This is a genomic window from Amorphus sp. MBR-141, assembly GCF_053628695.1.
In genome coordinates this window covers 1-53,760 of sequence record NZ_JBRJGW010000024.1, presented here as the reverse complement: position 1 = coordinate 53,760, position 53,760 = coordinate 1, and the positions used below count along the sequence as shown (strand labels likewise).

Here is a 53,760-nt window from a genome sequence, read left to right as displayed (position 1 = left end):
CCGTCGCGGCAGCCTCGGGCAACAAGGCGATCACGATCTGGCGCGATCCGGGCTGCGGGTGCTGCGATGCCTATGCCGACTATCTGGAGGGCAACGGCTATACGGTGACGCGCGTCGACGATCGCGATTTCGACAAGCGCTCGGTTGACATGGGCGTTCCCGAGCGGGGTATCGGGTGCCACCTGGCCGAGATCGACGGCTATGTCGTGAGCGGCCTCGTGCCCGTCGAGATCATCGAGCGGCTGGTCAGTGAACGACCGGATATCACCGGGATCACGCTGCCCGGTATGCCTGGTAATGCGCCCGGGATGGCGCCGGCAAAAACCGGCACGCTTAAGACCTACGCCTTCGGTGAGAACGGCGTCACCGTCTACTCCGAGGAGTGATCCCATGGGTGGAACGATGATGGATGGGACCATGATGGGAGTGATGATGGTCGGCGGTGGTCTCGTGGCGCTTCTGGTCCTCGCTGTCCTGATCCTCGGCCTCGTCGCGCTGGTGAAATATCTGCGGGGCCCGCAATGAGACGCAACGCGATCTTCCTTTCCGCTATCGCTGTCTCGGCCCTGGCAGCCATCGCCGCGTTTGCGCAAGCGCAGGGTGGGAATGTGCGAGCGGAGGACGTGACCTTTCTTGGCCAGCCAGTGACGCGCCTGCAAATTGTCCGTGGCAAGGAGATCTATGCGCAAAACTGTGCCTCCTGCCACGGCGCAAACCTTGAAGGCCAACCGGACTGGAAGCGCAGGCTGGAGAACGGCCGCATGCCGGCGCCGCCGCACGATGAAAGCGGTCACACCTGGCACCACTCGGACCAGGACCTGTTCGCCATCACCAAGCTCGGCGTCGGCGGCGTCGTCCCGGGCTATGAGAGCGACATGCTCGCCTTCGGGGACATCCTAAGCGACGAGGACATCACCGCCGTGCTCGCCTTTATCAAGAGCACATGGCCCGAGCGCCAGCGGGACGTCCAGGCTCGAATAACGGCCAGTGACGGGGACGGCTCATGAGCAGGGCTGATGAATACCCCACGGCCCCAATGCGCCGCCGCAATGTCCTGGCCTTCCTGCCGCTTGCTCTCGCCGCAATGCTTGCCGTGGTGCTGGCCTGGGGATTAACCCGCGATCCGAGCACACTCCCGTCCACGCTGATCGGCAAGGCGGTGCCCGAGTTCGCGCTGCCGCCGGTCAAGGGTCGGACCCTTGGCCTATCGAGCACCGATCTCAAGGGCGAGGTCTCGCTGGTCAATGTTTTCGCGTCCTGGTGCGTTGCCTGCCGGGAGGAGCACCCCCTGTTCATGAAGCTTGCGGCGCAAGGCACCGTGCCGCTGCACGGCCTCAACTACAAGGATCAGCCGGACGATGCGGCGCAATGGCTGGACAGCCTTGGCGATCCCTACACGCGCACCGGAGCCGACATCAGCGGACGCGTGGCGATCGATTGGGGCGTCTACGGCGTGCCCGAGACGTTCGTCATCGGCGCCGACGGACGTGTTGCCTACAAGCATATAGGCCCGGTGAGCGAAGCGACACTCACCGGCACCATCCTGCCGCTCGTGGGGGAACTGCGCCGTCAGGCGGAAGGCGATAGCACCCTGGGAGACGGCCGATGAGGAACCTCCTGCGGGGTCGGCGCACGATCGCATTTCTGGCGGCAGGCACGCTCGCTCTGGTGGCGATCGTTGGCGTGATCTATTTCAGCGGGGGCACGCCAGTGCGTGCGCCTCAAGGCGGAGCAAAGGCTGAGACGGCCTCGCCCCGCTCCTTCGTGATGCACGAGGCGCCGCGGCCGCTCCCCGAAATCACGTTTGAGGACGGGAACGGTGAGGCTCTTACGCTGGCCGATTTGCGGGGCAAGACCGTGTTGCTCAACATCTGGGCGACGTGGTGCGTGCCCTGCCGCGAGGAGATGCCGACGCTCGATGCACTTGAAGCGGACCTCGGTGGCCCTGGCTTCGAGGTGGTGCCGCTCTCGGTCGACCGGGCCGGGCCGGAGGTGGTTCGGAAGTTCTACGCCGAAATCGGCATTGAGCATCTTGGCCTCTACATCGACGCCTCCATGCGGGCTTCGTTCGACCTCCAGGCGCCAGGACTGCCGACGACGCTTCTGATCGACAGCGAGGGCCGAGAATTGGGAAGGCTTGTCGGTCCGGCCGAGTGGGACACGCCCGAGATGATCGCATTTCTCAAAAACCATCTGACGTCAAACTGAGAAGGAAGCCTCCATGGCAGATACACAACAGTCACAATCTCAAGACGGCTCGCTGGGTCGCGACCTGCTCTATGCCCTTCGCTATTACCTCGGCAGCCGACGCGGTCTGCTCGTGCTCGCCGGACTGGCGATCGCGATGGGCCTGGCGTTGAACTGGAGCTGGTTGGCCGCTGCCGGCATCGCGCCGATCCTGATCAGCGTGTTGCCCTGCCTCGCCATGTGCGCGCTCGGTCTGTGCATGAACCGATCAGGCGGCAAGTCCTGCTCGACCGCCGCGAGTAACTCCGACGCAGCGGAGATCGAGGACGCAAAGCCAGTCACGCAGGCCGTTGCTCTCGACGCATCGCCTGACCGCGCGGCTCCCATGAGCGGCGACGCCGCCCTTCTTGCAAGCCCCGAACCGCAACCCTCCAAGGAAAAGAGACCGACCGATGCGTAAATCGATCAAAGCGCTTGCCATTGCTTCCGCCGTTATCGCGAGCCTCGCGGTTGCACCCGCGCTCTACGCCCATGACTCAGAGGAGTCCGGCGACGCCATGATGGGCTCCGGCATGATGGGCATGATGAACATGATGGGCCAGATGAGCGAGATGATGGAGGGCTGCAACAGGATGATGCAGTCCATGAGCCATGACGGCTCCGGACGGCCCAACGAGCAGTGGCGTGAGAAATCGCCCGACAACAACGGCGCCCCAGCGACGAACGGCTAAACCGCCCAATCCCGGCCCGCCCTCCATCCCGGAGGGTGGGCCGGTCACAGCCTGGCATCGCGACGTGCCCAGAAAATCGAGGGGCCATATCGCGATGGGCCGCGCTTGGGCAGGGCCTTTCGAGGAAGACTGATGGCGGCCATTTCCTCCGCGGACTGGTCACCCAATGTCCTTTCAAAAATGGACGGCAAACAATGATGAGAACACTGATTGCAGCGAGCGTCGCGGTTTGGGCGATCGTATCGCCGGCACTTGCGCAGGAGAGCGTCCGCGTCTTCGATGCGTGGGCGCGGGCCTGCGTCCTCGCCTCCCGTCCCGGCGCCGCCTATGTCACCATCGAGAGTGCCGCGGAAGATCGGCTCCTCGATGTGACCACGCCTGTCGCCGGCCAAGTCATGATTCACGCAGTCGAGAAGGACGGCGACGTAAGCCGCATGAAACACATCGAAACGCTTGAGTTGCCGGCGGGCGAGCAGGTCACGCACGCGCCCGGCGGCATGCACCTGATGCTGATGGGGCTGCAAGACAAACTCAGCGAGGGTACGGCGTTTCCGATGACGCTCAACTTCGAAAAGGCCGGAGAGATCACGGTAGACGTCTCCGTGCTCGGAATAGCTGCCGAGGGGCCACAGGAGATCGCAGAATGAAGCGCTCGCTGATCCTAGCCCTCCTGCTGGTCGCACAGCCGGCATTTGCAAACCATCCAGGTGAGCGCATCGACGAGGTGATGGCCGAACAGGAACCGGCCTTCGAGGTCGCGGATCGCCCTTCCACGCCCAATCTGGATGTCGAAGAACCAGGCGGCAGCGTCCTGCGCCTCGGCGATCTCCATGATCAGATCATCGTGCTGAGCTTTGTGCCAACGGACTGTGGCGGTCCATGCGTCGAACAGCAGGCTGTTCTCGCAGGCGTGCAAGGACAGGTGAATGTTTCGCCCATGAAGGAAATGGTCACGTTCGTAACCGTTCACGACGCAGATGCCTCGATCGAGGCTCCGTGGAACGAGGCGAACTGGCGGCTGGTGATCCCATCGGACGACGAGACAACTGCCGCCGCGGATCGCTTTACCGCGCTGAGTAGCCGCGGGCAGGAGCTGCCGATGGCGCATGTCATCGACCGCAACGGGCGGCATGCCGGTATTTTCCATGGTTCCGATTTCAGCAAGACAAATCTGACCCTCTACATCAACCAGCTCATCAACAACGCGCATGCGCCAAAGCCGCCTGCCGAAAAGGGGTGGTGGGAATGGCTGACAGGCTGGTTCTGAACGGCGGGAGAACAGAAACATGCACCATTTGAATTTCACGGGTCGGCGCCTCGGCTTTCTCCTCCTGCCCCTGCTGCTGATCATCGCGGCAGGCGCCTGGTATCTGCTCGATCCAGGGTTCAGGGCAGGCCGGCAACCCACAACCGCGTCGGAGAGCCTGCCGCAGGATGCTTTCGAGCGGCGGGTGCGCGACTATCTTGTCGCCAACCCGGAAGTCATCGTCGAGGCCATGCAGAACCTCGAACGCAAGCAACGGCAGGCGGAACAGACTGAATCGCAGGCGGCCCTTGCCGCGCACAGTGACGAACTGCTCAACAGCCCCGAAAGCCCGGTCGGCGGAAATCCGCAAGGCGACGTGACCCTGGTCGAGTTCTTCGACTACAATTGCCCCTATTGCCGACAGGTCGCGCCGGCGATGGTGGCGGCCGAAGAAGACGATCCCCAATTGCGGATCGTCTACAAGGAGTTTCCCATTCTGGGTCCGAATTCCGTGTTCGCGGCAAGGGCAGCGCTCGCGGCCCGAAGGCAGAACCTCTACCCGCAGTTCCACAAGGCGATGATGCAGGTGTCGGGTTCCGCCGACGAAGCGCAGGTCATCGCTGTCGCTGAAGAGATCGGCCTCAATGTCGGACAACTCCGGACCGACATGCAGGATCCCGCCATCGACGCCGAGATCGAGCGCAATCTCGCGCTCGCCCGGGCGCTGCGGATCAACGGAACACCGGGCTTCGTCATCGGAGACGAGATCCTGCGCGGCGCTACCGACCTGCAGACCATGCAGCGGCTGATCGACCAGGCCCGGAAGGGTCTGAATTGATGAAGCCGGAGCCGCATCTGAAAGTTTGTCCAAATGCCTGAACTCTCCAATATCGGTATCCTCAGCGCGTTCGTGGCCGGCATTATCTCGTTCCTGTCGCCCTGCGTGCTGCCGCTGGTGCCGGGATATGTTTCCTATGTCGCCGGCCGATCGACCTTTGCTTCGCCGTCCGGTGAGATCGTTGTCGCCCGAAGCACGACGCTCGGTCTCAGCCTCTGCTTCGTGCTCGGCTTCACCACGGTTTTCGTGATCCTCGGAGCCAGCGCCTCGGCGCTTGGCCAATTGCTGCTCAGCTACCGGTTCGAGTTGAACATCGTCGGGGGTGGAATCGTCACGCTGTTCGGGCTGTTCATGCTCGGAACGATCCGCCCGGCATGGATGATGCGCGAGGCACGCTTCCACCTCGATCTGCCCGGCGGACGAACCGTCTCGGCCTATGTCCTCGGTCTAGCCTTCGCCTTTGGCTGGACACCGTGCATCGGTCCGATCCTCGGTGCCATCCTGACGGTCGGCGCCGCGTCGGCGACGCTCGCCGACGGTATTGCGCTGCTCACGATCTATTCACTGGGCCTCGGTGTGCCGTTCCTGCTTGCCGCGCTGTTCACCAACACGCTGTCCGCCAGGTTGAAGGCATTCGGGCGCCTCGGACGCAGTCTGCGAGTATTGGCTGGAGTCGTCATGATCGCGATGGGTGTCGCCATGATGACGGGTTATCTGTCGTCCTTCGCCTTCTGGCTGCTGGAGACGTTTCCGGTGCTATCTTCGATCGGCTGAGTTCGACGCTCGTTGAAGAGACTGTGATTTGACCTTCCCTGCGCTGGAAGGCGCAGGCTTGTCCTCTATAGGGAGGTAGCTGTGATGATCCCGAAAACCGAAACATTGGAGCGGGATATCCTACGCGTATTCAGATGTGCCTGCCAGCAAGACCGGCCGGACATAGCCGAATTCCTGCTCTCCGCGCTCGAGAAATTGGACTGCGAAGCGAATCCTACCGCAAGCAATCGTCCGCTGATCGATGCCTATCGCGATCTGATCGGGACCTGCCAGTCTGGAAAGTCATGAATTCGGCCGACTGGCTGCATTGCTTATCGATACGGTTTCCATCCATCAAATGGATCGCGGCCCCCATAGAATGATAGCGGCGCCGACCAGACAAACCGCAGCACCGCTCACGTCCCAGCGGTCAGGGCGTTGGGATTCCGCCGCCCAAAGCCAGAACAGTGAAGCCGCGATGTAAATGCCGCCATAGGCAGCGTAGGCGCGGCCCGCGAAATCGCTGTCGATGCGCGTCAGCAGCCAGGCAAAGAGAGCAAGGCTGGCCATGCCGGGAACGAGCCAGAGCGGCGAGCGGTCCAGACGTAGCCAGGCCCAGAAGGCGAAGCAGCCGGCAATTTCCGCCAGCGCTGCGCCGATATAGATTGTGAGTGTCGCCATCATGATGCCAGCGCCTCCAGGACCGGGCAATCCGGTACGTCCTCGCCGGAACATTGTGCGGCGGTCGCCGCCAGCACCTTCTCAATCCGCTTGAGGTCGGCGATCTTGGCCCGGACATCGGCGAGGTGCCGCTCGGTCCGCTCCTTCACCTCGGCGCAGGTCTGCGTGCCGCCATCGACGAGATCGAGCAGGCCACGGATATGCTCGATGGAAAAGCCGAGCTCGCGGGCGCGCAGGATGAAACGCAGCCGGGACACATGGGCTTCGTCATAGACGCGGTAGCCGGACGCCGTGCGCGGCGGGTCGGGCATCATGCCGATCTTCTCGTAATAGCGAATGGTTTCGAGGTTGCAGCCCGTGCGCCTTGCCAGTTCGGCGCGCTGCAATCGCTTCCCGGAAACGTGATCGGCCATGGCTCGAATTTCTCCTTGAGTCTGTAGTTGCTACAGACTGTAGCTTGCTTTCGACTGAAATTCGAGGGCGAACCGCATGAGCGAGACAAAAATCGAAGCCGTGGCGCTGGACGAGCCGACGCAAGTGCCGGATCGGAAGAAGGGTTGGTTTGCCGCCGGCGGTGTCGTCGGCGCCATCCTGGCTTCGACCTGCTGCATTGCGCCGCTCCTACTGCTGATGCTCGGCGTATCGGGCGCGTGGATCGGCAACCTTACCGCGCTCGAGCCCTACAAGCCGATCTTCGCCGGCGTGGCGCTCGTCTTCATCGGCCTCGGGTTCCGGCAGATCTATTTCAAGGTCCAGCCGGTCTGCGAGGACGGATCCTATTGCGCCCGTCCCGAATCCGCCCTGATCACCAAGTCCGCCCTCTGGCTTTCGACCGTGCTGGTCGTGCTGGCGCTGACGATCAACTGGTGGGCGCCGTTTTTCTATTAGGAGAACCGACATGAAACGACTTCTCATCGCCGCGGCGGGAGTGCTGGCTATCGGCGGGTCCAGCCTTGCCCTTGTCGCTTCGCTCCCCGCGCCGGTCGCCGTTTCGGCCGCGCGAGCCGCGGAGGCCGAACGGATCGCCACCTTCGACGTGCCGGGCATGACCTGTGCGCTCTGCCCCGTCACGGTCAGAAAGGCGATGGAGGGCGTTGCAGGCGTCAAGTCTGTGACGGTTGATTTCGATGCCAGGACGGCGACCGTGGTGTTCGATCCGGCCAAGACGACGACCGAGGCCATCGCCGCCGCTTCAGCCAATGCCGGATACCCGGCGCTGGTGAGAGGCTGAGTCCGGTGAAAGACACAATCATCCTCAAGACCGGTGTCGCCGGCTCGATTATCGCCGCAGTCTGCTGCTTTACGCCTGCGCTCGTCATTCTGCTTGGGGCTGTCGGCCTTTCCGCTTGGCTAGGCTGGATCGACTATGTGCTTTTCCCCGCTCTCGCAATCTTCCTCAGCGTAACCGCCTACGGCCTGTGGCGGCGGCAGCGCGCTGCTGCGTGCTGCTCAAGCGAGGCTCATCCCAATAAGGAAAGTGCCTGACATGTCCGATTGCTGCTTGACGAACGACAAAGGTAAGAATGGCTATGACCTCGCCGTCATTGGTGCTGGTTCGGCCGGCTTCTCCGCCGCCATCACGGCAGCCGAACAAGGCGCGAATGTCGCCCTCATCGGACATGGACTGATCGGCGGCACCTGCGTTAATGTCGGCTGCGTGCCATCCAAGACCATGATCCGCGCGGCGGAAGCGCTGCACGGCGCCCGCGCAGCCGGCCGCTTTCCCGGTCTTACGGGCGAGGCGAATGTCGTAAACTGGGGCCGGCTGATCGGGGCTAAGGATGATCTGGTGACGACGCTTCGCCAGAAGAAATATATCGACCTGCTGCCCGAATATAACGGCGTTGCCTATCTCGAAGGCGCGGCGCGCTTGAGCGGCCGAGGCGTTGTCGTCAACGGCGCTGCCATCGCGGCGGACAAGATCATCGTGGCGACGGGGTCTGCGCCGGGTCTACCGGACATTCCCGGCATCGCGGATGTTCCTTATCTCACCAGCACCACTGCCCTGGAGCTGACCGATCAGCCCGCGTCGGTGGTGGTCATTGGCGGCGGCTATATCGGCTGCGAACTGGCGCAGATGTTCGCGCGGGCGGGAACGAAGGTCACCCTCGTCACCCGCTCCCGCCTGTTGCCCGAGGCCGAGCCGGAAATCTCCGAATCATTGACCCGGTATCTAACAGACGACGGGATCTCGGTTCTGACCGGGCTCTCCTATCGGGCCATCGAAACTGTTGAGAATGGCGTCGAACTGACCATCGAGCGCGAGGGCCGTCCGGAATCTCTCACGGCGCAACATGTTCTCGTCGCGACCGGCCGCAGGCCCAATTCGGCCGGTCTCGGGCTTGAGGAAGCGGGGGTGAAGCTTTCCCCGAATGGCGGCATCGTCGTCGATGACCGTATGCGCACCTCGAAGTCTGGTATCTATGCGGCGGGCGACGTCACCGGCCGCGACCAGTTCGTCTACATGGCGGCTTACGGCGCAAAGCTCGCCGCGCTTAACGCGCTCAATGGCGACAGTCTCGCCTATGACAACACCGCCATGCCCTGGGTCGTATTCACCGATCCGCAGGTCGCAGGTGTGGGCTTGAGCAACGCCGCGGCAAGAGTCGCGGGCTTCGAGACCAAGACCTCGATTGCTCCCCTTGACCAGGTGCCGCGGGCGCTTGCAGCGCGTGACACGCGTGGGCTCATCAAGCTGGTTGCGGACGCTGAGACCGATCGCCTGCTCGGCGCGCAAATCCTGGCGCCGGAAGGCGCGGACTGCATCCAGACCATGGTGCTGGCGATCAAGTTCGGAATGACCACGAAGGAGCTGAGCGAGGCGATCTTTCCTTACCTCACCACGGTGGAAGGGCTGAAACTTGCCGCGCAGGGCTTTGTAAAGGATGTGGCGAAACTGTCCTGCTGCGCCGGGTGAAAGAGCCGCGGCTCTTAGGAAGTGCCGGAGGGTGCATGAATCTCAGTTTCAATCGCACCGGAAACGCTCGATTCTCATGTTGAAAGTTAGGAGATAATGGGAAATTTGTACAGCAATCGGCGGTGTTTGGCGGACCGTGCGAGATTCGAACTAAGCCATCGCTATGCCAGCATCGGCGCTATTGACCGGCTGAACCGCTGACATCCTCGGAAACCTCCTGTCTGAGCTTCGGCCCTTTGGCGAGGCGCCGGCCGAGAGCGGTAATGAACGCCTCATAGCGCTCGCCGGCTTTGGCACGCGCGGCCTGTGCAGCCGGCTCCGGCAAAGCCGGTGTCGTCGCGAGCCAGAACCGGACGAAGATGGCAAGGGTCTCGACAGAAATCCCGATATCGCGCTCCAAGCGGTTCATGCGGCGGTCGAGCTGGTCGAGGCGTTTGGCGATCGCGGCCTCGCGCCTTTCAGCGTCATCCGGCGACAGGAAGGAGGCGATCGCGGCTTCAGCGATCATGGACTGCGATTGCTCGCGACGGGCGGCATAGTCCGCCAGCATCGTCATGATGTCCGGGTCGATATAGACGGAGATCTGCGTCTTCTTCTTGCGGCTGGACATAGCTTAGAGCTCCATGCCGTCGTTAGGGTCCAGTGAGATCTGCCGCGCCATACGCTGCATCATGCGGTTCATCCCGCTCGTGCGCGCAGTCTCCTCTTGGGCGTCATCGGCGGGATCAATCTCAAACTCGTTTTCAAGCGGGGCCTTCTTCTCGACGGGTTTGGTACGGCTCAACTCAGGCCGGCGGCGCTGTTCTGAATCGGTCGCGTCCTCCTCCGATGCAGCGCTGGCAGACATGTGAGCGGTTTCCAACGGGCTCGCCGGCAATGGCAGACTCGTCCAGTCATCAGCCTTCGTATGCACGGGTTTGGTGTTCGACGGCGGCGGCAGGATGCGTTCTTGGAAACGTCCGTCCTCGAAGTAGCGGACCTTCTTCGCTCGAATAGGCGGTGTCCCGGCGACCATGACAATCTCGTCGGCTGGCGGAAGCTGCATGACCTCGCCGGGCGTGAGCAGTGGTCGCGCGGTTTCCTGCCGCGACACCATCAGGTGGCCAAGCCAGGGCGAGAGTCTGTGCCCGGCGTAGTTCTTCATCGCCCGCATCTCGGTCGCAGTGCCGAGCGCGTCGGAAACTCGCTTGGCCGTGCGCTCGTCATTGGTCGCGAAGCTCACGCGCACATGGCAGTTGTCGAGGATGGAGTTGTTCGGCCCGTAGGCCTTCTCGATCTGGTTGAGCGACTGGGCGATGAGAAAGCTCTTGAGCCCGTAGCCCGCCATGAAAGCGAGCGCGCTCTCGAAGAAGTCGAGGCGGCCGAGCGCCGGAAACTCGTCCAGCATCAGCAACAATCTGTGCCGTCCTGACTTGGCGTGCAGGTCCTCGGTCAATCGCCGACCTACCTGATTGAGGATCAGGCGGATCAGCGGCTTTGTGCGGTTGATATCGGAGGGAGGCACGACAAGGTAGAGCGTCGTCGGATGCTTGCCGCCGACGAGATCGGCAATGCGCCAGTCGCAGCGGCGCGTCACCGTTGCAACGACAGGGTCGCGGTAGAGGCCGAGGAAGGACATGGCGGTGGAGAGCACACCGGAGCGTTCGTTGTCCGACTTGTTCAAGAGTTCGCGCGCGGCGCTGGCGATGACCGGATGTGGGCCGGATTCGCCCAGATGCGCCGTCTTCATCATCGCAGCGAGCGTCGACTCGATTGGGCGTTTCGGATCGGAGAGGAAGGCGGCGACGCCGGCGAGCGTCTTATCCTTCTCGGCATAGAGGACGTGGAGGATGGCACCGACCAGCAGCGCGTGGCTGGTCTTTTCCCAGTGATTGCGCTTTTCGAGGGAGCCTTCCGGATCAACGAGGATATCGGCGATATTCTGGACGTCGCGGACCTCCCATTCGCCACGCCGGACTTCCAGAAGCGGATTGTATGCCGACGAATTCGGATTGGTCGGATCGAACAGCAACACTCGCCCGTATCGAGCGCGGAAGCCGGCGGTGAGCTGCCAGTTCTCGCCCTTGATGTCATGGACGATGGCGGAGCCGGGCCAGGTCAGCAACGACGGGACGACCAGACCGACACCCTTGCCCGAACGGGTCGGCGCGAAGCACAGGACATGTTCCGGTCCTTCATGGCGCAGATAATGGTCATGGAGCTTGCCGAGAACGACGCCATCGGGTCCGAGCAGGCCGGCCGCCTTGACCTCATTGGGCCGCGCCCAGCGCGCCGACCCGTAGGTATCGACACTCTGTGCCTCGCGCGCCCGCCAGACGGACATCAGGATCGCCACCGCGATCGCGATGAAGCCGCCAGAGGCAGCGATGATCGCGCCCTCGATGAAGATAGGCGGGGCATAGGCATCGTAGAAGTACCACCACCAGAAGAAGGATGGCGGATAGTAGACCGGCCAGCCGCCGATCTCGAACCAGGGTTGGCCGAGCTGGGACTGGAAGCCGAGGCGCCAGGCCGTCCATTGCGTCGCCGTCCAGGTGGTGGCGAGGACAATCGTGAAGACGATAAGGATCTGGCCCCAGAGAATTTTCGTTCCCGACATGGTCTATGTTCCGCGCAAATATCTGCACGCTGCGGGCCATGCCTGCCGCTCTCAAGCTTATTCTCCGCTCGTCGCAGAAACGGCGGCCGCCGGTTAGAAATCGGAGGGCTTCTAGCGGAGGCGTCACCGACCCAGGCCCCGCTTGCGTCCGAATCTCCAGTCGACGCCGCCGTCGCCGCGCGCGACGCCGGAAACATGGCGACCAAGGTGCTTTTCGAGAGAGGGCGTCCAGGGAACAAGCTGGAAGCCGAGACCATCCTCGATCATCGCGAAGCGGCCGGAGGCGAGCGTGAAACGCTGGCGGTATGCGCCGGCGACGTACTCGCCGTTGGTCGCACGCTGGAAGGGCTGGCCGGTCTGAGCCGCGAGCTTCTCGCCGAGTGTGTCCACTTCGCGCCGGCGGAGCGCGTTGAGGAGATTGCGACTGAAGATGATCCGCCGGCCCTGCCGTTCGGCGAAGCCTTGCTCGATCAGGCGAACTGCACGCCGGTCCAGGGCATCGTGGACTTCGGCGCCGAACCCGCCTTCCGACAGAGCTGCGGGATCGCGCGCGATGTTTTGCCGATCGAGCCAGGTCGCGCCCGATGCGGTCACCTGCCGTTCGATGTCGAAATCGGAACGCACCGCGAGCGCGACCCGGCGCTGTCCGCGGGAATCGTCATAGGCGCGCAGCTCGACGATCGAGCCCGGCGCGCTGTCGCCGGCGGCGTCGAGATTGGCGAGCTTGATATGATGGGTCCGCCCGTCGACGCCGTCGACCACGGCATAGGCCGTGCCCTTCAGTTCGTCGTCGAGTCCACGTTCGACCAGGCGGCCGACGATCGGCGTGTCGAGACTTTCGGCGGCCAGCACGTAATCCGCCGATCCGCGCCCGATGCCGCGCTCGGTCAGCGCCCGGTGCATGCGCCTGATGATGTCGCCGCGTTCGCCAAGTTCGCGCAGCGTCGCCTCGGCCTTGTCGTCGATCATCCATTGGCCGGGGCCGACCTGCTCGGCCAGGCCGAGCGTCTCCAGCTTGCGCAGCCGCCCGACCTTGAGCGCGTGGAATTCGTCGGGCTGCTCGCCCGGTGTCGGCGCGAGGTCGATGATGCCGGTGCGCCGGCTGTCGCGAACGAGCTGGCGATCGAGCTGCGTCCAGCGCTCGGAGGCGATCTGGTTCTCTAGGCTGCGCCGGATATCGAGGTCGGTGCGCGGTCCGAGCTCCTGGGTGATCAGGTCGCGCGCCCGATCGCGCATGCCCTCCTTGATATAGTCGCGCGAGATGACGAGGTCCTGGCCGTCTTCGCGCACACCGCGCACGATCAGATGGACATGCGGATGTTCCGTGTTCCAGTGATCGACGGCCACCCAATCGATCTCAGTGCCGAGATCCTTCTCCATCTGGCCAACCAGGTCGCGGGTGAAGGATTTGAGGTCAGACATTTCCAACGCGTCGTCGGGCGAGACGATGAAGCGGAAATGGTGGCGGTCGTCCTCGCAGCGCTCGGCGAAGGCGCGTCCATCCGCATCCTCCTCTCCCGGCCCGAACAGCCGCGCCTTCTCGCCATCGCGGGTCACGCCGTCGCGGCGCAGATAATCGAGATGCGTGCCGAGCGGCGCGGCGCGCGCGGAATGCCGGACCACACGCGCCTTGATCACCGCGCCGCGCGAGCGCGCCGTGATGAGCCGGTTGGCCTGGATGCTGGCGCGCTGGCCGTGCCCGAAGCGCGAGCGGTTGCGGGAAACGACGCGGCCGGAGCGCGACACGCCTCCGCCCGCCTTCTTCGCGGCCGCGAGCGCCTGGGCGACGAAGGGGCGCGCGGCCTGTGCACGCGTCGAGCGGATGCGGCCGGGACGGATGCGGAACTCGCGATCATCGGCCATGGCATCGCTCCGCAATGTGCGAAAACCCACGTAGACACAGGCCCTTGAGCGGTCCGCGCACATTGCGCCAAGGCCCGGCAATGTGCGGAACGCGCCAGAAAATCCAAGCAAAACAACCGACCGACCGGCACGCAATGTGCGCCCTTTTATCCTGCCCTCCTAATCGGTCGTGTTTCAGCTGCTCTTTTCGCCATCGTCGTTTCTCCTTGTGGCTACGAAGATATACTACGCTGCTCTCTCTGGCACGCTGTCGCTGACGGGGTTCGAGTTCCGGTGCGCCTTGCACTCCTCCGCGCTCATCGACGGGGTGTCCTGGCTGCACGGTGGCAGCGCTCGAACCGTCGCGGCGCAATTTTCCATCGGACTGACGGAGCATCGTCACAGGCACTCGAGCGCGGTCCGGCCGTCTGTCGATCGGCGCAGCCGCAGGCAAGATATCGTGCGTTCCGTCGTTGATGGTCTGCATCGGTCCTCATCCGCCGCAGCGGATCTCCGTGCTCAGGTCGCGTCCGTCACCTCGCGGACGTGATGCGTTTCGGCTGTCGTTGATCGGTTCATGCGTGCGCTCCCAGCAGCTTGCGGTTCTTGACCTGGGCGCGCCGGGCGACATCGGTTTCGCCCGCCGCCGGGTCGCCGACGTAGAAGGTACCGTCGGTCCACATGGCGTGCATAATGACCGCCAGCTTGCGCGCCACCGCGACCACCGCCTTGCGATGGCAGGAGCGTTTGGCGATCTGCTGGCCCCAGGTCTTGACCTTGTCTTTGCCCTTGAAGCGCGTCATCAGACCGGACGCGGCTTCGTAGAGCGCGCGCCGCACGTCCGCGTCGCCGGCCTTCGAGATGCGGCCCTTGACGTCGATCGACGTGCCGGACTGCCATCGCCGTGACGTCAGCCCGAAGTAGGTCGCGACGTCGCGCGAGCGGCGGAAGCGCGTCGGATCATCGATCGCCGTCATGAAGGACAGTGCCGTTACCGGCCCGACGCCGGGGATCGCCATGAAGCGCCGGCACAGCTCGCTTGCCGCGACCATCTTCACGACAAGATCGTGCAACCGACAATATTCCTTCCACAGCGCAGCGCGCGCCGTCAGCATGGCGTCCATCAGCTCAGCCGACAGCGGATCGTCCGCCACCGCCTCGCGCACCGCCTGGTCAAACTTGCCGCGCGAGGTGCCGCCTAGCTTGATACCGAAGCTCTTGAGCGAATGTCGGACGGCGTTTTCCAGGTCGAGAAACTTGCGCTTGAGGTTGCGCCGATGCGTCAACAACAGGCGCAACCGGTAGCACTCTTCCGTCTTCACATGCGCAGCCCGGAACCAGCCGGTGCGCATGATGTGAGCGATGCCGAGCGCATCCTTCTCGTCGGTCTTGTTGCGTTGCGCCGACATCGCGGCGCGCACATGCCGCGTCTCCAGGCAGACCGCCGGCAGGCCGAGTTTCAGGAGCTCCGGGTGCAGCCACGGCGACAGCGAGCCCGCCTCGTGGCCGACGCGCCGCAGCCGCGCCAAGAAGGGTTTGAGCACAGCGAACAGCGCCTCCGGTTCGGTCGGAACCTTCACCGTCAGATGCACCTCACCGCGATCGTCGACGACACACACCGCCGTCTCCTCAATCGCAACATCCAGTCCACAAAAGAATTCCATCAGCCGTCTCCTGCGTGGTTTGACGGCAACAACGGTATCAACCGAGCCACCCGCGGCAGTCGCTGAAGGCGCGGCCTGCCGATTACGGGCGGCAATCGTGCGATTGTGGTGCCTGCCGCTCCCACTTGCACCCGACATGATACGTCGGAGCCCGACATCATGCGAAATGAGCTGGTGCACGTCATGGTGTGCCCCTCCTCGTGTTCTGTACGACGAACATGGCCGTCGGATCAGAAGGGTTCTTGATGCCATCTTGCACCGGCACGGAAGCGGAGTTGCGCGCTGATGGATTCTCGATGGTGCGGTCTACGGCCGGCCGGCGGTCGTTCGAGCGCGGAACGAATAGCGGCGCTTCGCGCCAGTCTGGTGGCGGCGGCAGTGCGGCCGAGGCGTCCACCGACTGCGTTGCAAAGCCCAGTGCTGGCGCAAGCTGATCGACATAGGCGCGTGTTTCGGCGGGCAGCGGCCGACCTGTGGTGAGGTATTCGTCATAGCGGTCAGGTCCCGCATTGTAGGCCGCCAGCATTGCCGGGATCGTGCCATAGCGGTCATACATTTCGCGCAGATAGGCCGCGCCCGCGAGAACGCTGTCGCGGGGATCGAACGGGTCGGAGCCGAGGCGATAGCGGGCGCGCAAGTCATCCCAGGTGCTGGGCATGACCTGCAAGAGGCCCCTCGCACCGGCATGTGAGACTGCGTGCGTATCGCCGGCGCTTTCGGCGCCCAGGACGGCAACGATCCAGCCCTCGGGAATGCCGAAGCGCTGCGCGGCCTCCGCAATATGTGCGGCGAAGGGATGATCGGGCACCTGCTGTAGCACGACCACCGGCTGCGCGAATGCGCCCCCGCTCTCGATCAGGCCGAGAGACAGGCCGGAAAGGAGAAAGAGGGCAATGCGGCTGCAAGGGCCGCACCGCCGCAGTGCTGGAGGTAGGTGGACGCCGGGCATGGTTCAGTCCTGCTCGTCGCGCCTTTTCGGGCGAGTCCAGTGCAGGCCCCAGTCACGTCCGTCCTCGTCCGATTGGAACAGCCGGGCTCGCACGGGGAACGGAAAGGCGGGGTCATCGAGGACGACGGAGATGAAGGTCCCAGTGCGCTCGCCGGTATGTTTCCAGCCGGCGCCGACCTCGGGTCCGTCCTCATCGCCGAGATGAACCCGATAGGCGGGCGCGTTCTCGCTCTCGGCATTCTCGGCGATGACGAATGTAAGCTCGCAGTCGAACGACAGCGAGCGCATGCGTCCGCTGTAGCCGTTTGGCGTGCGGGTGAATTGACCGATCTGGGGCATGATGAACTCCTCTTTGGTTGCGGTGGGATTGCAGGAAAGCACGCGTCGTCACCGCGTCGGCGCGCGCCAGACGAAGCGGCCTTCGCCGTCCTCGTCGGTGTAGAGGGGGATGGCCCGACCGATGACGGTCGTGGCCGGAAGTGGGCCGAAATAGCGGCCGTCGAGACTGTCGGGGACTTGCCAGTTCATGAGGAAGAGCTCGTCGGCCGCGACGACGCGGCAGCCGCTCCAGACCGGCAGCGGGCGGTCGCGCCGATCTCTCTCGAGCGCCTCGCCCATTGCGATTCCGTCGACCGTGATGGTGCGGCCGGTGCGGCACACGCGCTGTCCCGGCAGGCCGAGGACGTGCTTCAGGATGGGCACGTCGCGGCCGATATAGCCGCGCTCGACCATGAAGTCCTCGAGCGGCTCGGGCGGTATCACCGCAACTAGATCTGGCACTTCGAGGCGTTCGACGGGCTCGATCCGATAGAGCCCGATCGGCGCGCTGGCCGACACGTTCCAGACGAGTTTGAGCGATGTCGGAACGAGGGCAGCCGCGGCAACGGCCACCACAGCGAAACAGGTCGCCTTGACATAGCCGACGCGAGTCATTGCTCGATCTTCCGCCGCTTGAGCCATGCCTGATGGCGCTGCTGCGTGTAGGCGCGCGGCTCCTGGCCGGCGCTCATCCGGTGCGCGACATGACGCCAGTGATCGGGGGCGGCGTTGCAGGGATCGATCCCTGCGGCTTCCACCGCGTCGATGTGCTGGAGCACCTTTTCGACCTTTGGCCAGCCTTCGATCTTGAGTAGGATTTCGCCGCCGGGGCGCACGAAGGGCAGTGTCTGATAGGCGGCGCCCGGTGTGACGGCACGCACGATGTCAATGCGCGAGATGACGGTGCCGTAGTCGTTGGCCGCCCATCGCACGAAGGCGAAAATGGCGCCGGGCCGGAAGGACACGACGCGCCGGTGTCGGTCGATAATCCGCTCGCCGGTCTCGCGGCCGAAGCGAATCCAGTATTCGATCCGCTTCTCGATCCAGATCAGTTCCACATGGATGAGCGCATCAGGATTGTGGGCAGACGGTATCGGGTCGCCGCCAACGCGGGGGGCCGCGGTGCCGGTCATGAGGGGTCTCCTTCGTCTTCTGGGAATTCGCGCGCGAGGAGGTCGCGCAGCATGTCGGCGACCGTGATGCCGCGCTGGAACGCGGCGATCTTGATACGGCCGCGCAGCTCGGGCGTGATGTCGACGGTCAGGCGCGCGGTGTAGCCGGGTGTCCTGCCGTCGCGGGAGGCGGCATCGGCGGATTTGATCCATTGCTCGGAATCGGCCGGTCTGGCGGCGAATGCGCGGCGGTTCGGGCGATCGCTCATGGCGAGGCCTTTCCGGCGCCGATGCGGGCGATCTGATCGGTTAGGGCTCCGATCTCGCGCGCGGCCGCCGCGGCATTGTCGATTTCCGAGACCAAGCGGCCGGTTTGCGCGGCGGCAGCGAAGGCGATGCGCTGCCCGACGGTGGCGGAGAGAACCGGCGGGTCGTGATCGGCCAGCGCCTCGGCTGTTTCGCGTGCGAGCACGGTGCGCGCCGCGCACCGATTGAGAACGAAGCGTGCGACGAGTTCGGGCCGGTAGATGCGCGCTTCGTTGACGAGCGATAGCATCTCGGCCGACGCCCAACCATCGAGTGGCGACGGCTGTACGGGAATGAGAACGAGATCGGCGGCAAGCAGGGCCGAACGCATCAACCCGGCGACACGCGGCGGGCCGTCGATGACGATGTGATCGACGTTGCATGCGAGCTCGGGCGCCTCGCGATGGAGCGTATCGCGTGCCAGGCCAACGACGCCGAAGCGGCGTGGAAGATGTTCACGGACGCGCTGCTCGGACCAGTCGAGGGCCGAACCTTGCGGGTCGGCGTCGATCAGCGTGACGCGATTCCCGCGCTGAGCCCATTCACCGGCGAGATGCAGGGCGAGCGTCGTTTTGCCAGTGCCGCCCTTCTGATTGAGCAACGCGACGATCATCGCTTGCCTCCCGGACGGTCGTCGAGAGGCAGGGTTGGCGAGTCTGGGCATGGCGCAGAAGCGTTGGCTTCACGCGCTTTCGAAGCGCTTGGCGCAGGGTCTTGAGCGATGTTTTCCACATCGCGCGCGTCCTCTACAGAGTTAGATTCTTTGTTAGCCGGGGTACTGACTGGTGCCAGTTGGCCAGCGTTGCAGCTGTGGCGATGATGCCTCCGTAAAACGATCATGGAGGGCGGCGCGTGGTGCTCCGTCAGGATCGGCGACGGAGACGAAACATGGAGTTCTATGCGGGACTGGACGTGTCGCTCGAGGCGACGAGCGTGTGCGTGGTGAATGGCGAGGGCAAGGTCGTCCGGGAAGGAAAACTGCCGTCCGACCCGGACGCGATCGAGCTGTTCCTGGCCGAATGGGGCATCCATCTCAAGCGCGTCGGGCTGGAAGCCTTCTCGTTCAGTGCCTGGTTGTATGCCGCCCTTGACGAAAAGGGCTTGCCGATCGTCTGCATCGAAACGCGCCACACCAAGGCGGCGCTCAACGCCATGCTGAACAAGACCGACAGGAACGATGCGCGCGGCATCGCGCAACTGATGCGCACCGGCTGGTTCCGCCCCGTTCATGTCAAGTCGCGCGAGGCGCAGGCGCTTCGGATGCTGCTCGCCGGCCGCAAGGCGCTGCTCGGCAAGGTGCTCGACATGGAAAACATGATCCGCGGCCTGATCCGGCCGTTCGGCCTGAAGGTCGGCCCGTTCTCGACCGGCAAGTTCGACGGGCGCGTGCGCGAGCTGGTTGCCGGCCTCGCCGAACTGGAGCAGATCGTCGAGCCGCTGCTCTCCGCCCGTGCTTCGATGCGATTGCAGTTCGCCCGCATGCACCGGCTGGCGCTGGCGGCGGCGCGCGAGGACAAGGCGGTGAAGCGGATGATGACGGTGCCTGGTGTCGGCGCCATCGTGGCGCTTACCTTCCGCGCTACCGTGGACGACCCCGGCCGGTTCAGGAAGTCCACGACCGTCGGCGCGCACTTCGGGTTGACGCCGCGACGATACCAGTCCGGAGAGACCGACTGGTCGGGCCGCATCTCCAAATGCGGTGACGAGATGACACGCGCCATGCTCTACGAGGCGGCGATCGCCATCCTCACGCGCATTCCGAAGAACTTCAAGCTGCGGCTCTGGGGCCTGAAGCTCCTGAAGAAGAAGGGGCTGAAGAAGGCTGCGACTGCCGTGGCGCGGGCCTTGGCCGTGCTCCTGCACAAGATATGGGTCGATGGCTCGACCTTCCGATATGGCGTCGGCCTGAAGGGCGGCCGGATCGCTCGCGCATGACGGCGGCGTAAGCGATCCGGCCGCGCCCTTCCGGCGCGTCACCAGGTTCCGCCACGGCGGAGCGGCGTCTCCCGGGGAGACGGGGACATGGGCGAGATCGAAACTTGACTTGCCGGCAGCCTTTTGGCGAAACCGCACGGCGCTTGTTAGCCTGACCGCCTGGTCTCCAGATCCCGGAATGTGGCGGACACCATGCCGACCACGGACGTTAGCGAGTGCTCCTCGGAGAGACATGAGCCGCACCTCAGCGTGACGATGATGGAAGGGAACGGCCGCAGCGGCGGCAGACGGCGGCGGTCACGCGCTCGCGCGTGTCTTCGCAAGTAAAAGCGGCTTTACGGATCAGTCCGCCGATGGCAGGCTGAAATGGAGAGGCGTTGTCTCCACAATCCACTGACTCACAACAACAAGTTAGAGTCAGTACGTTAGACTCTAAGTTACGGGCGCGATTTTCCGTTTTCTCTCCATGCTTTAGATCGGGTTTGGGTTCCCGATAGCACGAGCCTCGGGTTCCTGATGGCACGATAGTGCGGGTTCCCGATAGCACGACCCCGTCCACAGGCTTTCCACAGGCCGGGGTCGGCTCGAAGGCGAGCAGCGTGCGACCACCCGCCTCGACTTCGAGAAAGAGCGAGTATCCGGGCAGCGGCTGGCGGCGGATGATATGGCGCAGCTCGAAGGCGAAGCGCTTGTAGGGCGACAGGCTGCCTGATTTCTGGTGGAGATGGCGGAAGTCGAAGCGCCAGCCGCCGCGCTGGCGACCACCATGCTTGCGCACCAGGCGATAGAGCCAGCGATCGAGCCCGCCCGTCAGGCCGAAATAGGCGCGGTCGATGGTGAGCACGAGCCCGTCGTCGAGCACGGCGCGATAGAACCAGTCCGGCACGATCAGCTCGATGCCGTCGGGTCGGCCTCGATGGTCGGTGCGCTCCTGCCACTCGTTGATCCAGGAGAAGCGGTGGCGGCGACCTTCGCTCGGCTGACGGATTGAGGTGGAAACGGTGGTGGACTGGAGTCGGTCGAGGGCAGCCTTGAGTCGCTGGTAGTCGCGCATCGACGTGCCGCGGCCGACGAAGGTCAGGATTTCATAGGGCGTCGCCGCCATCAGGCGCGATGTGTGGAAACCCCCGTCGCGGGCCTCGACGATCTGGCTTGCGGCCCAGATGAGGATGTCGGCGTCCCAGATGGTCGCCATGCCGTGGTCCGGCACGGCCTCGACGCGAATCGAGACGCCGCCGGCGGTGAAATCGATCGGCGCGATGCGATGGGACTTGGACAGGGAGAAGAAGGGATAGGCCATGAGATCCTGCGCGTCTCGTGGCGCGAAACCGCCGGGGAGCGCCCGGAACAGATCGAGCTGTCCGCGCTCCGACAGGGATCGACGCCGCACCATCATTTAGAAGACCGCTCGCGCTCAGCGCGCGTGGCGGCCGGGTTGCGGACCGTCGGGGAGCGTCTGGGGCTTGGCGGGCAACACGCGCCCGCGCGGATCCGAGGTGGACGTCACGGCGCCGCGCGCCGCCCAGGCTTCGAGGTCATCGACCGAATAGACGACGCGGCCACCGAGTTTTCGGTACGCTGGACCGGTTCCGTAGGTGCGGTGCTTTTCCAGGGTGCGGGCGGAGAGGCTGAGAAATTGAGCAGCTTCCTTGGTGCGCAGGAAGCGCGGCGGCAGTGCGGCGTGATTGGTTCGCATGGATAAGGCCTCCGTGGTGTAGTCGGTGACCGCTGCGGTTCAGCGGCGAATGGCGATCACGGTGGCGGAGGAGGAACGGCGCGAGGGAGTGCGAAGATGTCGAAAAAGATTCACACCCTCTCGAACGTCGCATTAAGTCGGAGGGAACGGGGGCGCGAACCTTTCGGTCCGCCCAAATGGCAAGGCTCGACCTATCGGGAAGCTACGCCGGATTTTGGCGTCATCGGGCTCGGTGCTTGTGGAGCAGTGTGCGATAGCCGCCAGCCACAAGGTCGAAGCCGGAGCGTACCCGGCGCATCACGACGTCGCGCAGCGGCATCGACTTCCACGAAATCGCGGTGTCGCGCTCTGCGGCGAACACGGCCTCCGCGATGTCCTGATATGTGGCGCCGGCCCGCCGGCCATCGATCGCCCGGAGCATTTCGATGAGATGGCGCTTGCGCTGGGCGGTGAGGCGATCGTCAGGTGCCGCCCGATGATGAACGAGAGCGTCCCGGAAGCGGAACAGCGCATCGACGCGATCATGGAGAAGCGGATCGACGGGCGTGAGGACGGCTACGGGGCCGCGAGGTGCTTTGCCGTCGAGCGCAATGGCAGCGAAGCGCTCGCCGGCCACGACAAAGCGGAGATAGAGGCCTTCCTCAGCCGACCTGGCGCTGATCGGATCGACGGCGATCGTTGCCGTGATCAAGCCTGGAACGACTATTGGCGTCAGAATGATTGCGGCCGGATCGACAGCGGGGCTCCAGAAGATGTCGGCGTTTGTGGCGGGCAGGATCGGAGGTATCGGGAAAGCGCAACCCCCAGTGCGCGCTCAGCGCCGCTATGGCATGATCATCCGATGGATCCGAAGCCGCGACTTCTCGCTGATAGTCAGAATTGCGCCGGAGGAATTCCCAGGCGAGTTCCGCCGAGTTCAGGTCATTCAGGTATCGATATGTCTCGGCGTCTCGCCAATTGTCCTGCGCCACCATCCCGATTTGCCTCCTCGAGCCTGTGCAGTGGATCCGCATGCCCTTGGAAGATCGCGGCAAAGTTGACGTCTGGATAGCGGGGCAACCGGCATATGGCGATGCGCTCTGTGCATCACCTCGGGCGTCTAGTGGTAGGCAGACCGCAGGAGGTCGCGGTAACCGTTCTCCGTCATCCACCGCGCACGAGCGAGATGGGATTCGTGAACTCGCAGAGCGCGTTCGGGTTGGTTGTCGGGGTCGAGACCGAAGACGACGCGAACGACTTCACGCCAGTGTGCAGCGTCCGCTTCGGCGTCGAGCAATCGCAGGTAGGTCACGACATGGTCGCGATCATAGTCGGTCACGTGCTCACTCTTCGGTGGCTCATCCAGGAAATCGACTTTGCCCATGTGCACTCCTGTGTCTCGGCGCGGCGCCGCAACCGGCTATGGTTAACGCAAACTCACCAGGATTGTGCAGAGGCACCGCGAAATCGCTGTGAGGGACAGGCGCCACACCATTCGGCAGGTTCTTTTCAGGCCGTCGTTTCCTGATCCTGCTTCGCCGCGGCATGAACGATCATCACCCCTTCGCCCCGGGCGGAGTTGAGGAGAACGACGCCATTGGCTTCGAGGGCCCGGCGGACCTGATCACGCGTGCTCTCGTACACCCTCAGATCGTTTTCCGATTCGAGGCGCTTGGGAGCGGTCAGCGATACTCGGGCCTTGTCAGCGAGCGTCTCCTGCGTCCAACCCAGTAGCGCGCGCGGCCCGCGACTGTCGGGCGGTGATCATGCATCATCACCTCCTACAGTCACGAATACGCACGCCAGAACTACGACTTCTCTATTCGGACCAACCGGATAGCGTGGTTTCCCACACTCCCCAGTGGTTCATTTACATACTATAGTTGATAAACTCAAAGTATGTAAATCGCGATCTTCCTGCGCATGGATATGCGCAAACTGGTCGGCCGGAACTTCGCCCGCCTGCGTCGGGAGAAAGGCCTGACCCAGGAAGATGTCGAAGCACGTTCCGGTTTCAGCCAGCAGTACCTGAGCAGCCTGGAACGCGGCCGTAGGAATCCGACTGTGATCACGTTATACGAACTGGCCCAAGCCCTCGGCGTCAGCCACGTCGATTTGGTCGAGCCCGACGACAAGGTTTGAGCGGCACACCCGCGAGGATCAGCTTCTCTTCGTGTCGGCACAAGACCGCCACAGGATGGGATCAGCGGAAGCGGCGGGACAATTTAACTTGCGACATCACCTCGGCCTCGGCCTCGGCGGTCAAGTCGTATATGCGCGCTCGCCGTTCCCCGTCCCCTTGCGGGGAGGTGCCTCGACCTGAATTGAACCCAGTCGAAGTCCGTTTCGTCGATCCACATGCGATGGAGGATCACGGCGATTTTGCGCGCCAACGCGGTGATCGCCTTCTTGTGGCCTCGGCGCCCCGAGATCCGTCCGTTGCGATCAACTTCGCAGGATTGTTGACTCTTTCAGTCGTTCTTCGTTGCACAACGACGACATTGTGCCGTTGTGCAACCTTCGCTGGCCAGCCGGCGGACCCAGGACTCAAGCGGCGGCGTAGTGGGAGAAGACGTCCGTGCTGCCATTCCGATGGATCAGGAACACGTCGTAGGCCTCGCGCTCGTTCTCGGGCCCCATGCCGGGCGATCCATAGGGCATGCCGGGCACCGCGAGGCCCACTGCGTCAGGGCGCTCGCCCAGCAGGCGGCGAATGTCGGCCACAGGGACGTGACCCTCGATCATGTAGCCCTCGACCCGCGCAGTATGGCAGGAGGCCATCTCCTGCGGGATGCCACTGTCCAGCTTGTAGCGCATGAGCGCGGTCCCGGCACTCTGCTCGGTCGTGACCGCGAAACCGTCGTTTTCCAGGATCTCGATCCAGGCCGAGCAGCAGCCGCAATTCGGATCCTTCATCACATGGATCGCCGGTCCGGCGTCTTGCGCCAGCGCCCCCAAGGGCGATGCAGCCAGCAGTGTAGCTCCGCCGATCAGGAGCGTGCGGCGGGAAAAACGGTCTTGGATCATCTGATTTCCTTTCGAGGTTGTTGTGTACTGGCAGGTCAGAGATCGACCCGTCTGAGCCGCAAGGCGTTGGTGATCACCGAGACGGAGGACAGGCTCATCGCCGCCGCCGCGATCATCGGCGATAGCAGAAGGCCGGTGACGGGGTAGAGCAGTCCTGCTGCGATGGGGACGCCAAGAGCGTTGTAAGCGAAGGCGAAGAAGAGGTTCTGCTTGATGTTGCGCAGGGTGGCGCGAGCGAGCTTGCGCGCCCGGACGATGCCCATCAGGTCACCGCCCAGCAGGGTGATGCCTGCGCTTTCCATCGCAACATCGGCCCCGGTGCCCATGGCGATGCCGACATCGGCGGCGGCCAGCGCGGGCGCGTCGTTCACCCCGTCGCCCGCCATGGCGATCTTGTGGCCGTCGCGGCGCAGCCGGTCGATCAGGTCCTTCTTGGCCTCGGGCAGGATGCCCGCCCGCACTTCGTCTATCCCGAGCTTGCCCGCCACCGCCTGCGCCGTACGTTCGTTGTCGCCCGTCGCCATGATCACCCGTAGTCCCTGCGCGTGCAGTTCGCGGATCGCCTGAGCCGTCGAGTCCTTGATCGGGTCGGCCACAGCCACGATTCCGACAAGCGCCTCATCGAAGGCTATGAACATGGCCGTCTTCCCTTCGGCGCGCAGAGTATCGGCCCTGGCTTCAGCCTCACCGGTTTCAAGACCCATTTCCTGCATCATCGCGGCATTGCCGAGCGTCACCGCGCGTTCGCCGACCTTTCCGCGCACGCCCTTGCCTGTGACTGCTTCGAAGTCCTTGGCCTCTTGACGCGGCGCACCCTGCGCCTCGGCGCCCTCGACGATCGCCTCGGCGAGCGGGTGTTCAGAGCCGCGCTCCAGAGCTGCGGCCAGCGACAGCAGGTCCGTCTCGGTCAGATCTCCAAGCGCGACCGTATCCGTCAGTTTCGGCTTGCCCATGGTCAGGGTGCCGGTCTTGTCGACGATCAGCGTGTCGACCCCCGCCATGCGTTCCAGCGCCTCGGCGTCCTTGATCAGCACACCCGCTTGTGCGCCGCGCCCCGCTGCCGTGGTGATCGAGATCGGCGTCGCCAGCCCGAGCGCACAGGGACAGGCGATGATCAACACCGACACGGCCGAGGCGATGGCGAAGACCAGCGCGGGCTCGGGGCCAACGGTCAGCCAGACGACGAAAGCGACGATTGCGATGGCCACCACAGTCGGCACGAACACCGCCGACACCCGGTCGGCCAGACCCTGGATCGGCGCGCGGGACCGCCGCGCGTTCGACACCATCGCGACGATCTGCGCCAGCACGGTATCGGACCCGACCTTGCCCGCCTCGATCACGAGGCTGCCATTCTTGTTGATCGTGGCGCCGGTCACGTCATCGCCCGGGCCTTTTTCGACCGGCATAGACTCGCCGGTCAGCATGCTTTCATCGAGAGACGAGCGGCCTTCGATTACCGTCCCGTCGACAGGGACGGCATCGCCCGGGCGCACGCGAAGCCGATCGCCCTCCATGATGTTCTCGAGCGGCGCGTCGTATTCGGTGCCGTCCGGCAGGATCCGTCGCGCAGTCTTCGGCGCGAGGTCCAGAAGCGCGCGGATCGCGTCGCCGGTGCGCTCGCGGGCGCGCAGCTCGAGAACCTGGCCCACGAAGACCAGCGCCACGATCACGACCGCCGCCTCGAAGTAGGTGCCGACGCCATGGCCCATCCGGTACTGTTCCGGAAACACGCCCGGCAGGAAGGTGGCGACGATCGAGTAAAGGTAGGCCGCCGCAACGCCGATGCTGATCAGGGTCCACATGTTTGGACTGCGGTTCACGATCGAATCCCAGCCGCGCCGGAAGAATGGCAGCGCCGCCCAGAGGATGATCGGCGTGGCCAGCACGAATTCCAGATAGCTGGCCGTCTGGTGCCCGATCCAGTCGCGCACCGGCAGCGCCACCAGTTCGCCCATCGTCAGGATGATGAGCGGCACCGCCGCGGCAGCCGAGATCCACATTCGGCGGGTGAAGTCGGTCAATTCCTCGCTGGGCTCGTCCGAGGGCACCATCGGCTCGAGCGCCATGCCGCAGATCGGGCAGGAACCCGGCGCATCGCGAACGATCTCGGGATGCATCGGACAGGTGTACTGGACGTTGGCCGGAACAGCCTTCTTCTGTCCGGCGGCGCGGCCGGAAGCATAGAACCACGGATCCGCCTTGAACTTCGTCTGGCACTTCTCCGAGCAGAAATGGAAGGTCTCGCCCTGGAACTCGGCGTGACGTCCGTCCGGCTTGACCGCGACCGTCATCCCGCAGACCGGATCCTTCGCCGTCTCCGTCCCCGCCGGGATGTCAGGTGCCCCATGATGATGATCGTGCTCCATGGTCTGCCAGCCTTTCGGTATCTCGTTTCAGCTTGCTGCTTCCACTCGTTGGAAGCTCAAGCCCATTTTAGTGATGGTCGTGAGCGCCTTCCCGGACCGGATTGTGCGCCAGGAACACCCCCACGAAAAGGAACACCAGCGCCATGCCGATCGCGCCAAGGACGACGATGAGGGGGTCGGACTGCCACTTCATCGCGGCGAAGGCGGACAGCACCACGGCATCGAGGGCGATCGCCGTCAGCAACACCCAACCCCGAGCGCCGATTTCCTCGCGCAGATGCCGGAACACGCCGAAGTGGATGATGATGTCCATCGCCAGATAGAAGAAGGCCCCGAGCGAGGCGATGCGGCTGAGGTCGAAGAAGACCGTCAGGAAGCCCGCGATCACGACGGTGTAGACGAGCGTGTGGTCCTTGATAGTGCCCGGCATCCCGAAATGGCTGTGCGGGATCATCTTCATGTCCGTCAGCATCGCCAGCACCCGCGAGACTGCGAACACGCTGGCGATCAGACCCGAGGCAGTGGCCACCAGCGCCAGCGCCACCGTCAGGTAGAAGCCGGTCTGCCCGAGGGCGGGCTGGGCCGCTTCAGCCAGCGCATAGTCCTTCGCCGCCACGATGCGGTCGAGCGGCAGGCTGGAGCCGACGGCGAAGGCGACCAGCAGATAGACGACGACGCAGATGGCGATGGCGAGGACGATGGCCCGGCCCACATTGCGGTGCGGATCGGTGACCTCGGCGCCGCTGTTGGTGATGGTCGTGAACCCCTTGAAGGCGAGGATGGACAGCGCGAGCGACGCGACGAACCCGCTTGCGCTAGAATCTCCGGCCGACGCCTCGAACGAGATGCCGCTGGCCCACAGACCGGCCGCCCCGAACAGCGCGATGCCGCCCACCTTGAGAACAGCCATAACGATGGAGAACAGCCCGACCGACCGGCTGCCCGAGACGTTCACGAGCCAGGCGAGGACGATCAGCCCGACGCCGAGGATTGGCACCAGCACGCTGTCCGGATCGCCGCCGAACGCCCGCAGCGTGTAGGTGCCGAAGGTACGCGCGACGAGGCTTTCGTTGATGACCATCGACAGCGCCATCAGTAGGGCGGCGCCCGCCGCGACCGTCGTCGGTCCGTAGGCCTTCTTCAGGATCATCCCGATGCCGCCAGCAGAGGGATAGGCGTTCGACATCTTGATGTAGGTATAGGCGCTGAAGGCGGTCACGATGGCGCCCACGACGAACGAGAGCGGGAAGAGCGGTCCGGCAAGCTCGGCGATCTGTCCGGTCAAGGCGAAGATGCCCGCGCCGATCATCACACCCGTTCCCATGGCCACCGCGCCAGGAAGGGTAATGCTGTTCCTCTCGTAATCGCTTTTCGTCATGGATTTTCCTTTTCCGGCCTTTTCCTCATCGCCACCCAGAGCAGCGGCAAGCCCGTCACAAGGCCGAGGCCGAGAACTGCCCAAGTCGCCCGGCCGAGGTCTCCGCTCACCGCTTCCCCTCCGAAATGGGCGAGCAGGAAGCTTGCCGGGACAATGCCGGCCAGTGTCGCGAGGGCGAACCGCCACGCGTGCAGGCGGCTGAGCCCGGCGGCGTAGCTGATCATGTCGAAGGACACGAAGGGCATCAGGCGACTGGCGAACACCGTCGCGGTCAATGCGGTCTGCGATCCGAGCAGGCCAGCATCGACACGATCACCGAATACGCGCCGCAAGACGTCGTGCCCCAGAACCCGCGCGAGACCGAAGGCGATCAGCGCACCGAGTTCCGCGCCGATCACGACCTGCACCGTCCCCCATAGATGCCCGTAGGCCGCCCCGGCGGCCAACGCGATGGGCGCGCTCGGGATTGGGCTGGCGACGACCGCCAGGGTCATGAGCGCGACGACAAGGATCGGCCCCCAGAGACCCGCGCGCGCGACAAGCATCTCCAGGCGCTCGCCGTCCATCAGGCCGTGCAGATCGGCGAATACTGCAGGCGCGAACTGCCAGATACCGAGCATGGCGATCCCGAGGATCGCCATCGCCACGAGAATGATTGCGCGCAGGCCCATCTCAGACGGCCGCGACGGCCTTCGCCAGAAGGTCGCGCACCTCACCGGCGACCGCCGTCAGTTCGGCGTTGTCGATCGCCTGCATCGATGCCACCGGGTCGATGGCGCTGACCTCCACGCCGCCCTCGACTTCGCGCAAGATCACGTTGCAGGGCAGCATCGCGCCCACACGCGGCTCGATCCCGATGGCCTGATGCGCCATCTTCGGATTGCAGGCGCCGAGGATGCGATAGGCGGGCATCTCGGCATCGAGCTTCTTCTTCATCGTCGCCTTGACGTCGATCTCGGTCAGGACACCGAAGCCATGGTCCGCCAGCGCCTTGCGCGTGCGGGCGTCGACATCGTCGATACCGGTGTCCGGGATCATGCGATTGATTGTGTAAGCCATTGAGAAGTCCTTTCTCTTATTTTCGAAGATATTTGACCAGCGCCGCTATGGCCAAAACCACCAGCGCGAGGATCAGCAGGCCGAAGAGCCAGCCAAATCCCATTCCGAAACCCATTCCGGAGCCCATGTCGTTCCAGTTCATCATCTCATCCTCCTGATTTTCACCCGTAGGGTACGCCTTTTGACCGGCCCTCACGACAACATGGGGCAGGACAGCTGGGGTCGGTTCCGGCACGTCGGGGCGCCCTGTCCGGACGCCCCACCTGGGTCAGGCTGATGCCGTGACCGCGAACTCGGTCATCATGCCGGTCGCAAGGTGCGGCATGTGATGGCAATGCAGCATCCAGCGCGCAGCCTCGCCGGCGTCGAGGGCGACATCGACCATCGCCATCGGCGGCACGTGAACCGTGTCGCGCAGGGCCCCGGCGACGCGGCGCCCGTTCAGGCCGACGACCTGGAACACATGCCCGTGCAGATGCATCGGGTGGGCCATCATCGACATGTTGTGGAACGACAGAACGACCCGCTCGCCGCTGCGCGCGATGATCGGCTGGTGCTGGCCCCAGATCGCCCCATTGATCGTCCAGACATAGGGCTGCATTGAGCCGCCAAGCATCAGAACATGGCTGCGTTCCACAGGTCGATCCGGCAAGGCATCCAGCGCAATGAGGCGTGCCTCCTGCGCAAGACCGGTGTCGAAAGCGGGTGCTTCGGACTCCGCCACGGCATCCAGGCGCCGGACCTCCGCACCCCGCGAGGCAAGGATCAGGCCGGTGCGCTCCCGCGCGCCTTCGCGCAGGGCGAGGATCGGCCAGGCGCCACCTTCGTTCGGCAGGTCGATCTCGATGTCCAGCCGCTGGCCCATCGCCAGCCCGAACCGCGTGCCCGGGACAAGCTGGACGGCGTGCCCGTCCACCGCGACCAGTCGCGCCTCTACTCCACCGGTTTCGATCCAGAACACCGTCGCCGCGGCGGCATTGATGACCCGAAGCAGGATGCGCCCGCCATGCTCGACCTGCACCACCTCGGGATCCGACAGGGTCCGGTCGTTGGCGAGATAGGCGTCCCAGTCGTAATCGTTCAGGTCCATGGCCATGCCGCCCATCTGGCGGCCCACGCCCATCATCCCGCCCATACCAGACATGTTGCCCATCGGCATGCCGCCCATGGCGCCGTGCCCCATGGCACCATGATTCATACCCTGCATCGCCCCCATGCCTCCCATGAGCGCACCTTGATCGGGCTGCGTACCGACACCTGCGCCGTGCCCCCCGCTGATCTCCTCCAGCACTTCCTCGGGGGCTCGGAAGGAGAAGTCATGCAGGAACATCACGACCTCCTGCCGGTCGGCGGCGACGTCCTCGGCCGAGCGCACGATCAGCGGCGCGGCCAGCAGCTGCATTTCCTGGGTAGGTACGTGGCTGTGCATCCAGTGTGTGCCCGGCCGCGCCTCGAAATCGTAGGATCGAGTCTCGCCCGCCGCGAGTAGCGGCATCGGCATGTCGGGCACACCATCCTGAGCATTTGGCGGAATCTGGCCGTGCCAGTGGATTATCGTGCCCACGCCGAGATCGTTGGTCAGATCGACACGGAACTTCTGGCCGGGGTCGAGGACAAGCCCCTGACCGCCGGGACCGGCAAGACCGAAGACCGTGGCCGCGCGCCCGTTAATGTCGAGCGTCCGGGTTGCAGCGGAGAGGCTGATTGGGGCCACGGTCTGCGCGAAGGCAAGACGGGGCATGTGTGCCGCACCAATGGCGGCAGCACTTGCGGCGAGAAAGCCGCGTCGCGACAGGGTGTTCATGGTCGTCTCCTCGGGACATCCGTCCCGTTCATCAATGCCGATGGGACGCCGCGGGCGTCGGCCCCGGCGCGATCAGAGGAGACGGAACTTGGGAGGTCGTTCGTTCAGTCCTGGTGGATGGCCGACGTGGCTTGCCTCGAACGGGAAGTCATGGCTGACGGGACCGTAGGCGTGTCCGGATTCTCCGACTGGCGATGTCAGGAAGGCCGAAAGACCCGCGCAGACGAACTCGCACATCCCGGCATCGGCCGATCCACAGTGCTGTTCACCTTCACAAACCGGCTGGGCAAGGCCGGGAGAGTGCGTCATCTCGCCGACGTGGATCGCGTGCTCCGGACTGAATTTGAAGCTCATGTGCGCCGCATGTACAGAGGACGCCGTTGTCACCACGGTGATCGCAAGTATGGCTAGCATGGTGACGAGACGGGCGATCATCGTTCTAAGATATGCATTGCTCACGAGAATGTCCATTGTCGCGCGCGCCTCACCGCTGGCACAACGTGGTCTCGGCGGGACGCGGATGATATTCTGCAGTGATCGGGGACAGACGTCTTGGGAAAAACTCTCCGAAATACTGTCGGGATCGGCCTGGTTGTCGGAGGCGTGATCCTTGCGATCTTTACCGGTTGGCATCATGCCGGTACCGCATCCAACTCCGTCGCGTCGGCAGAGGTCATCGCGCAAGGACGGCAGATCTATGCGGATCAGTGCGCCGCCTGCCACGGCGCTGATCTGGAGGGCCAGCCCGACTGGCGCACACAGCTTCCCTCCGGCCGATCGCCCGCACCGCCGCATGACGAGACCGGCCATACGTGGCACCATTCCGACGAGGTCCTCTTCCGTATCGTCAAGGAGGGCACTGCCGCCATCGTCGGTGGCGGATACGAGAGTGACATGCCCGGCTTCGCAGACGTGTTGAGCGACGCGGAGATCCGCGCCGTTCTCGACTTCATCAAGAGCACATGGCCGGAACGCGAACGGGCCTACCAGGAGAACGTGTCGCAGGCGAACTGACTCTCGCCTTGACCGCCGAGCTACCCTAGGCAGAGCGATCCAGATCGTCATGGCGATCATAATCAGGTTCTCGGTCAGGGAGAAGAAGCCGAGCGGCACGTTGCTCGATCCGCCGACCCGGCGCATCGCGCTTTTCGATGTAGACCGCCTTGAAGACCGAAACCGCACTCCGCTTTGGCCCAAGTGGAGGTACTTATCCTGCAGAATCGTGCCGACGACTGTGTCGCGGAAGCCATCCTCAAGCGATCCAGAGGCGCAGCGGCAGAAGTTTCGCGAAATCGCAGGCCCTCTTACAAGGTCCGTCCGTTCAAAGGCAGCCAGAAATAGCATGCCAAATACCCGATCTATTCTAGTCGTTCTCGGCGGCGTTGGCCCCGCCCGGTGTTGCCGGGCGGGACCCGCGCGGGTTCAGTCGCCATTGCGGCGGCTGGGGCGGGACCAGATGAGGCTGTAGCCGTCGCCGTCCTCGTCGTCGAAGAGGTTGGCGTAGATCGGGGCGGTGAAGCTCGGATCGTCGAGCTTGAGGCCGAGATAGTCGCGGCCCTCGTTCGACTGCTTGGACCAGGCGGCCCCGATTTCGGCGCGGCCGACCAGGACGCGGTGGCTGGGAGCGTTCTCGCTGGTCTGGTTGGTCTCCGGGACGATGCGAACGTTCTTGGCCTGCACGTTGAGGGTGACGATTTCGCCGGTGTATTCGTTGCCGGACTTCTTGAAGGTGCCGATGGTTGCCATGGTAGTTCTCCTTGATCGCTGGTTTCGAGCCCGCACCATTGCGGCCTCGATGGCGATCGGAGAGGCCGGAGGCGATCGACGGCGCATCGCGTGCGACCGCAGCGTCAGCGGAGGATGGCGATCCGGCGGGTTTCTTGTCTCGCGAGGAATGGCGGCGCAGCCGGCAGGGGAAGAAACCTGACGGGCGCCATTGCGCCATAGGCGATCGAGGCGCAGCCGGTCTTCGGCCAGATCAGCCCATTGAAGAGGCCGTTTGGAGCGATCGGCTCTCGGGGATCGTTCAAGGAGACAGTAGCGACACCGTGCGCTCAATCTCTTGGCCGGCGAAGGGACACAAATCGTCTGCTGCCCTGCAGGCCAATTCGCTTCGTATCCGGCGCTGCCGCCGGATATGGTTCCACAAGCATCTCCCGTGCATCTCTGGCTGCGCCTGTCGGGACAGCTTATGCCATGCCGTCCGCAGGCGCCGATCCGGGACTGAAATTGAAGATCCGTCCCGCATACCGCATGTCCGACTCCCTCAGGCTTCGATATGGGGCGCGGTGGAAGAGCTCACCTCCCGTCCCTGCCTGCGATGGCGTTCAGACGCTGGCCGCAGTCTGCCCGTCAGGTCCGGTCGAGGCCATGGAGGTCACGCGAACGAAGGCTGTGATCCCGACCGCCACCGCGCCGATCACGGAGAAGACGGTCTGCCAGGTCTCCGATGGCATGAGATGTTTGACGATGCCGTGGGTGGCGTGGAAGCCGGCAATCGCCGCCGGCGCGACGAAGGCGAGCGCGGTGGCGAGTTTCAGCCACATGGGCCGGGCGAACAGGATGAGGTATTGCCCGATGCCGAACACAAGGGCCGCACCGACGAGCCCGACAAGGACGCTGCCGGGCAGGCCTGCGCCGGTCTGATAGGCCCACATTCCGGCCGCCACGCCACCGAGCGCAGGCAAGGCATAGGTGGCGAGCGTGAACAGCAGCCAGCAGATGGCGCCGATTGCAGCGATGGATCCGAGAATCGCAATAATCATGGTGGCGTCTCCGTAAGATGAGATTCAAACGGTCGCGCCTCCACCACCACCATGGCACAACGCAAAATAATACCACGCTCGCTGTTGAGCTGCGAGAGGAAGGTCTGGTCAGATCGTGAGGCCGGCATCCGCATGCTCTGGGATAGTCGGAAGCTCTGATCGTCCCCGCGCGATGTCAGGCTCGCGAACTGCGCATTCCGGCGAGTTTTTCTACTGAAGTTGCTGCCAAGAGTCGTGCGTATTCTTCGCTTTCCATCGGGACTAGTGCAATCCTTCCGTCCCGGTCGTGATGCAGGCCATAGCCATGCTTCTTCACTAGTGGCGAGGCGCGGAGGCAAGCCTTTGGCGTTGAGAAGAAAGTGGCAGCGCTCACCGGACCCTTGCGCTCGTTCTCAACAGCGAGAAGCAATTCATCCGAAGTCATCTCGTAAGGAGCAGCGTTCAGCAGGGCGAATTGGCGTCCCGCAATTGTTCCAGGTTTCGCCGGAGGTGATGCCGCCGTCACGGGACAATCCGCCGATACGGTAATGAGGGTGTCATGATAATTTGTACTATGCATGCGCATCTCCACTCAGAGAAAAAGTAGGAACATATCAGACGAACAGACCGGGTCTTCGATTTCGAATACAAGTATCGGCAACTTTGTCCGCCAAGCGTGCATAGGCCGCGATTCATCCGAACCACCAAACCGGAATGCCGAGCTTGCGGGCCTTGTCGGCGAGGTTCTCCTGAATGCCAGTGCCAGGGAAGACCATGACCCCGATCGGCAGGACGTCAAGCATCTGGTCATTGCGCTTGAACGGTGCGGCGCGGCCGTGCTTCGTCCAGTCCGGCGCGAAACCAATCTGGGCGACATTGCGGTGATCGGCCCACCGGGCGGCAATCTTCTCGGCGCCTTTCGGCGATTTACCGTGCATCAGCACCATGTCGGGATGCTTGGCACGGACCTGGTCGAGCTTGTCCCAGATCAGCTTGTGATCATTGAAGTCGGCTCCACCTGAAACAGCGACCTTCGGCCCTGCGGGCAACAGCACTTCACGCTTGGCCCGTTTGCGCTCGGCGATGAAATCGCGACTGTCGATCATCGCCGACGTCAGTGCACGATGGTTCACCTGCGAGCCGGTGCGTGGCGACCAGGGGGAGCCGGTCGTGCGCAGATATAGTTCGGCGGCGCTGTCGCGGAAAACTTCCAGACTGTCGCGGCGTTGGATTAGGCCTTGTCCGGCCTCGATGAGGCGTTCCAGTTCGACCGCCTTGATTTCGGAGCCGTCCTGTTCGCGCTGCCCGCGCTTCTGCGCCTGTTCGTTGTCGTCGAGCTTGCGCTCAATCCGGTCGGCGGCACGGTGGAATATGTTGACGGTCGACCAGAGCAGATCGTCGAGTTCGCCATCGAGTGCCGTGTCAGCCATGGTTGCGATGAGGGCGTCGAAGATGTCGGAGACAGCGCCTGCGATAACGTTGTCTTCCGGGACGAGGCGCGGGTCCGGGCCGTGCCCGTCGTGGCGGTAGCCGTAGAGCTGCAGTTCGCTCAGTGCATGCTCGGTCGGAGAGGCTTGGTGGTGCGGCTCGAAGATATCGTCGTCTTCATGTGCCATGGTGATGCTCCCTTGTCGGTTGGCCGCGCCCGCCGCGGCCTTCATGGCGCCGGAAGACGGCGGGCGGTCCGGTCCTGCACCCGGGAGCGGCAGCGGACGGGCCGGAGCGTGAGCGGAGGATGGCGGAGGCCGGCGATTTTGCCTCGCGATGGAAAGCGGCCGATAGGCCGCGCCGGAAAATCGTCGGCCGCAGCCGTTGCCGGCCCGGCCCGGTTGCCGTCCGGTCGCCCTCTGAAGAAGGCCGGGGCGCGGCCCTCTGCGACATCGATGGGAGAGCCCGCGCGTGACGGCGGCGACACCGGCCCCGCCACGCCGTTTCCTGTTCAGGCCAACTGAGCGGTCTTCAGAAAGCGTGCGACATCCTGCGGGGCGAGTTGGACCCGAACCGATGCCGTGAGCGCATCCAGCCCGCGCATGCGCAGATCCTCGTTGAGATCGCCAAGCATCGGTGAGAGCGGCCGTGCCTCGATGCCGAGCGCATCTGCCCGTTGGACGAGGGTATCCCGCGCGCCGTCGCCCGCCGGATCGTCGTCGCGCACGATGTAGAGCCGGCGTAGCGTGTCCGGGAACAGGATGGCGGCGAGATGGGCTGCGGAGAGCGCGGCCGCCATCGGCATGTCGGGCAGGACGCATCGTAACGACAGCATGGTCTCGATGCCTTCGCCGGCGGCCATGATCTCGCCCGCCACGCCGAAGCGCACCGCATTGCCGAGGAGGTCGCCCATTGCCCGTCGCGGCGTGTCGATCGGCGCCTTGCCGAGCCTCGCCTCGCTGAACCCGTTCGGATCGAGCCAGGTGCGATGGGCGCCCGTCTGGTGTCCGTCGAGATCGGTGACCGACGCGATCACGGCCGGCCAGGTCTCGGTCGGCGCATGATCGTCGGGCCGGTAGTAGCAGCGCGGATGGAAGCGCAGCGATCCGGCTCCGTGCAAAGCCGTAATGCCGCGATTACGCAAATACGATTCCGCAAGCGTGCCCGTGATCGGCCGGGCCATCGAAAACAGCCGCTTCGCCGCGAGCGGCGCACCCGTTGGTGCCGGCGTCTTCCGTCCACATCGTGGTGCGGACTGCGGTTCGGGATGCGGTAGAGCGAGGAAACGCCGCGCCTCGTCGGCGACGTCCTTGAATTCGAGAAGGCCGCAGCTTTCGCGGATGACATCAAGGAGATCGCCATGCTCGCCCGTCGCGGCATCGGTCCATTTGCCCGCCGCGCCCTTGCCGAATTCGGGACCGACGAGGCGCACGAACATCGAGCGCCCTGGCGTATTGCGAACATCACCGACCATCCAGTAACGGCCCTCGCGCCGTCCGGCAGACAGGTATTCACGGCACACGGCCTCGGCTTGTCGGCCGAGACGGTGTGCGAGTTCGGATGCATCACGGATCATCATGTAGCCTCCCGCTCGGCGACGCGCTCGATCGGAAAGCGCTCCAGAAGCATGGCAAGGATCGCGGGGCCTGAGCCATCGGTTGGGACGAACAGGCGCAGCTTCCAGGAGATGATTTCGCCGAACAGGCCATAGGCCTTGAGGCGTTCGCGCATCGTGTCGGTGAAGCCGGTGAGCTCGATGCGGTTCGCTCCCATGACACGGGCACGGCGAAGCTGCAGCCCCTCGGCGAGGTCGAGGATCGTGCGACCGTCCATCAGCGTGGCGAAGGCGTCGTCGGGGGCGAGCGCCGTGCTGCCGGTATCGGTGGCGTTCGCCGCCCAGGCCGGAGAGACCTTGCGGCCGATGATCTGCTCGCCGGTGTCGGTCTGCAGCCGGTAGACGCGCGTCGACTCGTTCGGCAGGCGCTTCCAGATCGGCAGCAGGAGGCCGGCGACCATGTGGATGGTGCTGTCGGTGAACTCAGACACCGATGCGACTTCCGCCTCCCAGGCTTTGGTGAACGTGGCGCGATCGGCCTCCACCCAATGGGTGTCGCCCATCATGGCAACCGGCACATTGGTCGCTTCCATCGGCCGGATCAGCCGCACGCGTCGTTCGACCGAGCCGTCATCATTGATGAGGCTGGTGGTGGGGACGCGGACCGCAGCACGGCCGGAGCGCTCATTGACCAGCAGGCAGGCGCGCGGATCGGCGAGATGGTCGAACGCGTCATCGAGCGTGACCGGGCGGTTGCGCTCGCGCTGGGCAATGGTCAGCAGCGTCGTCTCCGCGCCAGTCGCGGCATGGGTGTGGATGGTCCGGCGCTCGAGAACGGTGAAACGTTCCGCGCGCAGTGTCTCCAGTCCAACGTCGTAGGTGCCGCTGACGATTGCGCCTTCGATCCGCGCGGCGAGAAGCTGCTCGAAGCGCGCGAACAGGATGTTCTGCAAATCGATGGTGAGCGCCAGGAGCCGGTTCAAAAAGGTGGTGATCGGCGGCAACTCGTCCTTGATGCCGCTGGCGTCGGTGAGCTTGAGGCCGGTCACCTCCTCGAAGGTTTGGAGCGGACAGCCCTCGACCTTGCCTGCGACGATCAGGAGATAGAGCCGACGCAGCGCATCGCGCGCATAGGGGCTTTCGAGATTGTCCTCGGCGCGGAACAGTCCCTGACCGCCGGTCTGGCGCTGGCCGCGCGTGATGGCGCCCAGGGTATCGAGGCGGCGGGCGATCGTGGAGAGAAAGCGTTTCTCCGCCTTCACGTCAGTGGCGACCGGCCGGAAGAGCGGCGGCTGTGCCTGATTGGTGCGGTTGGTGCGCCCCAGGCCCTGGATCGCGGCGTCAGCTTTCCAGCCCGGCTCCAGCAGATAGTGCACGCGCAGCCGCCGGTTCTTCGCTGCGAGATCGGCATGATAGGACCGCCCGGTGCCGCCGGCATCCGAGAAAACCAGGATACGCTTGGCGTCGTCCATGAAGGCGGTGGTTTCGGAGAGGTTGGCGGCGACGGCGCGGCCTTCCACGGCGAGGCGATCACCCTTGCGGACGATGCGGCGAGAGCGGCCAGTAACCTCGGCCACCTCATCGGTGCCGAAGCGCTGGATGATCTGGTCGAGCGCGCCGGGCACGGGCGGCAGCGAAGCAAGCTTTTCGATCAGCCGGTCGCGCCGGGCGACGGCCTCGCGGCTTTCGACGGGCTGGCCGTCCCGGAACACCGGCCGCGAGCACAGATTGCCTTCGCTGCCGGTGAAGGGCTCGTAGAGCTGCACCGGGAAGGAGTGCGCCAGATAGTCGAGCACATATTCGCGCGGCGTGATGTCGACCTGGACGTCGTTCCAGTCCTCGGTCGGGGTCTCGGCGAGACGCCGTTCCATCAGGGCCTCGCCGGTCGAGACGATCTGGATGACGGCGGCATGGCCGGCGGCAAGGTCGGCGTCGATGGAAGCGATCAGCGACGGCGTTTTCATCGCCGTGATGAGGTGATTGAAGAAGCGCTGCTTGGCGCTTTCGAAGGCGGACCGCGCGGCGGATTTCGCCTGCGCATTCAGCGTGGCTCCACCGCTTTCTGGGCTGCCGGTGACATTGGTCGCCTGCATGGCGGCGTCGAGATTGTTGTGAATGATCGCGAAAGCGCCGGCATAGGCGTCATAGATGCGGCGCTGCTCGTCGGTGAGCTGGTGCTCGACAAGCTCATATTCGACGCCTTCATAGGAGAGCGAGCGGGCCTGATAGAGGCCAAGCGCCTTCAGATCGCGCGCCAGCACTTCCATCGCCGCGACCCCGCCATCCTCGATTGCCTCGACGAATTCGGCGCGGGTGGCGAAGGGGAAATCCTCGCCGCCCCACAGGCCGAGCCGCTGGGCATAGGCGAGATTGTGGACCGTGGTGGCGCCGGTCGCCGAGACATAGACCACGCGCGCATCGGGCAGTGCATGCTGCAGGCGCAGCCCGGCGCGGCCCTGCTGGGAGGCGGCCTGGTCGCCGCGTTCGCGCTTCGATCCGGCGGCGTTCTGCATGGCGTGGCTTTCGTCGAAAATGATTACTCCATCGAAGTCCTTGCCCAACCAATCGACGATCTGCCGGACCCGCGAAACCTTCGATCCGCGCTCGTCGGAGCGCAGCGTGGCGTAGGTCGTAAAAAGGATGCCCCGCGAGAGGCGGATCGGCGTGCCCTGGCGAAAGCGCGAGAGCGGCGTGACCAGGAGTCGCTCCTGGCCGAGCGCCGTCCAGTCGCGCTGCGCGTCCTCGATCAGCTTGTCGGACTTGGAGACCCAGACGGCGCGCCGGCGGCCCTTGAGCCAGTTGTCGAGCAGGATGCCGGCGACCTGGCGGCCCTTGCCGGTGCCGGTGCCATCGCCGAGAAACCAGCCGCGCCGGAAGCGGACAGCGCCGTCCTGATCATCCGCGGCCGCGGTGACGACATCGCAGGTCTCATCGACGGTCCAGGCGCCGGCGAGGTGCTGACTGTGGGCTTCGCCCGCATAGATCACGCTTTCGAGCTGGGCGTCGGACAGAACGCCGGTCTCGACGAAATCTGCCGGCAGATGCGGACGATAGCTCGGCTTTGGCGGGGCGACCGAGGCCATGGCCGCGGATTGCACGAGCTTGGTCGGATGCGCCTGAGACCCGGGAATACGGATCGACTGAAGTGCGTATCCTTCATAAAGCGCATCTGTGAGCCGCGCGCCCAGCGGCGGTGTCCAGTCGATGGTCTCGTAGTCGAGCGCTACACCCTCCGGCGCGGACAGGATCGGCGCCGGCGTGGTATCGACCCGCCTGGAGATCGCTCCGTTCAGGAGAGCCGGGCGGTTCACATGCGGGGAGCCTGTCGGCAGCGCTACGGGCAAACGCGGCGGCACGAGCGCCTGGACCCAGGCGAGCAGCGTGGCCGCATCGGCCGCGATACCCGGCGATGCGGGAAACACGGCTGGATCGTCGGCCGCGATCTTGTCGATCACCGTCAGTCGCGTGTCGATGGTCGTGCCGTGGCGCGCGTAAACCGCGCCATCGATGGCGGCTGTGAAGACGACGCGGCCGCTTTGCTGCAGGCGGACGAAGGCGTCCCGCCATCTGGGTGCACCGGGCGCGAGGCTGGCGCCGGTGATGGCGACGAGCCGCCCGCCGGGCGCCAGACGCGCCAGCGCCGAGGCGACATGGCGATAGGCGGTGTCGGCCATGCGGCCCGACACGTTTGCCATTGCCGAGAATGGCGGGTTCATCAGCACGACGCTGGGCACGATGTTGGCGTCCAGATGATCATCGATCTGGGCTGCGTCGAAGCGCGTTACGAACAGAGCCGGGAAAAGAGAAGACAGGAGGTGGCCGCGCGTCTCGGCGAGCTCGTTGAGGCGGAGGGCGCCCCCGACGATCTCGGCGAGAATGGCGAGCAGGCCGGTGCCGGCGGACGGCTCCAGCACGATGTCGTCCGCCGTGATGGCGGCGGCCGCCGCCGCGGCAAAGCCGAGCGCGAGCGGCGTCGAGAATTGCTGAAAGACCTCGCTCTCTTCGGAGCGGCGCGTGTGCGAGGGCAGAAGATCGGCGATCTTTGCGAGCAGCGACAGCGCGGCGTCCGGAGATCCGGCTTTGCGCAAAAGCGCCTTTCCGTATTTGCGCAGGAACAGGACCGCCGCGCCCTCGCAGGCATCGTAAGCTGTCTTCCAGTCCCATACGCCATCGGTGTCGGAGCCGCCGAAGGCGGCATCCATCGCGGCGCGCAGGGCCGGCGCATCTATGCGGCTGCCTTGTTCGAGATGCGGCAAGAGAAGCTGGGCGGCCTCGACCAGGGCGGGCGTGGAATTGGCCGGGAAGAGCGGTTTGCCGGCGCTGGCGCGCGCCGCCGTTGAAGCGAGTTGTGTCATGGAGGGAACCTCGGGAGAGCGGGAACGGGACGAGCCGGCCGGCGCTCTCTCTCGGACCGCACCGGCTCAAACCCATCGTCCCGGCCTGTCTCTCCCTCTCACGGCGCCTCCGGTTCCGGTGGGAGATAGGCGTCGTGGGGATTGCCCTCGGCGAGATGTCCGAACGGCGTGAAGAGAAATTCCTCGCCGTCCCGACCGACGGCGCAGACGACATAGCGCGGAGCGCCGGTCGCGGCGTCGGTGCATTCGAGCAAAGCGAGATTGCCGTCGGCGGCCTCACGCAGCAGCGTCTGGAACTTGGCGCGGGCATGATCGGGAATGCTCATGGCCGGCCTCCCTTGATCGTATCGTCGAGCCAGCCATGCGTGCCGATCCAGGCGACCGTGTCGCGGCGTCCGAGATCGAGTACATGCGCGCCGCCGCTGAAGGCGTTCACCCGTGGACGCGAGCATGTGTTCGCCCATCGAAATCCCCAGCGGCCGGTGAGCGCGCAAGCGTCCGCGCAGCGCAGAACAAAGTCGATGACGCGTTGCGGATCGCCGGTGCCGTCGTCCCGCATCCAGAGGTTCGAGCCTCCATGGGCGGGATCGAGCGACAGGAGAAAGCCATCGGAGGGCGGGTCTTCCGCGGCGCCTTCCGCACAAAGGTCGTTGTACAAATCCAGCGCGCGGGCGGCGTTGTCGGGCGTGCCAACATCGAGCAGGCACGAGAAGTGCGTGAAGTAGTCAGCCATAGCGGGCTCCTGAAACGAGAAAGCCCGGCGCGATGGCCGGGCATTGAACAAGATTGGCGGGATGGTGCGGGACGGCCGGAGCCGCCCCGTCCTCGGTTCATTCGGCCGCGACGGTCTGCGGATCGTCGGCGCCGTCGGCTTCGGTGTCCTCCTCCTCGGCGAGGAACGCCGGAAGTGCGTCGGACTCGGCCCCGTCATCGCCGGCGTTGACGTCATCGGGTGTGGAGAGGCGCAGCGGCTCCGGAAGCCAGCCGCTGCCGGCGAGGAGCCGTTCGGCCTCCTTCGCCATGTCCGGCTTCTTCAGATGATCGATGAGTTGCGCGGTCTCTTCGCCCTTGGCCTCGCGCACCGCATCGAGAATGCGGGGCTTGGTCACGCGGCCGAAATAGTTGTCGACCGTCGGCCGCCAGCCAACCTCGACCATGTCGAGGCCCACGGCGCGGGCGAGCCGATTCGCCTCGTGGATGCGCTGCTGCACGCCATGAGAGGTGGGACCCGCACCGTAGGGATTGGCCTTCTCGTAGAGCGCGTTCACGCCGAACGAGACGCAATGGGCGAGCAGCGCCAGGCGGCTTGCCTCGTCGAGCCCGTCGATCTTCGCCCAGAGCGCCTCGTCATCGGTCGGCAGGTCGGCCTGCCAAGCGTCCTGCCGCTCGTCGACGGATTTGGCGGACGGGCTGTCCTTCAGATCGTCGGCCTGAACGGGGAAGAACACGTGGCGGACGGACGCTTCGAGGCAACCGGTCGAGGAGGTGTGCCGGAAGGTATCGCGCACCAGTTTGTGAAGGAGCGCCGTCAACGCGACATGCGGATTGTTCGCCAGAGCGTCTCGCAGGGCGAGCGTGCGATGCGCCGTGAGTTCGGTCACGAGCCGCTCGGGCAGTGGCTTGACCGCGTCGTCCTCCTCATCAGGGCTCTCGGCCTCACCGCCCACGGTGATCACGGTGCGCTGCGCGGCACCGCCGGGATCGCTCACCGCGTCCCCATCGACGCCCGCGCCGGTGTCACCGGACTCGGGCGCCTCGTCCTCGGGACGGACATAGCCGCGATCGACCGAAAGCTGCCCATCGTGCCGGATGCTGACGAAGGCGCCGGCACGCTCGATCTCGGCAGGGTCATAGCGCATCGGCCGATCCTCGAAGGCCGCCAGCGCCGTCTCGATCTCACCGAGCCGCGTGTCCACCTCCTCGGGCAGTTCGTCGGCCTCGGCATGTTCGGATTCGAGCCGGTCGAACTCGTCACGCAGCGCCTCGCGGCTCGTGCGCTCTTCGTCGGTCAGATCGACCGGCGTGCCGGTGAGCTGCCGGAGCCCATGCGTATGGCCATAGGGAAAATCGGGCGCGACTTCGATCCACTTCCAGCCTTCGCCGGCAATGGTTTCCGCCTCGGCCTTGAGCTTGTCGGCGACGAGCCGTTCGAGCAGTGGCACATCCTCGATCCAGCCACCATCATCGTCCTGGAACAGGTCGCGCATGACGGAGCCGCCCGCCTCCTCATAGGCGTCGACGGTGACGAAGCGCACGCGCCGGTCGGACACGCGAGCTGTGTTCTCCGTCAGCATGCGGCGGATCTGATAAGGTTCCTTCGACCAGCTATGTTCGATCGCCTCCCAGACCTGCTCCTGCCGCACAGGATCGGCGGAAACGGTGAAGGCCATGAGCTGTTCCAGCGTCAAGCCGTCCTCGGCATAGATGTCGAGCAGCTTTTCGGAGACGGAGACGAGCTTGAGCCGCTGCTTGACGATGTTGAGCGAGACGAAGAAACGCGCGGCGATCTCTTCCTCGCTCAGACCCTGCTCGCGCAGGGTCCGGAAGGCGCGAAACTGATCAAGCGGATGCAGCGGCGCGCGCTGAACGTTCTCGACTAGCGAATCCTCCTCGGCCGAAATCTGGCTGCCCGCCTCGCGTACGATGCAGGGCACGGGCGTGGTCCTGGCGAGCCGCTTCTTCCTGGCGAGAAGTTCGAGCGCCCGGTAGCGGCGGCCGCCGGCGGGAATCTCGAACATGCCGGTCTCGCTGCCGTCGCTCTCCACGACCGGGCGGACGTTGAGGCTCTGCAGGAGACCGCGACGGGCGATGTCCTCGGCCAGTTCCTCGATCGAGACGCCGGCCTTGACCCGCCGGACGTTGGACTGGCTGAGCACCAGCTTGTTGAAGGGGACGTCGCGCGAGGCGCTGAGGGTGATCTTCTGACTGGCGGTTGCCATGGTGAGTTACTCCGCGACGGGCGCCGAGAGCCTTTCTCTCGGCTTCCAACCCGTCACGGAAAAGGGCGCAGCCCTCTCACTCTTCTGTCTGGTGGCGGCGGCGAGAAGATCGAGCCGATATGGCGGAACGGACGTCAATGTCCGCCTCGCAGAGACGCGGCAGCGATTGTGAGCAGCCGTTCGCTCTCCACGATGCTCCCCGCCTGACGCGCCGCCTCGGCATAAACCGATAGCGGGAATGCGGCTTCGAACAGGATGTCCCGTTCGATACCCATACCGAAGGGCAGGCGCACCGATCTTAGCTCGGACAGGCTGAAGCTGCCGAGCTCTGGACAGCCGAAGCCGAGATCGGCGAGACCGAACAGCGTGTCGCCGTCGGGTTCCATTTCGGTGATGAGCCAGGTGCCGGCGCCAATGGGATTGAAGAACTTGACAACCGGCACATGGTCGACATCGCGCTGCCGACCATTGGCGAACAGCCGGTCGCGAAGGTTGTCGGTCAGGAGGATCATGCCACCCTCCTGTCAAGGGGGCGTTCTTCCTCATCGCGCTGCTGGTCATGTCCAGGCAGGAAGCTCAGAAGCCAGTCGGCGGCCTTGCTCGCCTGCGAGGCGGCGCGGACGATGGCGCGATTGTCTTCGCGCAGAACCTCCAGCCAGGATCCGATGTAATCGGCATGCCGGACCGTCGGCTTGATGCCGAGCGAGGCGCAGCAGAAGGCGGCGTTGATCTCGGCGATGAGCTCCTCAAAGGCGTATTTCTTCGACCCGAAGGAGCCGGAGAGATCACGGTTGAGCCGGTGGGGAGCGCCGCTGGCATGCCCGAGTTCGTGCAGCGCCGTGCGATGCCAGTTGATCGGCTCGAAATAGGCCTGCGGCGGCGGCACCTGCACATAGTCGTGCGCCGGCACATAGAAGGCGCGATCGCCGCCGATCCGGAAATCGATACCGGTGGCTTCGATCAGCGCCTCGACGCGCGGTTCGATCAACCCCGTCGGGACCGGCGGCGCTGCGGTCGCGACATCCTCGGGCAGGTTCTCGCATTGGTCGGTGTTGAAGACCGTGAAGCGCTTCAGGAACGGGATCGCCTGGGCTTCCTCGCCGGTCTCGCGCGCGCGCCGCTTCTCGTCTTCGGGCACGAAGCGGTCGGCATAGACGACGGTGGTGCCGCGCTCGCCCTTCATGACATTGCCGCCGAGCGACAGCGCCTGGCGAAATGTGAGCCAGCTCTGGCCCGTGAAGCCACGTTTGATTACCGCGCCCCACAGGAGAAGCACGTTGATCCCGGAATAGGTTCGGCCGGTCGAGGCGTTCTTCGGAAGGCCGAGCGGTGCTTTCGCCGCCGCCGTGCCCCATGGCTGGACCCAGGGCACCCGGCCGGCTTCCAGCTCGGTGATGATCTTGTCGGTGATCTCGGAATAGAGATTGGACCGGTCGCGCCTGGCGCCGGCGTTTCGCTTGTGTCTGGACATCGCGGTTCTCCGCGACGGGCGCCAAGGGCCTCTCCCTCGGCTTTCAACCCGTCACGACAAACCGGTCCGCACTCTCACTCTCGGGGCGTTGCGGGGTGTCCCCGCAGAAGGGGTCGGGCGAGACTACAGGCTCGGCCGCAGGGGAAGGCCTTCCTCTCCCGGGGTTTTCCACGTCGCGGTCCATGCGCTTCCAGCCAGCGGCGCGGTGGCTTCCCATCAGCCGATCCAACAACCTCGTTGGTCTTTTCCTTTACGGCCCCACGTGATACAAAACCTCGCACTATGGATGTTGAAGTGCGAGAGTATGTATCTATGCCTCAGGCCCGGCCCCAGCGCGAGATAGCCCGCGATCTCCTCGCGGCGCGTGGGATTCTGCGCCTAGCGGAACTCAGGGATGCCGGCGTGACCGCCGCAACCGTCAGCCGTATGGAAAAGGATGGCGAGGTCATCCGCCTGGCGCGCGGGCTCTACCAGCTTGCCGACGCAGAGCTCGACGCAAACCATAGCCTCGCCGAAGCGGCCAAGCGTTTCCCCAAGGGCGTGATTTGCCTCGTCTCGGCGCTCGCCTTTCACGGACTCACGGATCAGCTTCCCAAGAAGGTGTGGATGGCGATCGGTCGGAACGACTGGGCGCCGAAACCGAGCGACATGCCGATCCGTGTGCTGCGTTTCTCGGACGATCTGCTTGCTGAAAGCGTCGAGACGCATGTGATTGAAGGCGTATCGGTCAAGATATTTGGCGTGGCGAAGACCGTTGCTGACTGCTTCCGGCATCGCGGCAAGATCGGTCTTCCTGTCGCGCTTGAGGGCCTGCAGGAAGCCCTGCGTCAACGTAAAGCCACGCCGGCCGAGATCGCCAGGGCTGCTGATACAGGCGGGGTCGGCACGGTGATCCGCCCCTATCTGGAGGCGCTGACCGCCAATGGCTAAGGAGATGGAAAATATTGGCGCCTCGGTGCGCGCGCGGCTCCTCAACCTATCCAAGGCGAACGGGCAGAGCTTCAATCTGGTGCTCACGCGCTTCGCGCTGGAGCGCCTTCTGTTCCGGCTTGAGCGCTTCGCAGAGAGCTGTGACGAGCTTGCCGTTGAGGGGCCGCATCACGGCAGGGAACGATGAGTCGACCATCCAAAAAGCATCACTTCGTTCCTCAGGCCCAGCTTAGGCACTTTGCCGCCGATCCAGAACGGCGCTCCATCTATGTTTTCGCCAAGCGGTCCGACCGGTCCTTTCTGACGTCGATTGCCAATGCTGGCTCCGAGAACGACTTCAATACGGTGAACCTGGGCGACACCAAATGGAACTTCGAGGACCTGTTCCAAGAGGTCGATGCGCGCTCCGCCCACCTCGTCGCCGAAACCGTCTCGCGACGCTCGCTGGCGTGGATGACGGCGGATGATCGCATTGCACTGGCCGATTTCTTCGCGACCCAAACGCTGCGGACGCATTTCAGCCGCACGGGACCAAAGCACCTGGCCGGCCAATTGCGGAAGATGACGCGCCAGGTCGGCTATGACCCGGATGCCGATCCGCAAACGGCCATGCCCTCTGACGCGGCAGTGAGGCTTGGTGCTGTCAAGGCGTTCCTTGAACGAGAAGGTCACACCGTCGCGCTACTTGGTCTTCATCCCGCCCTTTATGCGAGCGACGGCGAGCATCGCTTCATCATCTCGGACCATCCGGTCAGCCGCATCAACGCCTTCCCCTATGGAGATGTCGGGCTCACGTCGCCGGGCGTTATGGTGATGCTGCCGGTTTCGCCTGGCCTGACGCTTGCCCTGCATTGCCCGACGATTGTCCAGCGTTACGAACTGGCGGCCAGCGCGGATCTCGAGCCTGAGCGCAGGGCAAGAATGATCCGCTATCGGGATGGCCTGCGGTCCGGTGAGGCGATCGCCATCGATGGCGACATGGTGCGTTACCTTAATGGTCTCCAGGTCTCGCAAAGCGCGGGCTATCTTTATGCCGACACTGATGCGTTCGACTTCGCACGCCAGATTCTAGGGAAGGACGAGGACCTGCGGAGCGTCGAGACGCATACCGAACTCGGAGAGATGGGGCATGCGCCTCCACCGCGATCGGGCATGCCGATAGGAATGCACCTCGTCATCTTCGGTCCCGTCGATCACTGCGCGCTAGCGATCGAAGAGATCGACGAGAGTGGTGAAGGCCTGACGGCACGAACCAGACAGGTCGATCTGCTTGCCCAGGTCGCTGCAGGCACAGGCATGTTGCGGGTCGAACTCTATGTCGATCGGCAGCTGAGGCGTGGGATGGGTCAAGCGATGGTGGAGCGCTTTGGCGAACCGACATCCGGCTGGTTTCGTGTTGTTCACCGCGATCCGAGCCTGAGATCGCTCAGCGTTCAGCTCGACGCCGGTCGTCGTTGAGATCGCGCGGTGACGGCAGAGCGCTTCAGAATCCGGTCGAGATCGGCGTAGCTGAAGGCTGGGGCACGGCCGATCAGGAACGACGGCGCGAACACGTCGATCACCTTCTGACTTGGTTGCAAGGATTTGCGTAGCTCGCGCCGGACCTGTTTCAGTTGCGCGCTGGACGGGTTGACGATGCCGTCGCGTCGCAGGACGGTCGTGACCATGCGCTCCAGGCGATCCTGTCGCATGCGCCCGATGCAGTAGGTGCGGATGTACCGCAACAGCGCCTGCAGAAACAAACCCTGGCAGTGAAACGACGCCATGACCTCGCCCAGCGTCGCCTTGAATGCGGCCGTCACATTCGACGTGCGGTTCATCTCCCGATAGAAGGCCAGGGTTTGCGCCTCAAGGAAGCCGACGCTGATTTCCGCCGGCGGCGCGCAGAAAAGGTAGGCCGGAACGGGTTGTTTAAGGCTCACCTGTTTGTAGAGATGCAGGCCGAAGCACAGCGCAAAGATGCAGGTGAGATTGTTGGCCGTCGCAACATTGAGGGTCCGGAGATCGCCAATGACCTCGCCCCAGCCGACACGTTCGCCGCTGGGCGCAAGCAGGAGGCCCTCGGCAACTGTTCCGTGAGCATCGACGTGGAGCACCGGCCTCAATCCCTGCTCGGCCCTTGCCGTCAACTGCCTGAAGAGATCGCTCAGTTCGGCGCGATCGCGAACGCCATGTTCGAAGACCGGGAAACCGCCGGCGGTGGCGAGGCCCTCAAGATCTTCGAGGATGCGCCGACTGGGTCCCATCTCGTGTCCCGGTAGCGAGTGGATCCAGACAATTGCGTTGGTCTGCAACGTTTCCGAGATCGTGAGTGCGGTGTCTGAATACGATATCATTCTAGTGGATTGACCGAGACGGAAGAGTCCGTTGGAGGATTCCGTTTGGCGCCGGCCTGTGCTTGTCTGGCGCATGCGCAACGGGATCACGTTCACCCTCGGCGAGGCGGACCAGCAGCGGCTTGACGCCCTGGTCGCGGATCGCAATACTCCGCAGAAGCACGTCTGGCGCGCCCGGATCGTGCTCATGAGTGCCGACGGCGTCGGCACCCACGCCATCATGGCCGAGACCGGCACGGCGAAGACCACCGTTTGGCGCTGGCAGGCCCGCTTCATGGCGGAAGGCGTCGACGGGCTGCTGCGCGACAAGACGCGGCCCCCGGGCAAGGCTCCCGTTGCAGAAGACAGGGCATCGGCCGTGATCGCCATGACGCTGAAGCCGCCGCCCCATGAGGCCACCCACTGGACCGCGCGGGCCATGGCCAAGGTCGCGGGACTGGCGGTCTCCACGGTGCAGAAGATCTGGAAGGCCCATGGCCTGGCACCCCATCGCTGGCGGCAGTTCAAGCTCTCCAACGATCCCGCCTTTGCCGAGAAGCTGCACGATGTGGTCGGGCTCTATGTCAGCCCGCCGGCCCATGCCCTGGTGCTGAGTATCGACGAGAAATCGCAGATCCAGGCGCTCGACCGCACCCAGCCCGGGCTGCCGCTGAAGAGGGGCCGCGGCGCCACCCTGACCCACGATTACAAGCGCAACGGCACCACCACGCTGTTCGCCGCGCTCGATGTCCTCACCGGCGCGGTGTTCGGACGGAACATGCAGCGCCACCGGCATCAGGAATTCATCCGCTTCCTCAACGCCCTCGAGCGCGATATCCCGGCCGGCAGGCTCGTTCACGTCATCCTCGACAACTATGCCGCCCACAAGCACGAAAAGGTGCGGGCCTGGCTTGACCGCCATCCGCGCTGGACCTTCCACTTCACGCCCACCTCCAGTTCCTGGCTGAACGCGGTCGAGGGCTTCTTCGCCATCCTGACGCGCCGTCGGCTCCAGAATGGTGTCTTCCGATCCGTCGTCGATCTCCAGGCCGCCATCAACCGATTCATCGGCGAACACAACCAGACACCGAAGCCCTTCATCTGGCGCGCCGATCCAGACGCGATCATCGCCGCACGGAACCGAGGGTTCCAAGCGTTGGAGTCAATCCACTAGAATAGCCGCAGGAGTTCGTTTTGCTCAACGTTGGGAGTTTGGGCGCAGCTGCCTGGGGGCGCTCGCAGCGTCGGGGCGCGGCATGACACAATTCAGGAGTTATGCAAATCGCTTGAAATGGGGCTTCAAACGCATGGATGGGCAATTAGTGCCCATAGTCAAAGCAATGAAGTAGATATAATTTTGTAAAGATGCAATAATTTAATGCAATGAAGCGCGTGTCTAAACTCCTGAGTTCTGCAATCCGGATATCTCCGGCACACTTGTTATTTCAATATATTTTGCTGTTCCGGCGATGTACGCGGAATGTCCGGAACAGCGAACGGGGTTCAATATTTAGATGGACCCTCGGGCGGGCTGCGCGGTCGTGCGGGGATTCAAGGTCTGAATTGCCACGCGGAGCGTACAGCAACCTCCAAATCAATCTGCTTCAGCTGAAGTATGTGGCCGCCCTTTGCCTGATCGTGAGCCTGGCTGCGCCCGCGGCCGCGGAAGACGCCTGGGTGCCCATAGCGACCATCTCGGAAACGATGGGCAACCAGAGCCAGCGTGTGTGCGTGGGCGGCAGCGGCACGGATGTGGGCTGCCCGAGCGCAGCACCGCTGCTTGACGCCTCTTCCGGCCTGCTGACCGTGCCCGGTGACCTCCAGGTCAACGGGCAGTTGCTGGTCAGTGGCAGTGCCATCACCATGAGCCTCGACGACCTGACCGATGCTCACGCCGACAATGTCAGCCGAACCGTGTTTGCCGGTGAACGGGCTGGCGACAGCAACACTGGCACAAACACCAGTGGCTTCGGTTACGCGGCGCTTGAAGAAAATTCTGGTACGCTTTCAAGCGGTTTTGGGTATGCATCTCTCCAAGAAAATACAGGCTATGGCGTCAATGGGTTTGGATATGAGTCGCTCAAATACAACTCAGGCAGAGACTCTAATGGCTTTGGGACAGCCGCCCTTTCTAATAACACCGGAGACAGCTCTAGCGGTTTTGGCTACAAGGCCCTACAACACAATACCGGTGAACATGCCAATGGATTTGGATACGCTGCGCTCGCCAACAACACTGGCAGCTTCTCCAACGGCGTGGGTTACAGTGCTCTTGCTAACAATACAGCCGAATACGCCAACGGCTTTGGCCACAGAACGCTAATCAGCAACAGCGGCGTCTATGCAAACGGTTTTGGTTATCAATCCCTCGCCTACAACACCGGCGATTATGCAAGTGGTGTCGGGGCATTTGCTCTCCAGAACAACACTGGGAACCATGCCAATGGATTTGGATACGCTGCGCTCCAAAATAACACCGGAGCCAGCGCTAACGGGGTGGGATATTTAGCCCTACAATACAATATTGGCTATTATGTAAATGGTATTGGGCACGGTGCCCTTCGGTTAAATGCAGGAAATGACAATACAGCCATTGGCCATGTGGCCGGTTACAATGCCACTTACTACATCACCGGCTCCAATAACACGTTCCTCGGCGCCAGATCTACGTATGAGGACGTCGGCACCTCCTCCACCATCGCCAATTCAACCGCCGTCGGGGCGAACATCACGCTCACCCGCTCCAACACCGTGGTGCTGGGCAACGGCGCCAATGTGGGGATTGGCACCACTGCACCAGGCACCGAACTTGAAGTCGTCGGCACCATCAGTGCCACCAACTTCGTCGGCGACGGCTCCGGCCTCACCAACCTGTCGGTGTCCGGCGACCGCATCACCTCCGGCACCACCGTCGTCACCGCTAACACTACCGGATACATCAGCCTCACCACCGGCGGCACCACCACCGGCTACTTCGACACCGCCGGCCGCCTCATCGTCCCCGGCATCTCGGTCACCACCGCCAACGGTATCTCCGCCACCAACGGGCTTTTCGCCAACCTGGCTATTGGAGGGTATTCAGTCGCTCCCGTTTCCTCCACCCGTTTGCTCGTGAATAGCAATGGATCTACGCACGACAAGCTTATCGAAGTAACCGGAAGCGGCATATCTGACGGTCAAACCGGGCCTTTCTATGGAATTTACGTTGACCCAAGTTCCAATAACAACTCAACAGCACGTTACGGCATCTATGCCAAGGGGCACGGCTGCTGCAGCGGCCCCAGTTACGGAATTTATGGTGAGACCGGCATGGGTTCGAGCACTCGAAAAGCTGTGGGAGTTTACGGGTTAGTCACTGTGAACTCCGGCGCAGTCAACAATTCTCCGGAAACTGCAACCCCCGTTGCAGGCATCATGGCCGTTGCGAGTTCGACAGGAACAGCGATGGCTGCTGAATCCACCGCGCTTCTGGCGCGTAATGAAATGGTGTATGGCAAGACCAGCTACGGTGTTTATATTGATGCTCTCGCCGGGCCAACAACGGTTGTTCCGCTTCGTGTAGATTACAACACATCCGAAATCATGCGCATCTCAAGCAACGGCAATATGGGGCTTGGTACAAATTCTCCCAGTGCTAATCTTGAAGTCGTCGGCACCATCAGCGCCACCGACTTCGTCGGAAATGGCGCTGGCCTCACCGGCATCTCTGCCTCCGCCATCACCATGAACCTCGACGACCTCACCGACGGTTATAACGATGGTGAATCAGTCTTCGCCGGAACCCAAGCCGGGGGGAACAACACCGGGGACCGTTCTATCGGATTCGGAAGTATGGTCCTAGCAAATAACTCCGGAGATAACGCAAGTGGACTTGGGTTCCAAACCCTCGTCAGCAATACTGGAATTTACGCAACTGGTGTTGGATATCGAACGCTTCATAGCAATTCCGGCGCCGGAGCGAACGGCTTTGGCTATCAGAGCCTTTTTAGAAATGCCGCGAACTACAATACTGCGTTTGGCCATCAGGCTGGTTACAACGGGGCTTACTTTCTTACTGGAGGCAACAACACCTTCCTCGGTGCCAATTCCACCTACGAGGACGTCGGAACCTCTTCCACCATCGCCAATTCGACCGCTGTAGGGGCGAACATCACGCTCACCCGCTCCAACACCGTGGTGCTGGGCAACGGCGCCAACGTCGGCATTGGCACGACATCGCCCAATGCGAAGCTGGAGGTGATCGGCGGGGATGTGTACGTTGATCCGTTCTCTCGCAAAATTGGATACTACAACTCCTCAAGCTCGAATAATGGTTATCTAGTTCCTTACGATAGTTCTGGATATACTCAACTTGTAAATGAAAAAGTTGGGGGCGCGGTGCTGATTAAGACGAACGGCAGCGAGCGTATGCTGGTGAATTCTTCAGGGAATGTGGGGATTGGGACCATCACCCCCATTGCACTTGGGAGCCGCATCACAACATTGCACATCGCCGGTAGCTCGAGTGACAACAACTATGGCGGTGGCATCCGCTTAACTGGCCTGCCCCATCGAGGTGGCCGGGGCGTAGAGTTAGAGTCCGGCGGTTAGGGCCGGCGGATGTGCCGACACGGCGCCAGGGTAAGGTGACCAT

The 53,760-nt window shown here is 64.0% G+C and carries 60 protein-coding genes and 3 pseudogenes (1 of these 63 only partly in view); 24 read left to right on the top strand and 39 right to left on the bottom strand.

From position 1 onward, the window contains the following. From ACSSVZ_RS23750 to ACSSVZ_RS23695, 12 genes are all read left to right on the top strand, one after another. Positions 1 to 386 carry the 3' portion of a DUF411 domain-containing protein gene (locus ACSSVZ_RS23750; protein ID WP_296708758.1) on the top strand. Its footprint begins 100 nt before the window's first position, so 386 of the gene's 486 nt are visible here — the last part of the coding sequence; its start codon lies off the left edge, out of view; its stop codon occupies positions 384 to 386. Positions 387 to 390: 4 nt separating this feature from the next. After that, positions 391 to 525, top strand: coding sequence for a hypothetical protein (locus tag ACSSVZ_RS23745; protein ID WP_296708756.1), 135 nt, complete (start codon positions 391 to 393; stop codon positions 523 to 525). Next, positions 522 to 1,007, top strand: coding sequence for a c-type cytochrome (locus tag ACSSVZ_RS23740; RefSeq protein ID WP_296708754.1), 486 nt, complete (start codon positions 522 to 524; stop codon positions 1,005 to 1,007). The genes ACSSVZ_RS23745 and ACSSVZ_RS23740 overlap by 4 nt, the downstream gene beginning before the upstream one ends. After that, positions 1,004 to 1,609, top strand: coding sequence for a DsbE family thiol:disulfide interchange protein (locus ACSSVZ_RS23735; protein WP_296708752.1), 606 nt, complete (start codon positions 1,004 to 1,006; stop codon positions 1,607 to 1,609). The genes ACSSVZ_RS23740 and ACSSVZ_RS23735 overlap by 4 nt, the downstream gene beginning before the upstream one ends. Further along, positions 1,606 to 2,208 carry a TlpA family protein disulfide reductase gene (locus tag ACSSVZ_RS23730; RefSeq protein ID WP_453973296.1) on the top strand — a complete coding sequence of 201 codons (603 nt, stop codon included), beginning with the start codon at positions 1,606 to 1,608 and terminating at the stop codon, positions 2,206 to 2,208. The genes ACSSVZ_RS23735 and ACSSVZ_RS23730 overlap by 4 nt, the downstream gene beginning before the upstream one ends. 13 nt (positions 2,209 to 2,221) lie before the next feature. Next, positions 2,222 to 2,647, top strand: a complete 426-nt coding sequence (locus ACSSVZ_RS23725; protein WP_296708746.1) for a hypothetical protein — start codon at positions 2,222 to 2,224, stop codon at positions 2,645 to 2,647. After that, the gene (locus tag ACSSVZ_RS23720) at positions 2,640 to 2,918 is read left to right on the top strand and encodes a hypothetical protein (RefSeq protein ID WP_296708744.1); all 279 of its coding nucleotides are present in this window, start codon (positions 2,640 to 2,642) and stop codon (positions 2,916 to 2,918) included. The genes ACSSVZ_RS23725 and ACSSVZ_RS23720 overlap by 8 nt, the downstream gene beginning before the upstream one ends. Before the next feature lie 194 nt (positions 2,919 to 3,112). Beyond that, complete coding sequence (locus ACSSVZ_RS23715) at positions 3,113 to 3,565, top strand: copper chaperone PCu(A)C (RefSeq protein WP_296708741.1); 453 nt, start codon at positions 3,113 to 3,115, stop codon at positions 3,563 to 3,565. Further along, entirely contained in the window at positions 3,562 to 4,185 is a 624-nt protein-coding gene (locus ACSSVZ_RS23710) for a thioredoxin domain-containing protein (protein ID WP_296708738.1), read from the top strand. Before ACSSVZ_RS23715 ends, ACSSVZ_RS23710 begins: the two co-directional genes overlap by 4 nt. A gap of 19 nt (positions 4,186 to 4,204) precedes the next feature. Next, positions 4,205 to 5,002: a DsbA family protein gene (locus tag ACSSVZ_RS23705; protein WP_296708735.1), complete on the top strand. Its 798-nt coding sequence runs from the start codon at positions 4,205 to 4,207 to the stop codon at positions 5,000 to 5,002. A 33-nt stretch (positions 5,003 to 5,035) separates the two neighbouring features. Then, positions 5,036 to 5,776 (top strand): cytochrome c biogenesis CcdA family protein, encoded by a 741-nt coding sequence (locus ACSSVZ_RS23700; RefSeq protein WP_296708732.1) that lies wholly within the window; start codon positions 5,036 to 5,038, stop codon positions 5,774 to 5,776. 84 nt (positions 5,777 to 5,860) lie between these two features. Then, a complete protein-coding gene (locus ACSSVZ_RS23695; RefSeq protein ID WP_296708729.1) occupies positions 5,861 to 6,064 on the top strand; it encodes a hypothetical protein in 204 nt (67 codons plus the stop codon). A gap of 45 nt (positions 6,065 to 6,109) precedes the next feature. On the opposite strand, the gene ACSSVZ_RS23690 is transcribed toward ACSSVZ_RS23695, so the two are convergent. Both ACSSVZ_RS23690 and ACSSVZ_RS23685 read right to left on the bottom strand, forming a co-directional pair. Beyond that, positions 6,110 to 6,436: a YnfA family protein gene (locus tag ACSSVZ_RS23690; protein ID WP_296708770.1), complete on the bottom strand. Its 327-nt coding sequence runs from the start codon at positions 6,434 to 6,436 to the stop codon at positions 6,110 to 6,112. Beyond that, entirely contained in the window at positions 6,436 to 6,849 is a 414-nt protein-coding gene (locus ACSSVZ_RS23685; RefSeq protein WP_296708727.1) for a MerR family transcriptional regulator, read from the bottom strand. Before ACSSVZ_RS23685 ends, ACSSVZ_RS23690 begins: the two co-directional genes overlap by 1 nt. A gap of 76 nt (positions 6,850 to 6,925) precedes the next feature. Here ACSSVZ_RS23685 and ACSSVZ_RS23680 point away from each other — a divergent pair, with 76 nt between their 5' ends. From ACSSVZ_RS23680 to merA, 4 genes are read left to right on the top strand one after another with little or no spacing between them, the layout of a single operon-like run. Then, entirely contained in the window at positions 6,926 to 7,324 is a 399-nt protein-coding gene (locus ACSSVZ_RS23680) for a mercuric transporter MerT family protein (RefSeq protein WP_296708724.1), read from the top strand. A gap of 10 nt (positions 7,325 to 7,334) precedes the next feature. Further along, the gene (locus tag ACSSVZ_RS23675) at positions 7,335 to 7,667 is read left to right on the top strand and encodes a heavy-metal-associated domain-containing protein (RefSeq protein ID WP_296708721.1); all 333 of its coding nucleotides are present in this window, start codon (positions 7,335 to 7,337) and stop codon (positions 7,665 to 7,667) included. Between the two features lie 5 nt (positions 7,668 to 7,672). After that, positions 7,673 to 7,921, top strand: coding sequence for a mercury resistance system transport protein MerF (gene merF, locus ACSSVZ_RS23670; RefSeq protein WP_296708718.1), 249 nt, complete (start codon positions 7,673 to 7,675; stop codon positions 7,919 to 7,921). Between the two features lie 16 nt (positions 7,922 to 7,937). After that, positions 7,938 to 9,353 (top strand): mercury(II) reductase, encoded by a 1,416-nt coding sequence (gene merA, locus ACSSVZ_RS23665; protein ID WP_453973289.1) that lies wholly within the window; start codon positions 7,938 to 7,940, stop codon positions 9,351 to 9,353. A gap of 178 nt (positions 9,354 to 9,531) precedes the next feature. On the opposite strand, the gene ACSSVZ_RS23660 is transcribed toward merA, so the two are convergent. From ACSSVZ_RS23660 to parA, 10 genes are all read right to left on the bottom strand, one after another. Beyond that, positions 9,532 to 9,963 (bottom strand): CopG family transcriptional regulator, encoded by a 432-nt coding sequence (locus ACSSVZ_RS23660; protein ID WP_296708714.1) that lies wholly within the window; start codon positions 9,961 to 9,963, stop codon positions 9,532 to 9,534. A 3-nt stretch (positions 9,964 to 9,966) separates the two neighbouring features. After that, the gene (locus ACSSVZ_RS23655) at positions 9,967 to 11,952 is read right to left on the bottom strand and encodes a conjugal transfer protein TraG (protein WP_372089412.1); all 1,986 of its coding nucleotides are present in this window, start codon (positions 11,950 to 11,952) and stop codon (positions 9,967 to 9,969) included. A gap of 123 nt (positions 11,953 to 12,075) precedes the next feature. Continuing rightward, positions 12,076 to 13,815 (bottom strand): relaxase/mobilization nuclease domain-containing protein, encoded by a 1,740-nt coding sequence (locus ACSSVZ_RS23650; protein WP_296708708.1) that lies wholly within the window; start codon positions 13,813 to 13,815, stop codon positions 12,076 to 12,078. A gap of 554 nt (positions 13,816 to 14,369) precedes the next feature. Continuing rightward, positions 14,370 to 15,458, bottom strand: a complete 1,089-nt coding sequence (locus ACSSVZ_RS23645; protein ID WP_453973286.1) for an IS110 family transposase — start codon at positions 15,456 to 15,458, stop codon at positions 14,370 to 14,372. Positions 15,459 to 15,639: 181 nt separating this feature from the next. Next, on the bottom strand, positions 15,640 to 16,407 hold the full coding sequence (locus ACSSVZ_RS23640) for a lytic transglycosylase domain-containing protein (protein WP_453973284.1): 768 nt from the start codon (positions 16,405 to 16,407) through the stop codon (positions 15,640 to 15,642). A gap of 3 nt (positions 16,408 to 16,410) precedes the next feature. Next, complete coding sequence (locus ACSSVZ_RS23635; protein ID WP_453973282.1) at positions 16,411 to 16,746, bottom strand: DUF736 domain-containing protein; 336 nt, start codon at positions 16,744 to 16,746, stop codon at positions 16,411 to 16,413. A 48-nt stretch (positions 16,747 to 16,794) separates the two neighbouring features. Beyond that, the gene (locus ACSSVZ_RS23630) at positions 16,795 to 17,340 is read right to left on the bottom strand and encodes a S26 family signal peptidase (protein WP_453973280.1); all 546 of its coding nucleotides are present in this window, start codon (positions 17,338 to 17,340) and stop codon (positions 16,795 to 16,797) included. After that, entirely contained in the window at positions 17,337 to 17,858 is a 522-nt protein-coding gene (locus tag ACSSVZ_RS23625; protein WP_453973278.1) for a DUF2840 domain-containing protein, read from the bottom strand. Before ACSSVZ_RS23625 ends, ACSSVZ_RS23630 begins: the two co-directional genes overlap by 4 nt. After that, on the bottom strand, positions 17,855 to 18,106 hold the full coding sequence (locus ACSSVZ_RS23620; protein ID WP_453973276.1) for a ribbon-helix-helix protein: 252 nt from the start codon (positions 18,104 to 18,106) through the stop codon (positions 17,855 to 17,857). The genes ACSSVZ_RS23625 and ACSSVZ_RS23620 overlap by 4 nt, the downstream gene beginning before the upstream one ends. Further along, the gene (parA, locus tag ACSSVZ_RS23615) at positions 18,103 to 18,756 is read right to left on the bottom strand and encodes a ParA family partition ATPase (protein ID WP_453973274.1); all 654 of its coding nucleotides are present in this window, start codon (positions 18,754 to 18,756) and stop codon (positions 18,103 to 18,105) included. The genes ACSSVZ_RS23620 and parA overlap by 4 nt, the downstream gene beginning before the upstream one ends. A gap of 275 nt (positions 18,757 to 19,031) precedes the next feature. On the opposite strand from parA, the gene ACSSVZ_RS23610 reads away from it, so the two are divergent. Then, a complete protein-coding gene (locus ACSSVZ_RS23610; RefSeq protein WP_453973273.1) occupies positions 19,032 to 20,078 on the top strand; it encodes an IS110 family transposase in 1,047 nt (348 codons plus the stop codon). Between the two features lie 244 nt (positions 20,079 to 20,322). Here the strand turns inward: ACSSVZ_RS23610 and ACSSVZ_RS23605 are convergent, their stop codons facing one another. From ACSSVZ_RS23605 to ACSSVZ_RS23580, 6 genes and pseudogenes are all read right to left on the bottom strand, one after another. Beyond that, complete coding sequence (locus ACSSVZ_RS23605) at positions 20,323 to 21,474, bottom strand: replication initiator protein A (protein ID WP_453973272.1); 1,152 nt, start codon at positions 21,472 to 21,474, stop codon at positions 20,323 to 20,325. A gap of 18 nt (positions 21,475 to 21,492) precedes the next feature. Next, positions 21,493 to 21,774 (bottom strand): helix-turn-helix transcriptional regulator, encoded by a 282-nt coding sequence (locus tag ACSSVZ_RS23600; protein WP_453973271.1) that lies wholly within the window; start codon positions 21,772 to 21,774, stop codon positions 21,493 to 21,495. Positions 21,775 to 21,994: 220 nt separating this feature from the next. Further along, positions 21,995 to 22,390 carry a DUF2285 domain-containing protein gene (locus ACSSVZ_RS23595; RefSeq protein ID WP_453973270.1) on the bottom strand — a complete coding sequence of 132 codons (396 nt, stop codon included), beginning with the start codon at positions 22,388 to 22,390 and terminating at the stop codon, positions 21,995 to 21,997. A 25-nt stretch (positions 22,391 to 22,415) separates the two neighbouring features. Further along, positions 22,416 to 22,748 carry a transcriptional regulator domain-containing protein gene (locus tag ACSSVZ_RS23590; RefSeq protein WP_244648670.1) on the bottom strand — a complete coding sequence of 111 codons (333 nt, stop codon included), beginning with the start codon at positions 22,746 to 22,748 and terminating at the stop codon, positions 22,416 to 22,418. A gap of 125 nt (positions 22,749 to 22,873) precedes the next feature. Next, entirely contained in the window at positions 22,874 to 23,137 is a 264-nt protein-coding gene (locus tag ACSSVZ_RS23585; protein WP_173189748.1) for a DNA -binding domain-containing protein, read from the bottom strand. A gap of 125 nt (positions 23,138 to 23,262) precedes the next feature. After that, positions 23,263 to 23,521, bottom strand: a pseudogene (locus ACSSVZ_RS23580) (hypothetical protein). Positions 23,522 to 23,676: 155 nt separating this feature from the next. Here ACSSVZ_RS23580 and ACSSVZ_RS23575 point away from each other — a divergent pair. Next, positions 23,677 to 23,895: a helix-turn-helix domain-containing protein gene (locus ACSSVZ_RS23575; protein WP_173189746.1), complete on the top strand. Its 219-nt coding sequence runs from the start codon at positions 23,677 to 23,679 to the stop codon at positions 23,893 to 23,895. Between the two features lie 405 nt (positions 23,896 to 24,300). Here ACSSVZ_RS23575 and ACSSVZ_RS23570 read toward each other — a convergent pair whose 3' ends face one another. The 8 genes from ACSSVZ_RS23570 to ACSSVZ_RS23535 all read right to left on the bottom strand — a co-directional run bounded on the left by ACSSVZ_RS23570 (position 24,301) and on the right by ACSSVZ_RS23535 (position 31,861). Next, the gene (locus tag ACSSVZ_RS23570) at positions 24,301 to 24,780 is read right to left on the bottom strand and encodes a DUF411 domain-containing protein (RefSeq protein ID WP_453973269.1); all 480 of its coding nucleotides are present in this window, start codon (positions 24,778 to 24,780) and stop codon (positions 24,301 to 24,303) included. Positions 24,781 to 24,815: 35 nt separating this feature from the next. Beyond that, a complete protein-coding gene (locus ACSSVZ_RS23565; protein ID WP_453973268.1) occupies positions 24,816 to 27,149 on the bottom strand; it encodes a heavy metal translocating P-type ATPase in 2,334 nt (777 codons plus the stop codon). A 67-nt stretch (positions 27,150 to 27,216) separates the two neighbouring features. Further along, a complete protein-coding gene (locus ACSSVZ_RS23560; protein WP_453973267.1) occupies positions 27,217 to 28,527 on the bottom strand; it encodes an APC family permease in 1,311 nt (436 codons plus the stop codon). Continuing rightward, on the bottom strand, positions 28,524 to 29,198 hold the full coding sequence (locus tag ACSSVZ_RS23555) for a TVP38/TMEM64 family protein (RefSeq protein ID WP_453973266.1): 675 nt from the start codon (positions 29,196 to 29,198) through the stop codon (positions 28,524 to 28,526). The genes ACSSVZ_RS23560 and ACSSVZ_RS23555 overlap by 4 nt, the downstream gene beginning before the upstream one ends. Before the next feature lies 1 nt (position 29,199). Next, entirely contained in the window at positions 29,200 to 29,586 is a 387-nt protein-coding gene (locus ACSSVZ_RS23550) for a DUF302 domain-containing protein (RefSeq protein ID WP_453973265.1), read from the bottom strand. Between the two features lie 16 nt (positions 29,587 to 29,602). Next, positions 29,603 to 29,731: a hypothetical protein gene (locus ACSSVZ_RS23545; protein WP_296708656.1), complete on the bottom strand. Its 129-nt coding sequence runs from the start codon at positions 29,729 to 29,731 to the stop codon at positions 29,603 to 29,605. A gap of 123 nt (positions 29,732 to 29,854) precedes the next feature. Further along, positions 29,855 to 31,390, bottom strand: a complete 1,536-nt coding sequence (locus tag ACSSVZ_RS23540; RefSeq protein ID WP_453973263.1) for a multicopper oxidase family protein — start codon at positions 31,388 to 31,390, stop codon at positions 29,855 to 29,857. A 72-nt stretch (positions 31,391 to 31,462) separates the two neighbouring features. Next, a complete protein-coding gene (locus ACSSVZ_RS23535; protein ID WP_453973262.1) occupies positions 31,463 to 31,861 on the bottom strand; it encodes a hypothetical protein in 399 nt (132 codons plus the stop codon). Positions 31,862 to 31,993: 132 nt separating this feature from the next. Here ACSSVZ_RS23535 and ACSSVZ_RS23530 point away from each other — a divergent pair, with 132 nt between their 5' ends. Then, positions 31,994 to 32,404 carry a c-type cytochrome gene (locus ACSSVZ_RS23530; protein WP_372057504.1) on the top strand — a complete coding sequence of 137 codons (411 nt, stop codon included), beginning with the start codon at positions 31,994 to 31,996 and terminating at the stop codon, positions 32,402 to 32,404. A 33-nt stretch (positions 32,405 to 32,437) separates the two neighbouring features. Here ACSSVZ_RS23530 and ACSSVZ_RS23525 read toward each other — a convergent pair. The 12 genes and pseudogenes from ACSSVZ_RS23525 to ACSSVZ_RS23470 form a co-directional block, all read right to left on the bottom strand. Next, positions 32,438 to 32,570 (bottom strand): annotated as a pseudogene (locus tag ACSSVZ_RS23525) (glutaredoxin); the annotation flags it as partial. 242 nt (positions 32,571 to 32,812) lie between these two features. Beyond that, entirely contained in the window at positions 32,813 to 33,136 is a 324-nt protein-coding gene (locus ACSSVZ_RS23520; protein ID WP_453973260.1) for a DUF736 domain-containing protein, read from the bottom strand. Between the two features lie 581 nt (positions 33,137 to 33,717). Further along, positions 33,718 to 34,155, bottom strand: a complete 438-nt coding sequence (locus tag ACSSVZ_RS23515; RefSeq protein ID WP_453973259.1) for a hypothetical protein — start codon at positions 34,153 to 34,155, stop codon at positions 33,718 to 33,720. A gap of 175 nt (positions 34,156 to 34,330) precedes the next feature. Beyond that, positions 34,331 to 34,714: a DUF6157 family protein gene (locus tag ACSSVZ_RS23510; protein ID WP_173189727.1), complete on the bottom strand. Its 384-nt coding sequence runs from the start codon at positions 34,712 to 34,714 to the stop codon at positions 34,331 to 34,333. A gap of 112 nt (positions 34,715 to 34,826) precedes the next feature. Beyond that, the gene (locus ACSSVZ_RS23505; protein ID WP_453973257.1) at positions 34,827 to 35,750 is read right to left on the bottom strand and encodes a DUF2493 domain-containing protein; all 924 of its coding nucleotides are present in this window, start codon (positions 35,748 to 35,750) and stop codon (positions 34,827 to 34,829) included. A gap of 323 nt (positions 35,751 to 36,073) precedes the next feature. Further along, complete coding sequence (locus ACSSVZ_RS23500; RefSeq protein WP_453973309.1) at positions 36,074 to 37,138, bottom strand: DUF7146 domain-containing protein; 1,065 nt, start codon at positions 37,136 to 37,138, stop codon at positions 36,074 to 36,076. After that, the gene (locus tag ACSSVZ_RS23495) at positions 37,138 to 41,472 is read right to left on the bottom strand and encodes a strawberry notch-like NTP hydrolase domain-containing protein (protein WP_453973256.1); all 4,335 of its coding nucleotides are present in this window, start codon (positions 41,470 to 41,472) and stop codon (positions 37,138 to 37,140) included. Before ACSSVZ_RS23495 ends, ACSSVZ_RS23500 begins: the two co-directional genes overlap by 1 nt. Positions 41,473 to 41,570: 98 nt before the next feature. Beyond that, the gene (locus ACSSVZ_RS23490) at positions 41,571 to 41,798 is read right to left on the bottom strand and encodes a DUF6117 family protein (protein WP_453973255.1); all 228 of its coding nucleotides are present in this window, start codon (positions 41,796 to 41,798) and stop codon (positions 41,571 to 41,573) included. Further along, positions 41,795 to 42,205 (bottom strand): hypothetical protein, encoded by a 411-nt coding sequence (locus ACSSVZ_RS23485; protein WP_453973254.1) that lies wholly within the window; start codon positions 42,203 to 42,205, stop codon positions 41,795 to 41,797. The genes ACSSVZ_RS23490 and ACSSVZ_RS23485 overlap by 4 nt, the downstream gene beginning before the upstream one ends. A gap of 97 nt (positions 42,206 to 42,302) precedes the next feature. After that, entirely contained in the window at positions 42,303 to 44,411 is a 2,109-nt protein-coding gene (locus ACSSVZ_RS23480) for a ParB/RepB/Spo0J family partition protein (RefSeq protein WP_453973252.1), read from the bottom strand. A 134-nt stretch (positions 44,412 to 44,545) separates the two neighbouring features. Then, on the bottom strand, positions 44,546 to 44,923 hold the full coding sequence (locus tag ACSSVZ_RS23475) for a DUF2958 domain-containing protein (RefSeq protein WP_453973251.1): 378 nt from the start codon (positions 44,921 to 44,923) through the stop codon (positions 44,546 to 44,548). Then, a complete protein-coding gene (locus ACSSVZ_RS23470) occupies positions 44,920 to 45,882 on the bottom strand; it encodes an ArdC family protein (RefSeq protein WP_453973250.1) in 963 nt (320 codons plus the stop codon). Before ACSSVZ_RS23470 ends, ACSSVZ_RS23475 begins: the two co-directional genes overlap by 4 nt. Before the next feature lie 312 nt (positions 45,883 to 46,194). Between ACSSVZ_RS23470 and ACSSVZ_RS23465 the strand changes: the two genes are divergently transcribed. From ACSSVZ_RS23465 to ACSSVZ_RS23455, 3 genes and pseudogenes are all read left to right on the top strand, one after another. After that, on the top strand, positions 46,195 to 46,812 hold the full coding sequence (locus ACSSVZ_RS23465) for a type IV toxin-antitoxin system AbiEi family antitoxin domain-containing protein (RefSeq protein ID WP_453973307.1): 618 nt from the start codon (positions 46,195 to 46,197) through the stop codon (positions 46,810 to 46,812). Continuing rightward, positions 46,805 to 46,975, top strand: a pseudogene (locus ACSSVZ_RS23460) (nucleotidyl transferase AbiEii/AbiGii toxin family protein); the annotation flags it as partial. The gene ACSSVZ_RS23465 and the pseudogene ACSSVZ_RS23460, both read left to right, overlap by 8 nt. Positions 46,976 to 46,995: 20 nt before the next feature. Further along, positions 46,996 to 48,270 carry a DUF4238 domain-containing protein gene (locus tag ACSSVZ_RS23455; RefSeq protein WP_453973249.1) on the top strand — a complete coding sequence of 425 codons (1,275 nt, stop codon included), beginning with the start codon at positions 46,996 to 46,998 and terminating at the stop codon, positions 48,268 to 48,270. On the opposite strand, the gene ACSSVZ_RS23450 is transcribed toward ACSSVZ_RS23455, so the two are convergent. Continuing rightward, positions 48,246 to 49,106, bottom strand: coding sequence for a hypothetical protein (locus tag ACSSVZ_RS23450; RefSeq protein ID WP_453973248.1), 861 nt, complete (start codon positions 49,104 to 49,106; stop codon positions 48,246 to 48,248). The two genes, ACSSVZ_RS23455 and ACSSVZ_RS23450, sit on opposite strands and share 25 nt — an antisense overlap. Before the next feature lie 115 nt (positions 49,107 to 49,221). Between ACSSVZ_RS23450 and ACSSVZ_RS23445 the strand changes: the two genes are divergently transcribed. Further along, a complete protein-coding gene (locus tag ACSSVZ_RS23445) occupies positions 49,222 to 50,301 on the top strand; it encodes an IS630 family transposase (protein ID WP_453973305.1) in 1,080 nt (359 codons plus the stop codon). 557 nt (positions 50,302 to 50,858) lie between these two features. Beyond that, complete coding sequence (locus tag ACSSVZ_RS23440; protein ID WP_453973247.1) at positions 50,859 to 53,717, top strand: beta strand repeat-containing protein; 2,859 nt, start codon at positions 50,859 to 50,861, stop codon at positions 53,715 to 53,717. Positions 53,718 to 53,760: the final 43 nt, after the last annotated feature.

Excerpts from the sequence above, each read along its gene's own strand:
- ACSSVZ_RS23715 (WP_296708741.1), top strand. The coding sequence starts at position 3,113 with ATGATGAGAACACTGATTGCAGCGAGCGTCGCGGTTTGGGCGATCGTA.
- ACSSVZ_RS23570 (WP_453973269.1), bottom strand. The coding sequence starts at position 24,780 with ATGATCCAAGACCGTTTTTCCCGCCGCACGCTCCTGATCGGCGGAGCT.
- ACSSVZ_RS23560 (WP_453973267.1), bottom strand. The coding sequence starts at position 28,527 with ATGACGAAAAGCGATTACGAGAGGAACAGCATTACCCTTCCTGGCGCG.
- ACSSVZ_RS23445 (WP_453973305.1), top strand. The coding sequence starts at position 49,222 with ATGCGCAACGGGATCACGTTCACCCTCGGCGAGGCGGACCAGCAGCGG.
- ACSSVZ_RS23505 (WP_453973257.1), bottom strand. The coding sequence starts at position 35,750 with ATGGCACATGAAGACGACGATATCTTCGAGCCGCACCACCAAGCCTCT.
- ACSSVZ_RS23690 (WP_296708770.1), bottom strand. The coding sequence starts at position 6,436 with ATGGCGACACTCACAATCTATATCGGCGCAGCGCTGGCGGAAATTGCC.
- ACSSVZ_RS23540 (WP_453973263.1), bottom strand. The coding sequence starts at position 31,390 with ATGAACACCCTGTCGCGACGCGGCTTTCTCGCCGCAAGTGCTGCCGCC.
- ACSSVZ_RS23475 (WP_453973251.1), bottom strand. The coding sequence starts at position 44,923 with ATGATCCTCCTGACCGACAACCTTCGCGACCGGCTGTTCGCCAATGGT.
- ACSSVZ_RS23705 (WP_296708735.1), top strand. The coding sequence starts at position 4,205 with ATGCACCATTTGAATTTCACGGGTCGGCGCCTCGGCTTTCTCCTCCTG.
- ACSSVZ_RS23600 (WP_453973271.1), bottom strand. The coding sequence starts at position 21,774 with ATGCGAACCAATCACGCCGCACTGCCGCCGCGCTTCCTGCGCACCAAG.
- ACSSVZ_RS23495 (WP_453973256.1), bottom strand. The coding sequence starts at position 41,472 with ATGACACAACTCGCTTCAACGGCGGCGCGCGCCAGCGCCGGCAAACCG.
- ACSSVZ_RS23740 (WP_296708754.1), top strand. The coding sequence starts at position 522 with ATGAGACGCAACGCGATCTTCCTTTCCGCTATCGCTGTCTCGGCCCTG.
- ACSSVZ_RS23630 (WP_453973280.1), bottom strand. The coding sequence starts at position 17,340 with ATGACTCGCGTCGGCTATGTCAAGGCGACCTGTTTCGCTGTGGTGGCC.
- ACSSVZ_RS23465 (WP_453973307.1), top strand. The coding sequence starts at position 46,195 with ATGCCTCAGGCCCGGCCCCAGCGCGAGATAGCCCGCGATCTCCTCGCG.
- ACSSVZ_RS23575 (WP_173189746.1), top strand. The coding sequence starts at position 23,677 with ATGGATATGCGCAAACTGGTCGGCCGGAACTTCGCCCGCCTGCGTCGG.
- ACSSVZ_RS23735 (WP_296708752.1), top strand. The coding sequence starts at position 1,004 with ATGAGCAGGGCTGATGAATACCCCACGGCCCCAATGCGCCGCCGCAAT.
- ACSSVZ_RS23730 (WP_453973296.1), top strand. The coding sequence starts at position 1,606 with ATGAGGAACCTCCTGCGGGGTCGGCGCACGATCGCATTTCTGGCGGCA.
- ACSSVZ_RS23565 (WP_453973268.1), bottom strand. The coding sequence starts at position 27,149 with ATGGAGCACGATCATCATCATGGGGCACCTGACATCCCGGCGGGGACG.
- ACSSVZ_RS23625 (WP_453973278.1), bottom strand. The coding sequence starts at position 17,858 with ATGACCGGCACCGCGGCCCCCCGCGTTGGCGGCGACCCGATACCGTCT.
- ACSSVZ_RS23470 (WP_453973250.1), bottom strand. The coding sequence starts at position 45,882 with ATGTCCAGACACAAGCGAAACGCCGGCGCCAGGCGCGACCGGTCCAAT.
- ACSSVZ_RS23480 (WP_453973252.1), bottom strand. The coding sequence starts at position 44,411 with ATGGCAACCGCCAGTCAGAAGATCACCCTCAGCGCCTCGCGCGACGTC.
- ACSSVZ_RS23725 (WP_296708746.1), top strand. The coding sequence starts at position 2,222 with ATGGCAGATACACAACAGTCACAATCTCAAGACGGCTCGCTGGGTCGC.
- ACSSVZ_RS23550 (WP_453973265.1), bottom strand. The coding sequence starts at position 29,586 with ATGGCTTACACAATCAATCGCATGATCCCGGACACCGGTATCGACGAT.
- ACSSVZ_RS23455 (WP_453973249.1), top strand. The coding sequence starts at position 46,996 with ATGAGTCGACCATCCAAAAAGCATCACTTCGTTCCTCAGGCCCAGCTT.
- ACSSVZ_RS23490 (WP_453973255.1), bottom strand. The coding sequence starts at position 41,798 with ATGAGCATTCCCGATCATGCCCGCGCCAAGTTCCAGACGCTGCTGCGT.
- ACSSVZ_RS23640 (WP_453973284.1), bottom strand. The coding sequence starts at position 16,407 with ATGCCCGGCGTCCACCTACCTCCAGCACTGCGGCGGTGCGGCCCTTGC.
- ACSSVZ_RS23620 (WP_453973276.1), bottom strand. The coding sequence starts at position 18,106 with ATGAGCGATCGCCCGAACCGCCGCGCATTCGCCGCCAGACCGGCCGAT.
- ACSSVZ_RS23515 (WP_453973259.1), bottom strand. The coding sequence starts at position 34,155 with ATGATTATTGCGATTCTCGGATCCATCGCTGCAATCGGCGCCATCTGC.
- parA (WP_453973274.1), bottom strand. The coding sequence starts at position 18,756 with ATGATCGTCGCGTTGCTCAATCAGAAGGGCGGCACTGGCAAAACGACG.
- ACSSVZ_RS23675 (WP_296708721.1), top strand. The coding sequence starts at position 7,335 with ATGAAACGACTTCTCATCGCCGCGGCGGGAGTGCTGGCTATCGGCGGG.
- ACSSVZ_RS23545 (WP_296708656.1), bottom strand. The coding sequence starts at position 29,731 with ATGATGAACTGGAACGACATGGGCTCCGGAATGGGTTTCGGAATGGGA.
- ACSSVZ_RS23520 (WP_453973260.1), bottom strand. The coding sequence starts at position 33,136 with ATGGCAACCATCGGCACCTTCAAGAAGTCCGGCAACGAATACACCGGC.
- ACSSVZ_RS23685 (WP_296708727.1), bottom strand. The coding sequence starts at position 6,849 with ATGGCCGATCACGTTTCCGGGAAGCGATTGCAGCGCGCCGAACTGGCA.
- ACSSVZ_RS23645 (WP_453973286.1), bottom strand. The coding sequence starts at position 15,458 with ATGGAATTCTTTTGTGGACTGGATGTTGCGATTGAGGAGACGGCGGTG.
- ACSSVZ_RS23510 (WP_173189727.1), bottom strand. The coding sequence starts at position 34,714 with ATGCATAGTACAAATTATCATGACACCCTCATTACCGTATCGGCGGAT.
- ACSSVZ_RS23680 (WP_296708724.1), top strand. The coding sequence starts at position 6,926 with ATGAGCGAGACAAAAATCGAAGCCGTGGCGCTGGACGAGCCGACGCAA.
- ACSSVZ_RS23650 (WP_296708708.1), bottom strand. The coding sequence starts at position 13,815 with ATGGCCGATGATCGCGAGTTCCGCATCCGTCCCGGCCGCATCCGCTCG.
- ACSSVZ_RS23695 (WP_296708729.1), top strand. The coding sequence starts at position 5,861 with ATGATCCCGAAAACCGAAACATTGGAGCGGGATATCCTACGCGTATTC.
- ACSSVZ_RS23605 (WP_453973272.1), bottom strand. The coding sequence starts at position 21,474 with ATGATGGTGCGGCGTCGATCCCTGTCGGAGCGCGGACAGCTCGATCTG.
- ACSSVZ_RS23700 (WP_296708732.1), top strand. The coding sequence starts at position 5,036 with ATGCCTGAACTCTCCAATATCGGTATCCTCAGCGCGTTCGTGGCCGGC.
- ACSSVZ_RS23655 (WP_372089412.1), bottom strand. The coding sequence starts at position 11,952 with ATGTCGGGAACGAAAATTCTCTGGGGCCAGATCCTTATCGTCTTCACG.
- ACSSVZ_RS23590 (WP_244648670.1), bottom strand. The coding sequence starts at position 22,748 with ATGGTGGCGCAGGACAATTGGCGAGACGCCGAGACATATCGATACCTG.
- ACSSVZ_RS23635 (WP_453973282.1), bottom strand. The coding sequence starts at position 16,746 with ATGCCCCAGATCGGTCAATTCACCCGCACGCCAAACGGCTACAGCGGA.
- ACSSVZ_RS23710 (WP_296708738.1), top strand. The coding sequence starts at position 3,562 with ATGAAGCGCTCGCTGATCCTAGCCCTCCTGCTGGTCGCACAGCCGGCA.
- ACSSVZ_RS23485 (WP_453973254.1), bottom strand. The coding sequence starts at position 42,205 with ATGGCTGACTACTTCACGCACTTCTCGTGCCTGCTCGATGTTGGCACG.
- ACSSVZ_RS23555 (WP_453973266.1), bottom strand. The coding sequence starts at position 29,198 with ATGGGCCTGCGCGCAATCATTCTCGTGGCGATGGCGATCCTCGGGATC.
- ACSSVZ_RS23745 (WP_296708756.1), top strand. The coding sequence starts at position 391 with ATGGGTGGAACGATGATGGATGGGACCATGATGGGAGTGATGATGGTC.
- ACSSVZ_RS23535 (WP_453973262.1), bottom strand. The coding sequence starts at position 31,861 with ATGGACATTCTCGTGAGCAATGCATATCTTAGAACGATGATCGCCCGT.
- ACSSVZ_RS23585 (WP_173189748.1), bottom strand. The coding sequence starts at position 23,137 with ATGGGCAAAGTCGATTTCCTGGATGAGCCACCGAAGAGTGAGCACGTG.
- ACSSVZ_RS23500 (WP_453973309.1), bottom strand. The coding sequence starts at position 37,138 with ATGATCCGTGATGCATCCGAACTCGCACACCGTCTCGGCCGACAAGCC.
- ACSSVZ_RS23610 (WP_453973273.1), top strand. The coding sequence starts at position 19,032 with ATGGAGTTCTATGCGGGACTGGACGTGTCGCTCGAGGCGACGAGCGTG.
- ACSSVZ_RS23660 (WP_296708714.1), bottom strand. The coding sequence starts at position 9,963 with ATGTCCAGCCGCAAGAAGAAGACGCAGATCTCCGTCTATATCGACCCG.
- ACSSVZ_RS23720 (WP_296708744.1), top strand. The coding sequence starts at position 2,640 with ATGCGTAAATCGATCAAAGCGCTTGCCATTGCTTCCGCCGTTATCGCG.